Raw genomic sequence first — 45,971 nt, 5'->3', positions numbered from 1 at the left:
CGACCTTCCCGCAACCAAACTGCACCACCCCCCACCCGGATGGACCAGCGGCGGCGGCCTCTCAATCCTCAGAACTGTCTGTTTTACACCAACTTATAAAAATGACCTCCGTCGAAGCCACTACCTGAAAAATTTATTTTTGGTACAGAAACGGTCCAGTTTTGGTCCAGTTTTTATACCTGCCACACCCATCACCCTCATCCGTAAAGCTGGGTAATTCCGAGCATCGGCCCGCCACCAAACTTTTTGGCAGAGCTTGCTTTGAAAATATGGATATTCGCGCTATTGTACGCGCTGTGAAGCAAAAAATTGACAATACAAGATTGTATCAGGCGGTGGACCTCGCATTGAGTGGGAAATGGGAAGAAGCCCACCGAATCGTGCAGGGCATGAACGGCACCCATGCCTGTTGGATCCATGCCGTGCTGCATAAAATTGACGGGGACCTCTGGAATTCAAAGTACTGGTATCGTCACGCCGCCCGGCCCTTCACGGAGAAAGAGCCCAAGGCTGAATTGCAGGAAATCAGGGATTCGGTCCCGCAATAGCCAGCCTCATTTCCGCATTCGACGTTTTAGGTTTCCTATGCTTCATTAGTACCATGCAGTTTTCAGGTAAAAAATTGGGTGTCCTGATCTCCTGTGCTCCGCAGGCCGCCAATTTCCGCCACGGCATCCGCGCGGCAGGCGCTGCCTTGGGCAAGGGGGTGGACGTCTATGTCTATTGCATTGATGAGGCGGTGTCCGGATTGGCCGATCAGGAACTTCAAACGCTGAAGGCCAAGGGGCTTAAACTTTATGCCTGCGCGTATGGCGCACATCGCCACCACGTTCCCCTGAGCGACCTCGCCGCCTTTGCCGGCTTGACGGTGGTGAGTGACATTATGGCGAGCACCGACCGCTTTGTGAGTTTCAATTGAAGACCGCCATGAAACCCACCGCATTATTCATCGTGACCAGCGACCCCCGGCTCAGCCATCGCCCGGCAGAAGCCATCCGCATCGCCGCCGGGGTCGGCACCTGGAAAAAAGTCGGTATCACCCTGTACTTGCGGGAAGCCGCCGTGCTGGCGCTCAGCGAGTATGCCGATGGCCTGGTGGACGAGGATAACTTCATCCGCTACCTGCCCATCCTCAAGGATTTTGGGCCGGTTTACGTGCAACGCGGGGAGGCGCTCTTGGAGGAACTTGGCGCCGCCACCCTGCCCTACGAGGAAATTGACGATGCGCAACTGGCCACCCTGGCGGCGCAACATACCGATGTGCTACGCTTCTGAACTATGCGCACCCTGTTACACCTTATTACCCAGCCGGAGGACGTCCTGGCCCGCGAAACCAGTGCCCGCCAACAACTGCTGCCAGACACACGGGTGGACGTGGTGGATTTGACCCAGCCCAACCCGGATTACGACGCGCTGGTGGATAAAATCTTCGCCGCCGATTCGGTGCAAGTCTGGTAAAACGCGCCGCCACGCACGGCCAGGTCCCGACTTCATCATCCTGCCGACAATACCGGCGCAAAACCCGCCCGCCGTCAGCACTTCCATCTGTCAGGGCTGCATCAAGCTCGGTTCGGTTCAAGCTCGAAGCGGCGGTTCGGGGGTTCCCATGGCCGCGGAATTACCCGCAAGAAAGTGAAGCGATTCAGCCGATTCCCTCAGCCGGATAATGAAAATCCTCTCCCCTGGGGTCGGCGGCGCGAAGCGCTTTCTCCAAGCGCTGAGCCGTTGAGCGTGAAAGCCCAACTCCGCGGCCACTTCCGTGGCCGCTTTGCCGCTGGTGAGCCAGAGCTCCACTGCGCGCTGCTTGAACGCTTTATCAAACTTCTTCCGAGGCGGCTTGGTTTCGATCACAGGCGTATTCATAGTCTTATTGTTCTTCATTGTCTTTCTTTACCTGTGTCCGCCAATTCGGCGCAGCCTCACCACGGTTGCGAATACGTCTCGCAACCTTCCAACCTTACTTCTTCTCGCCCATGGCCCAGAGGATGCCATTAAGGATATGCTTTTTCAGGATGGGATCGGAGTAATGCTCTTTTTTATGACCCAGGGCGGTGTAGAACTCGCGGCCACCGTCAAAGTTATGATACCAAGCCAGCGGCAGGGCGTCGCCAAAGCGGTCACCGGGATAGGTGGCTTTTTGCGGGTCCACCAGCTTCGCCGGATCGGTCACCAAGAGCACCTTGTTGTCTGGATTCAGATTGTCTGAGTAATAGCACTCGTCCTCCCATTCAAAGGTGGCGGGCAATTCTTTGGTCGCCGGGTGATTGGCGTCTTTTACGCGCACGGTGAACTTCTGCAGTTTGGGATGGCGCAGAAACTTGCCGCCCAGCACGGACCAATAATACGGCCATTTCCGCTCGGACCCGGAGGCGGAGTGAATGCCGACGAACCCGCCGCCCGCCTGGATGTAGCGCTTGAAGGCGTCCCGCTGCTCGTCATTCTCAAAAGCCTCGTTGTTACTGTTGGCGAACACCAGCGCCTGGTACTGCTTCAACGTGGCATCCGTGAACAGCTTGGGATCCTCGGAGACGTCCACCGCGAACCCGTTTTCCTGTCCCATCTTCTGGATGGCGGCGGCACACGTCGCAATGTTGTCATGGACAAAGCCTTTGCCGGTGGAAACGAAATTCCGGGTATAGACCAGGATTTTCTTTTCCGCAGCTTGAGTCCACAGGCTGCTAGTGAGCACCACCAGCAAAGCCATAACATACGCGTTTCGTAGTTTCATAATGTGATAAACTTAAGTCCAATTTTTTCCAAAGTCACTGATTTTTTCCATCCGGCCCGGCAGCACCAAAGCAATAGATGCCGCCGTCATCGGAGCCGATGATCAGATGGCCTTCCACCACTGCGGCCGAGCTATCAATGGCGCGCCCGATTTCGTACGACCATAATTCCTTGCCGGTATCCAACGCCAACAGGTACAGCCGCCCATCGTCCGAGCCCACTGCCACCTTGTCGCCGCAAATCACCGGTGAACTGTCCACCTTTCCGCGCGCGGCAAAGGTCCATTTTACTTTGCCGGTGACCGGGTCAGCGCAATACACCTTCTTGTCCCGCCCGCCGAATACCACGCGATCCTCCGTCACCGCCGCCGAGGCAAAGAAGCCGAAGGAGGGATTTTTCTGCGCCCACAGGGTCGCGCCTTTCTGCACATCCACGCAGAGGAATTCGGCCTCCGCCAAGCCGAAATATACCCGGCTGCCGCTGACGGCCACCGACCCGGGAATATAAGTGCCGATATTCACGTCTTTTACCTGTTTGCCGGTGGCGGCCTCCACCACGTGCAGGACGCCATCGCATCCGCCGAAGAAGGTCTGCCCGTTGGCCACGGCGGCGGCCCCGTTAATGTAGTTGCCGGTTTCAAACACCCAGTTGCTTTTGCCGGTGGCGGCGTCCACCGCGTAGAGCCGGAAATCATGGCTACCCACCAGAATCCGCGTCGCGTTCCCGGAACGTGCATAGTTGGGGCCGCCCACAATTTTCTCCCCGGTGCCGAAGGTCCACTTGAGTTTGCCGGAGACCGCGTCCACGGCATACAAAATTCCCTCCATGCAACCAAAGTACACGGTGCCATCAAGGTAGAGCGGCGGACACTCCACAGCATTGGTCGCCTTGAATTTCCACAGCGTCTTGCCCGAGGCCAACTCCAGGGCCAGCACGGAACCATCACCCGCGCCAATATAAACACGCCCATTCACAATGGCGGCGGAAGATTTGACTGCACCTTCGGTTTTCACCGTCCATTTCAACGCCAGGTTGGCGGGGAGTCGGGCAGGGGTCACGCCAGTCAACGCGGGATTGCCGCGAAACATGGGCCAGGCATCCGGCGTCTGTGCCAGTAACCGGCCGGTGATTAGCAGCCCCAGGACCATCGTCATGCTTAACCTTCGCATAATTGTATAGATTGGACGTAAAAACTCGTTTGGCAATCAATCGAAACCATCAGGTGTATGGACATCGTACCCAGCGGCTGGATTCCACTTGGAGCAGTTCCGGCGGGGTGCGGGAACACTCCGGTTTGGCCAGCGGGCAGCGTGGATGAAAGCGGCAACCCACGGGCATCTGATCCAGCGCGGGCACGGAACCGGGAATGGCGGTCAGCCGCGCGACTTCACCGCCCAGCCGTGGCACGGAATTCAGCAGGGCGCGGGTGTAGGGATGCCGGGGATGTTTGAGCAACGCGCGGGCGGGCGCGGTTTCCACCACTTGTCCGGCGTACATGACGATGACGCGATCGGCCAGATCACTGACAATTCCCAGATTGTGCGTGATGAGCAGAATGCTCATGCCCAGGCGACGCTTGAGATCGAGCAGCAGTTCCAGCACCTGCGCCTGGATCGTCACATCCAGCGCCGTGGTCGGTTCATCCGCGATGACCAGCTTGGGGCGGGAGGCCAGCGCCATGGCAATCATGACGCGCTGCTGCATGCCGCCGGACATCTGGTGCGGATAATCCTTAAGTCGTGATTCCGGCGCGGGAATGCCCACCAATTTGAGCAGCCGGATGACTTCGCCATCGTTGGCCGCCTCAGGACAATGCAGTTTGAGCGATTCCTTGATCTGGTTGCCGACCCGGAAAACCGGGTTTAGCGAAGCGCCAGGTTCCTGGAAGATGTAACTGACCATGCCGCCGCGAATTTTGCGTAATTCGCGTGCCGGCAGGTGAAGGACATCGCGGCCATTGAGGCGAATTTCCCCGGCAACGTAGCGCGCGGGTGGGCAGGGAACCAGCCGCGCGATGGAGAGAGCGGTGAGGCTTTTGCCGCAGCCGCTCTCGCCCACCAGACAAATGGACTCACCGGCTTCGAGGCTCAGCGAAACGCCATCCACCGCGCGCAGGGGATGCTCTGGCGTGCCGAACTCCAGGGTGAGATTGGTGATTTCGAGAAACGACATGGGTTAGCGAATCACTGGCTGGTGCCATGAAGCACGACTATTTCTTTGGTTTTGGCGCGTTCTTCGGGTCCAGATTTTGGGTCAGCATTTCGGCGGACACCAGCGAGTCCACACCGCCGGCTGGCACCTCAACCTTGGTTACCCACAACAGCGCGTTCAACACCACCTTGCGGAAATTCGGTTCGCCCCAGTTCTTGTGATAATGGCCGCCGGTGAAGCCGAATCCGCGTGACCCGCCGGGATTCTCGACCACCCACATCATGATTTCATCTCGCCCCTTGTTTTGCTGAATGTGCGTATAGGGCCCCTTGGGATAGACATACGAGCCATCGCGCACCTGATCGGAGGGCTTGGCCACCAGGATCGGCGTGATGCCGGACATGTCGTCGCGGAACCGGATGTTAAAATACCACTCATCGCGAATCTTGAACGGCATGACCCCGTTGGCGGCGGGATGCTTGGGGAACGTGGTATAATCCGGCTCCCACATGGGATTGCAACTGTACTGGTGCTCATAGTGGCCGCCCACCCATTCCTTGAACTCGGTGCCAGCCTTATCCGCCGGCACTTCGCAGGTGTAATGCATGAACCCGATGCCCACCCCCTGTTTGACGAGGTTGCTGATGACTGCCTTGTGATCGTCCTTGAGCACGGGATGCCCGCCGCCGCCATCGGCGTAAATGACCACCGCAGTAGCGTCCGAGAGGGCGGCGGCATCCTGCGGCCAGCCGTTGGAATAGGTGACCGTGACCAGTCCCGGCGCGTTGGCCAGGCACTTTTGCAGCAGCAGGCTGCCGGCGCGGAATTCATGCTCGCCCGGCCCGTGACTGGGGCGGCCGGCAATCACAACCAGTTTCTTATCAGCCGCAGTGGCAGACACGGCCAGCAGCGCCGCGCCCAACAGGATTTGGTGGATGAGGTTTCGCATGGTTACAATGAATTGCTGTTCTGGAGTAGTCCTTTAATTATCTCAACGGGAGGCGCTCAGCGCGCCGCGTCCGGTTTCAGTTCCTTGAGTTTCAGGTTGCGGAATTCGATGCGGTATCCCTCGCCTTCGAGTCCAAGGCGGCCCTGGGGGGCATTGCAATCCGGGAACTGGCATGTCACCGCCCCGTTCACCCACAGGGTGAGGGTCTTGCCGCGCGCCGTCACCTCGAACGTGTTCCATTCGCCGGCCGGTTTCACGCGCATGTCCTTGACCTCCTTCTTGAGGTTAAACGATTTCTTCTTGCCCTCTTCCGCCGGGGTTTGGCCAAACAGGTATCCATCCTTCGCATCCCCGAACTGGGCCTGGTGCCAGATCGCGCCATCCTTGGAATTGCGCACATACGCGCCGCTGTTATAACCGGTTTTGCCCTCGATCTTGGTGTAGCAGAATTCAAAGTGGAAAATAATGTCGCCCAGTTCCTTGTCGAGCAGCAGCATGTCATGCCCGCCATCGCCGTCGCAAACCAATACCTTGCGCGCGGTGTCCACATGCCATTGATCACGGCCCAGCTTGCCGGTGGGCGGAACGGACACGCGGTACCAGCCTTGGAGATCGGGGGCAGGTAGAATATCCACCCAGCCCTTGGGATCGGCCTCCAGCGCGCTCGGGGTGACGGGCGCGTCAGCGGCGTTGAGGTGAGCGGCGATGCCGCAAAGCGCGAGCCCAGCCAGCATTGGCAGGGTACGACCAAACAAACCGGATAGATTTTGCATGGCGGAAATTAACCAGAAAGCAGGCCGGGATGCAAGCGTTGCTCCGCACGAGAAAAAACCAGAGAGTATCCAAACATGGCAAAAATGAGCCCAAGAAATTAGCAGCTTGAAGTCAGGAGTTGGAATGGCTGGAATCTGAGTAGCCTGGCTATGGCATTTCCCTAAATATCGTAGCCGCTCGACGTCAGTCGGCGCTGATATTCTGCCCGCAAATATCGTGAGCAGCTTTGGCTTTCAGAGCTGCGTCATTATTTAAACTGCTCTAAAGACAAAAACGAACCATCCTATGAATGACACCTAAACCGACCGGCTGCTAGTCTTCAACGATGACGCGGAAACCCACGTCGTGAACCGGTTGGTACGTCTCATATGGCAGGCGTATCGCTGAACCCGCTTCCCGCGGACGACTGTTCCAGGAACCGCCGCGTGCAACCTTGCGCTCGGTCAGGTTTTCATCATTGCGGCCGTCCTCGTCAACGTAAGGGTACGGATAATAGCTGGAGCGGGTCCACTCGCTGACATTGCCCACCATGTCCTTCAGCCCCCACGGGTTGGGCGGGTACTGGCCAACGAAATCCACCACGAACCACTTGTCTTCAAAGCGTTCTTCATGTAGCGGAAAATTCTTTTCCTGCGGATATGGACTGCGCTTCTGGACATCCTGCGTAGTGCAGCCGACCATCTGCCAACGCACGCTTCGGTCAGCGAGATTGGCCCACTTGCTGAAATCATCCTCCAAGCCGCCAAAGAAAAATCTGCTGGAGGAACCTGCCCGGGCCGCCCATTCCCACTGGGCCTCGGTGGGTAACCGTACTTTTAAACCCGCCCGCTTGCTCAGCCAATCGCAAAACTCCATGGCGCGTTTCCATGTGATGCGTGCCACCGGCTGGTTGTCATGATTCGCGATGTAGCCTGGAGTATTATGGTCTTTACCGTGCGCATCAATATAACGGGTGTCATGCGCGGGATCGAACTCATGATACTCAGCGTTGGAAACTTCGCATTCCGCCATCCAGAAAGGCTTGGCGATCTTGATCACTGCGCGTGGACGTTCATCCGTCGCGCCATCCAGGCTGCCCATCACGAACGAACCGGCGGAAATCTGGACAAATTCCATTTTGCGTCCGCCTGAAAGTTCCACGGTTTTACGAAAAGCCTTTGAAATCGTTGCCGCCGGCCCGGTGCGCATCGGAAACCCAGGCGCAGTAAGGTTATCGGTGGCAGGGATGGTGTCATCCGCAGGGTTGATGAACGCCGGTGTCGGGTGCGTCTTGGACTCGGCAACCAGCCGCTCATATTCGTCTTCCGGGCAGTCGGTCGTGTTGGCGTAAAGCTTTGCCATCTGCATCCGCCGCTCCTTCTGATTTTGCCCCTTGTAATCATTTGGGCTCCACTTGCCTTTGAAAGTTACATTGAGATCAATCCACGCAAACAGCCTTTCCCATGCCTCTTGGTCGAGCTTCACGCCATGGTGCCCTTTCTTCAACATCTGGATCAGTGGACTGGTGGAAGCGTGGTATTCCATCGGATAAAACATCATGTTGTCACTCTCCGGACCGGGTCGGCGCACATAGGGATGGAGCGTTTCGTGGGCCTCCTGAGCGTTGCTCATGCTCAAGCGAGTTTCCTTGCCGGGAACGCCGCCCTGGTCACTTTTCCGAACCGGGGCATTCTTGCCGGTGTGACAACCAACACAGTATTTCTGGACAACCGGATAAACTTCCAGCGGGAACGAGAAGGGCCTGACCTGCCCGTACCAAGGCTGTAACGTTTTGGGCGGTTTGCGGTCGGCCAGGACCCGACCGGCCGGGATCGAGTTGCGGTTATCCTCATGACAACCGACACAGGAAACGCGTTCGCCCGGCATACCCACCAGCCAGGAACGCATGAGCTGCAACGCGGCCCCATCTTCGTCAAGCGGTTGAAGCGACACTGGCGTGTTGGCTGGAATTTCGAAACAGGCCGACCCGTCCGCCTCAACCGGCACCGTGCCGAGAATACGCTTGATATCCCAGCCCGACTCCAAGCCAAGGAACTGGTCTCCGCCGGTACCCAGATAGTTGAAATGGTAGGCAAATACACGTAGCGATTTCACTTTGCCACGTGGAATGTTCTTCAGCCCTGGGCCAGCATAAATGTCCGCGATGTGAACGGATGCATTCGTTTCGGTTAAACGTATGCGGTCTGGGATGACCGGCGGACGCGTGCGTGGCTCGAACAGCATGGGTTCGAAGAATGCGGCATCCTCCGCTTCCGCCAGCAGCGTCATGTTATCAAACAGATCAACCAGGTAGAGCCCCCATAGCGAATCGCGTGTCTTTTTGGCGCTAACCAGAAAATAGGTGCCATCCAGCGGCCAAGGATGAATGAAATACGGTTTCCGTCGCTCCCATTGATTGCCGGTTTGGGTATCGCACACATCCCCTTCAACGGGTTCGCCTCGGCCAGGGATTTCCGCAACGCACCCCGTCTCCTCCTTGGGCAGGATGACGGAAATCCTCAGTAAGGTGCCTTCTTTCCCCCAGATCTTGTCTTGGGGTTTAACCTTGAACGGATAACGCCGCGACCAGGAGGTATCAAACAGGATCAGCCTTCCGGTTTCCGGGACATCGTGATGTCCACCGACAATCCCAATGATCCGATTCGGATCGTTCGGTATCGTCCGTGCTTGGAGCAAGGTCGTAGGGTAATAAGACCCGCTGCCATAAACAGACTATTGAGCAGTGCCGTCCGGATTCATGGTCATGAGTCGGCGCCCGAAATAGTGCGAGAGATCTGAATACTCCCAGCGCGTATAAAGAATGCGGCCATCGCCGGTGATCGAGGGTGTATAATCACTGTCCTGTTCGTAGGTCAGCCGGCGGATACTGCCGGACGTCGAATCCATCAGATAAAGCAGGGCCATGGGCGTACTGCCACCCTCGCAAGGCAAGCCCTGATACGATGCCGTTGAAAGCATGATGACGCGGCCATCGGGAAGATATTTGGCATTAAACCATTCAACATCGCGATAGGCGGACGGCGAAACCTGCTTTAAGTGTTTACCGTCGGCACCGATTTCATAAACCGCCCATTGCCGGTTAGTGTCAAGGCTGGAGAACATCAGCCGGCTGCCGGTGAAATCAAGATCAACATCCCGGACAATCACATCCTGGTCCGGCTTGTATAAAGTTGTGAGTTTCGGTTCACCTCTGATCTCGCTCAACACCGTAATTTCGTCCTGCCAGCCTTTCCTTGCAATCGTCACATGGCAACGGCTGTTAAGTGAGATGAAGCCCAGTTTCTGCGTGGTCCCTTCACTGCCGCGAACATCCTGCCGTGCCCCGCTGGAGATATTGCGTCTAACAAACAGTATTTTCTCCCCGTCCAGCAGTGGATTGGCCAGCAGCGCCGCCCGCACTCCGGCCAGCAGTTTGGCGGCCTTTTCAACCTCCTCAACTTTACCTGCGCCAAGCGATTTAATCAGCGCTTCCCGGTTCCGGGCAAACGCATCCGCAGCCGAACGATGTTTCGACACGTCGTAGCGACCGGAAAACCTTTTCCCCATATCTTCGACCGCCAGCGTTACCGCCTCAGCATTGATTGCCTCACACTGCTTCTTCAGGTTTTTGCAGGTATCAGTTACCGCACCCCTCGCCGCCGAAAGCGCAAGGCTAAAACTCAAGCAAACATGCAAATAAACTAAAAGGGAATGGCTTTTTACAGCCCCATGAAGGGCTGCGGTTAAGCAGCTTCGCTCTTGATTGCCGTTCATTCAGAGAACGCTAATTGCTGTGCAGTATCCCGTCAAGGACCCTTAAATCCCGATTGGCAAAATCAGGCAAGCATCAATGCTTCGGTGGCGCGGCACAGTTCATCATGCAGGGATTGCGCCGACTGTGCCTCCGGCGTCACTTTGCCGAAAAGATTCTCCGCCACTTGGGATGGCACAGGCTTGACTCCCTCCGGGCCTTGGGGCAGCCTGCAAAGCATGAACGCGAGCGAAAATCAGGAAGCTGCCCCAAAAGCAATGCTCCTTAACCGTAGCGCGGCAAGTCCGGCGATAGGAGTTCTGTGTGGCTCAAAAAAGCAATTCCCCATCAGTATCTGCCTCGCTCGTACCACCGTGCTGTTGGCATTTCTGACCTGGACCTTGATGTCGCCGTTGGTTGCAGCGGAAACCGATTCACTGCTGGCAGCCAAGTCCACTCCGGCCACTTTGATCTCGGTGCTGGATCGGTTCACTGGAGCGGATGTGCCTGCGATCGGTCCCGGCGAGAGCGAAGTGCCGCCACCTTACTGGACCATCGGCCCCGTCCCGGCCGATCTGCCTGGGAAGGGACTGGCCCAGCACCCGATGCTGTATATTGGCGAGCGTTGTAACAAGATGTTCCTCGTTAACGGCGGGAAGGTCGTCTGGACCTATTCCACCGGCAAAGGCGGAGAGTTTGACGATGCCTGGCTGCTCAGCAATGGCAACATCCTCTTCTCGCGCATGGGTTACGCCGAGGAAATCACGCCACAAAAGAAAGTTGTCTGGCATCGCGCAGCGCCCAAGAACAGTGAGATACACTCGGTCCAGCCAATTGGACTCGACAAGGTTCTGATCTTGCAAAACGGCCTACCGCCCAGACTAATGATCGTGAACAAACAAACCGGGACTGCCGAAGTGGATCACGAACTGACACCGCCCAGGCCGAACCCTGGTCTCCCGCCAAACCCAAAGGTCGCGCTGGACAGCCACGGCCAGTTTCGCCGGGGCAGGATCACCGCTGGTGGAACCTACCTCATTTCCTGGATGAGCTTGGGCAAAGTGATCGAGTACGACCAAGACTTCAAAGAGATCTGGTCCTGCAACGCTTCCCGCCCGTGGGCGGCCGTCCGCCTGCGAAATGGGAATACGCTGATCACGGATGAGAAGGAGCAACTCACACGTGAGGTCAATCCCAAAGGGGAAACGGTCTGGGAGTTCAAGCTCCCCGAGCTTCCGCCAGGGACTCCAATGATCGGCTCGCAGTCTTGCGTTCGACTTGCCAACGGTAATACCGTGATTTGTTCCGTGGGCGGCAGCCGAAGCGGTGGAGGCGCCGGAAAGGCCTGCCAGATCATTGAAGTCACCCCGGATAAGAAAGTCGTCTGGGCTCTGTGTGATTGGAAAACTCTGGGGCCATGCACCGCAGTCCAGTTGCTGGATGAACCGGGCGTCCCCGAGAATCCGGGCGAACTGGGGCGCTAATCATGGTCAGTTTGCGTTGTGTCCTCTTCTCCAGTAACTGATAGATTGCTTTTTCCAGCCAAAGTAGCTGATTGCGCAGCCACCCGTGCAGGCGGGGATTAACGCTTTTTGAGGTGCCCAAGTGCAAGCGGTTCGCCATGGCTTTGATGGTCCACGTTGTCTCCCGCCGCAACCGCGCCGCCAAGGTGTGCTCCCAGGTCCCAGCGGCGCTTCGCTGCTTGCCATGGCACAGGAGGACCAGAAGATACCGGTCCGCGAATCATGCCAGTTGACGCGAATGGGGGGACCATATTGACCGGATTGACCAGTTTGACCGGGTTTGTTTGGGCCGAAGGCGGAATTGTGATAAAATTGTGATGAAAACATTTTTTTATCACAATTCTTTGACCGTCGACTTTTGCAGAAAAATAAACCGGCATAAAAATGGGAGGCTGAACATGACAAGACAATAGGCGCTTGGAGCAAGGAGATAGAATGGCCAAAACGGGCGCCTGGGGATCGCCGATGGCTGGCTGCGAACTGTATCTATTGATAGCATTCATGGGATCAGAATAACATGAGTTCCGGGAAAGTGGTTCCCTCCGGGAGGGAAAACATTCGAGTAACCAGTAATCAGTCATCAAGTCACGGATAGGACGCATGGGAGCAATGGGGGATTTCAAATCTCAGATTTCATATTTCATAGCCAACAATCGTTGATCGCCAATAGCCGGGAAGGCTGGAACTGCGAAGGGGGAAGCTCAGCGGCATTGGACTGACGTCCGGCGGCTACGCCTATTTTGAAAATGCCATAGACGAATTCTCCTCCGGGAGGGAACCAGGTTCGCGAAACTCATGTTATGCTGATCCCATGAATGACATAAGCAAAAGCAAGTCCGAAGACCGAAGATCGTCCGCGAATGAACGCGAATTCGGATTTCTTCCAGCTTTAACCTCCTGACTCCTTGATTTTATGCCGATCCGCTCCACCATTCGCCGCCACGTCCGCCGCATCGTCCGCGTCCTCCACCGGACCGCTGCCAGCACCGCGCAATCCAGCATCACCAAACTGGTCACCCTCCGTGATCGCGCCGAATCCGCCCTCAACCTCCTGCGTGCGAAACCGCTGCCCGAGGACTTTAACACCTTGTTCCTCGACCACCTGAAACTCCGCCTCTTGGAGTTCATCCTCCAACCTTCCCCCTCACCCGCCATGCTCCTCAAATACTTCGAGCTGTGGGCCAAGTACCTGGCCAAAACTTCGGGCTCAGATGCCAAACCACCCTTGCCGCTACACCGCGGCGAAGCCGGTATCCGCCCTGAAACCTTCGCCTACATCGAAAAAGAACTCAAACTCATGTGATCCGACGCTTCATTTCCCCTCGACTTGCAGCGTGACCGGGCCGAGCAGGCCGGAGGTTGGTGTGCCACGATAGCGCGTCGGGATCGTGGTGTAATGATTCGCAAGGGTGTTATGCACCAGGACCTCAATCCGGTTTTCGCCGGGTTTGGCCACTTTGCTCAGATCGAATTGCCAGGGTGGAGAAATGCGTATGCCAGCCGGTTGCCCGTTGACCCGGACTTCGGCGGTGGCCGCCACCGCGCCGAGATCGAGGGTCACCCGCTTGGCCGACGGGAGCGTGACGGTTTTGCGGTACCACGCCCCGCCGGAGTAACTCAGCAAACCATCTACCTTTGACCAATCGCCGGGCACAATCCGGCCCGCGCCGCATTCCAGCTTGATGGGCTCCGGCAATGCCGCACCGCCATAACAACCGCGTTCCGGTTCAATGCGCAGGAGCACGGGCACGGACTCCGCAGACGGTTCGGGCACGTTGAATTGGTTACCGGTATGGGCGAGTTCCTTGCCGTTGGCCCAGGCCTTGACTTTTCCCCGCGCCGTAATGGTCAGGGCACGCAATCCCGGAGGCGAGGTAAAGCGATACCAGCCAACCGGGCTCTTGGTTTCGAGTTGTGAATCAAACGGCAGCAACGCCGAATTGTTCCACCAACTCATGGCCAGCGGACTGAGCTTGAATTTGGGTTGTCCGCTGGTTTCCGCCGCCACGGCTCCAGCCACTTTGGGCGGGCCTTGCGGGTGCTTGTACCAGAGGCTCTGGGTAAAGGCGGCGACTTCCTCCGCCGCCACCGACTGACCGGTTTCGGTTTTGGCGCAGCGCCAACTGCCATCGGTGCCGATACGGGTTGCGCCGGCAATCAACTCGGTAATCAACCCGGCATCGGCGCCATCATTATGGGCGCGGACCACGATTTCATTGCGGCCAGCCCGCAGCACCTTGGCAACCTCGTATTCCTGCACCTGTTCCCAACGGTTACCGGAGCCTATGGTTGTACCATTGATGGCGATGCTGTAGCCATTGTCGCAGGTGATGCGCAGCCGAGCCGTGGCGGGCACGGTATCCAGATCGAATGATTTGCGAAACCAACGGTCAGCGGTGATTTTTTCGTTCGGATACCAAATCCATTTTGCCGCAGATGAAAAGGCATCGGTCTCATTGACTGGTGCGGCAGGCCCCGCCGCCGTGGAGGCCACAAAGAAGGTGCGCCCGGGTTTGTCATAGCGCAGCAGCAGCGGGTTGGTGCCCGCTTTTAGCGGGAGCGTGGTACCGGTGACCAGTGACCCATTGAGCCACACCTTGGCTGGTTTCAGATCACCTGTGAGGGCGTGCGCAGTCATATCGCGCGGAGCAACGATGGTCGTCCACAAATAATAACTGCCACCGTTCCCCTCTTTTTCATAGCTGGTGCTGGTGGAGCTGAATTTGGCTTTGCCGAGCGCAATGAATTCGTCATGCACATCGGCTTTCAGCCCATGGTAACCCTGGTGGCCGGGGTCGCCCTCAATGCCCCAGCGCCAGGAGAATTCGTATGGCTTCCAGCGCCCATCCGGCTTGAGGCCGGCTTCCTCTGCAACCGGACCAACCGGGCCAAGCTTAAAAAATTGGGGACCAAACGCACAGGTCACTTTGCGCCATGGACCATTGGTGTTGTCGCCCTCGGTATATTCCATCTGCCGCGCCTCGGCGCCAATCAGCGTCGGCGTGGGTGGCCAATGATAATCGCCGAAACGGTTATCGAGCGTGGGCTGCAATTCGAATTCCCATTCGCCGCTAATTTCAACCGATGTCAGTGCTGGGGCGGGTTCCGCTTGGTTGATCACCGCGCTGCCCGGGCTGAAGACAATCAGTTGAATTTCCTTTTCCGTCAGCGGCAGGGCCAGTTCCGTGATACCGTTTGCCTGGGAGCGGACGGTAAGCGGACGCGTCGTGCCGGTCCACGGATCCCATAGCTCCACTTTGCCGGTCGCGCGGAATTTGCACACGGTTCCCTGAGGCTGGTTATACACGGCATAAAGATCGCGCGGGCCGAGCTTGCGGTGCATGAGATAACCGCTTTCCTTGCCATGAGCAGCCAGGGTACCCGTCGTTTCAAAATCACGCTCCGTCATGCGCGCCGACACGTCATCCACCGTTCCGTTGGGAAATAGTTCCTTTACCATCGCAGCCACTTCGGGATCATCCCGCCCGATGCGTTCGCTGGCTTCAGGCAGGGCACCCACCGCCAGCACGACACCGCCAGCCCGGTGAAATTCAAGGGCCTTCTGCAAGGTGGAATGGCGCACCGCTTTCATCGCGGGCAACACGAGCACGCGGTAAATTTCCCCGGAGACATGGAGTTCCTTGCCGACCACTTTGGCGCGGGCGAGCGATTCGAAGTCCATAAAGTCGAAATCAATGCCCTTGCCATATATTTGCGTGGCGGTGTCAAACGCCGTCTTGACAGCTTCCGCACCGCCCATCCCGGCCTCCATCGGCGCCACCGGATAGAGGATGGCCACGTCGCAGCGGTGATGGCCCTCGCTGAGCAGGTAGCTGAGGCGTTGCACGCAATCCATGAAACCGCGCGTCTGCTTCCAATACGGCATGTGATATCCGTTGCACGGCGGCGCCCATTCCCACCAACCGCCATGGGTGGAGTAATATAGACCGTGATAGGACAGCAGGTTGTGCCCCATCACAAAATCGGCAAACGTGGCATCCACCACGCCCGAGGAGGTCGTGCCCCAACCGCTGCCGTAGTACCCTTCGAGCCAGACGCGCGGACGCAGGTAAAGATGCGCAATCGAACTGGCGACCTTGGCCTTGATCAGGTTTTTGCCCAGCCCTGGTTGATCGCAGCCCGGACCCTGGTTCCAGCGTTGGGTGCGAAAGTAGTCACCGAACTCGACAACGTTGCGGCCGCGACCGCCGTGATCGCACCCCATCGTCATGCCGCGCTGCTGATGCCAGTTAAACACCGGCTTGAAGAATCCTTCTTCCGTCAACGCGACCTGCACATCGCTGTAATCCAGCCGCACTTTGGGAGTGCGCGGCCCGACATCCCGGAACAGGGCCGGTAATTCCGGCACGATGTCGTAACCTTTGCGCCGCTTAAACTCTTCGGCAAATCGCGCGTCCCACAGGTACCCGTGCAAACCGAAACCCAATTCGTCTGAGAAGAAAAAGTTTAATCCTTTGCCGCCCTCACCGGGAAAATGATCCTCCCACCGGCCAAAGAACTTTTTGACATACTCCGCTCCCGATAGCGGATTCATGGGGTCGAGCGATATGGGCACCCGCTCGGCACAAACCGAGATACGCTGAAGTTTGCCATCGGCGCCCGGAAAGTTGGTGGTAAACAGCGCATCCTCGGGCGCGTTTCCTGTAACCAGCCGTAACTGCGACCCGGCAACATCCGGATGTTCGCGCAGGATTTCATCCACGCACCAGCCCTGGCCGAAGCCAAGCGTGTAATCGCTCAGACTCACGGCGATGCCGCGTTTTTTGGCTTCCTGCATGAACCAGCCGGCCAGTTTCCACCACTCCGCCGAGAACAACGCAGGTTCGCTAGGAATGGTCAGTCCGTAGCTGCGTCCGCCGCGATCGGTATGCGCGTAGTTGATCTGCAAGCCACAGATGCCCATGTCTGAGAGCTGCTCCAGTTCCCAGGTCAGCCGTTCCTTCGTCAAGGGGTCACCCAGCCACCAGTAAAATGGCACCACGCCAAATCCGGGCGGGGTTTTTTGGAAACTGGGCAGCGCATCCAGATTGGGAGCTCGGCTCACCTGTCCCACCGCCCATGGCGGGGCGGGCTGAACATTTGCTGGATCGCTGGCGGCTAAAGTTGCCTGGTCGATCAGGAGGGGTGTTGGTGTGGCAGCGGGCAGAACTGAGGCCAGCATGAACAACGCGGTCACACCTGAGAGTGTTAATGTCATTTTCATGAGTTACTTAATTTATTTTCAAATGTTTTGGTACTTTTCCCGGTTGCGACACATGGGCATTAAAAACGGTCAATCCACTTTCCCCAGGCAGGACCGGTCCACCTTGGCCGGTTGCGCCCCGGCCATATCCATGCGCGGGCGTTCCTCGATTTGTTTTTGAATCGCTTCAAAAGTGCGCAGGATGGCCAGATAATCCGGATCATCGGTATTCTGGAATACCGGGCGGCCGCACCGTTCGCTGCCGCCCGCATCGCGGGCCAGCGGGGCCGTGAGGAAATTATTTCGTTGCGGCTGCACGATGCGCACCCAGACCTGGCGCGGGATTTTTCCCTCGGCATGGCAGGAGACACAACGGCGCTTGGCAACCTCCGCCAGCGTCTTGTCGAGATCCGTCGGATAGAGTTGGCGGCAGCCTTTCTTTTCCGGATAAGCCGTCTCCGAAGTTCCATAGTAGGGGACATTCAAATCAATCCAAGCAAAGATGCGCCGCTGCTCGGCAGCCGTCAATTCGATGCGCGGCTGGCCGTTGGTGTCGCGGTGTCCACTCAGAATTACGTCCGTGAGTTTGCTGGCATGGGAACCCCAGAATTTGGGTTGAATCTGAAGAATGTTCGCCTCCATGCCATTATAGGTGGGAATCCAGTTTACATACGGGTTGTCATATTCCCCTTCGGAAATTTTTTTCCGCCCGCGCGCCAGGTATTCATACGAAACGCTGAAAAAGTCGGTTTTATCGCCGCAAAGATCCACCTTCCCGGCAGGGGTGGACCCGCTGTGGCATAGGGTGCAGTTACGATCAAGCACGGGTTGGACCACGGTGGAATAGTCAAAGCCGATCCCGGCGCCCCAGTCCGGCGGACGCAGCGTATCCGGTTTTCGGGGGATGACCGGCGGATGTTGCGCGGCAAGCGTTTGCTGGCGAGGTTCGTGGCACCCCATGCAACCCTGGGTTTCACCGGGCATCAAATGGGTGAAGGTACGCATGCGTTGCACGGCGCGTCCCTGGGCGTCCAAAGCGAGAAAATAGATGGGGACTCCGGCAGGCACCTGGAAACAGGCCGAACCATCCGGGGCAACTGGGGCATAACCCCAGACTTTTTTCCCGGCATAGGTGGCACCGCAGGAAATGACGGGGAATTGAAAACCAAAGGCGCGATTCGCCACCTCAGTGCGCACCGCCTTGCGCATTTCTTCCACCACGCAGATCTCCTTCACTTCACCGCGCTGCACGAAGGGTTCCAGGCCGCGATAGACATCCTGCAACACCACGGTGGCCCAAGGCCCCGCATTGGTATCGGTTTGGGCATCCAACACGGGCGGACGCCGGTACGAGCGGATTGGCCGGGCACCATAATAGCCCAGTCCATCTTTGGGTGATAATAGCGTGGCGGTTTGGGTGCCCTCATAATCACGCACCAACAGCATGCCGCGTTTGGAAACCAGGTAATATTGACCATCAAGCGGGAAGGGGCTTTCGTACGGGCCACGGATATTATTACCACTGCCCTGATCCACCCGGCCAATCTTGACTTCCGGGGTGAGATTGCGGATGGCGGCCTGCGTGTTGTTCCCAAGCTTAGGGTTGATCATGCCGATCGCGCCACGGCAGGGGCCATTGTGGCTGGTCAGCACACACAGCACCTCGCCCGACCGCCCGGGAATCGAGCGTGCCTCCATGAACGTGGCAGGACTCAAGACTCGGTTGCCATAATAACCGGCCAGACCGGTTCCATCCGGTCGAATCGTCCACAGGCTCTGGATGGGGATGGCCGGTTTGTCCACGTATTCCCACCGGGAATAAATCAGCCGGCCATCCTCCATGACACTCGGGGTAAAGTCGTTCACAATGTTGGCAGACAGTTGCTGCACGCGGGAACCGTCCCGTTCCATGCGGTGCAACACCCCCACCGGGGAAATCCAACAGTAGGCAAACCGCGAGGTGCGGGTCGAAAGAAACGCAATGCCACCATCGGGCAGCCAGCAGGCGTTGTAATTATGATGCGGACCATCCGTCAGTTGGCGGCATTTGGAGCCATCGACATTCATGCGGAAGATGTGGTACCCCTCGCTTTTCTTTTGCCGCCAGCTAAACACAACTTCACGGCCATCAGGCGAAAGGTCACAATCCAGGATTTGACCTTCCGATGAATCCACGAGCCGCTTCCATATCTTGCCGGCTTTGACGGATTTCGCATCGAAGGCATAGACCCACAATCCGCCGCCTGGCTGGAACCCCTCCACATGATACGTATAGACATGAGTGGGATTGAGTTCATGCCGTTGGATGACCAATAATTTTTGGAATCCCAGGCCACCACTCAAAAATTTATCTTTTAATTCAGGCGAATCCACCAGGACCGACTCCGGTGTTTCCGGCTGGCTTTCCGCATCCAGTTTCACGAATTTTGGCAGCACCCCTTCCGGCACCACTTGGGCAAATATTTGAATCTCCGACGCCCCGGGATTCAGGCCGCCATGCCAGTTGCGAAATGTCAGCGTCAGTTTGCGGACCTGTGCCGGTGTGGCCAGGCGAATGTGCTGAGGGCCATGACCCATCTGGAACTGCCCTTGAACTGCTGGTTGCGCCTGGTCGTCGAGGGATAATTGATAGTCTTTCCAACACTCGGACGCCATCCAGGCGGTGCGGCCATAATAGACCACCTCGGCCACCTGGACGGGGTTGGTCCAGGTAAACGTCAGGGTCGCACCGTTTCTGGCAGCGGCTCCGGGCACACACCAGGCCTGATCCACATCTGCCTTGGAACCGGGCAAGGGAATGCGGCCATCGGCAACAAACTTTGCCTGGTAATGTGCGCTGTATTCAGCCGAGGCGGTGATGAGCGCTTGGGGTGCCAGATTCTCGGGGAGTGCCTGAGCTTGGGCCAGCAACGGCAAGGCAGAAAACAGAACCAGCAGCTCCTTGAAGCCGAATCGCCTCACGCTCGGAGCGCGACTGGGTAAGCGATTTGGTTTTGATCTCATATACCGTTTACATGGTGCTGCTAATTGCCCCTACACGCTATGGATCATTTGGGTTCGATGGCCACGGCCTTGCCGAACCCGGCGGATTTTCCGGGCTCCGTTTCGATCAGGACACTCAATGTTCGGTTGCCTTTGCCTGTGGGCAGGGGCAACGTTAATGAGCCGGCTGAAAACTTGTCCTTTTTGCCCAGTAACTTTCCATCCAGCCACACTTCGGCCTTGCCGGTGATACTTTTAAACGCAATTTTCCCGCCGACCTCATTGACGGCGTGAGACAGTTCAAATTGGGTGCGATACACGACGTAGTTGCCGCCCGCCAGACTCTGCAGCTTGCCGGCCTCAACCGGAGCCCAGCTATTCATATCGTTGTCAGCGAGCCGCTGGTTCGGATCAGGCGGCGTGGCGCTGGCAGGCGAGAGCCGCCAATTCTGGAGTTCGAACGCGGTTTGTGCAATGCCAACCGCCGGCCGCGCGGGAACGGATTCCACCTTGATCCCAACCTCAGCGGATTTCAGGCCGGATGACTTCGCCACCAAGGTCAGCGTACCGGAACCGCCGGGTTGCGATTGCATAATGACCTGCGCCAGCCCGTTGAACAAACTGCGGCGATTGCCTTTCTCCGCTTCATGCGAGTTTGGATCGCCGTTGCCCAAGCCGATGATCGCGCCCGGACCAGACAATTCGAACTCCACCATCAGGTTCGCCGTCGGCACCAACCGCCCTTGCGCGTCCACCGCCTGCACGGTCACCGGCTGGGCGTCCCATCCATCCCCGGCAAGGCTCGATCGATCAGGCAATAGTTGAAGCGCCACCGGTTCACCAGTGGTCTCCACCACGCAGCGTGATACTTCCTTGCCGTCTTTTTTGCCGATAGCCTCCAGACGACCCGGCGCATAGGGGACTTCCCACGTCACAAAATCATATTTATCCACCGCTTTTTCTCCCAGTGCCTGACCATTGAGCGAGAGTGCCACGGTTTGCGCGTTGGCGATGGCCATCACTTTGACTGGCTTGCCTTCCTGCCCGGGCCAATTCCAATGCGGAACGATTTGAAGCACCGGCTTACTTTCAAGCCAATGCGCCTGGTGCATGTAAAACGCAGCCTTCGGAAAACCGCACAAATCCAGGCACCCGAACACCGACGACGCACTCGGCCATTGGTTTGGCGTGGGTTCGCCATGGTAATCAAAACCAGTCCAGATAAACCCGCCCGCGACAAACGGCCGCTCGCCAATGGCCTTCCACGCGGCGCGGTGCGTCGCGCCCCACGGCGCGCGCTGGTCGTCATACGAGCCCATGATATTGCGTTGTTTATCCGTGTTATATTCGCCTCGGGTCATGAAGGCCGAGGTATCCTCGGAACTCGTCATGGGCAGGGTTTTGTTGGCCTCGTGGAACCGGTCGTACGTCTCCGCGCTGTAATTAAATCCCACCACATCCACCGCATGTGCCACGTTCAACCGGGTAAATTGCCCGCCATTCATCGCTGCGGTCACCGGGCGCGAGGTGTCAAGGCGCTTAACCGCCGCGCTCATGCGGCGCACCATTTCATAGCCGCTTTCCGTACCCTGCATCGGTTCCTCATTGAACACCGACCAGAGAATAATGCTGGGATGATTTCGATCCCGGCGCACCATCCATTCGAGCTGGCGCAAATATTCCGGCGTGGAATTGAAGTTCCGGTTCTCGTCCATGACCAGCAGGCCAAGCTGATCGCACAAATCCAGAAACTCCACCGAGGGCGGATTGTGCGAGCAACGATAGGCATTCACGCCCATCTCCTTGAGTTTGCGCAGCCGGAATTCCCAGAGCGAATCCGGGATGGCAACGCCCACTCCAGCGTGGTCCTGGTGGTTACAAACCCCTTTGAGCTTCACGGGTTGGTCATTGAGGAAAAATCCCTTGTCCGCGTCAAACCGGATGGTGCGGAAACCACAGCGCGTGGTTACGGTATCGCCGGATTTGCCGTCCTGCTTCACCACGGTACGCAGGGAATAAAGCACCGGTTTTTCCACGGACCAGAGGCGGGGCGCGGCGAGCTTGATGGGGAGTTTGGCAACCGTGTCTTCAAAGGGCGCAACGTTGACACGCGCGACCGCCTGGGCAACCTGTGTTCCATCGGGGTCCATCAGTGTGGCCTCGACTTCTGCCGCTACGGATGCACGGGCGGAACTGTTCAACGTGGCCTCCACCGGCACCAGCCAGGTGCCATCGGCCTGTTTGACAGGATTGGCAAACACGCCGTCGGTGGCAATGTGAACGGGATCGCGTTTCGCGATCCACGTGTGCCGGTAGATGCCACCGCCCTCGTACCACCAGCCTTCCATCACATTGGCATCCACCCGCACCGCGACGGAATTCACCGCATCGCCATACTTCGCAAACGGCGTGATGTCTATGGCGAACGACGTGTAGCCACACCAGTTGCGGTGCGCGAGAATGCCGTTGACCCACACTGTACAATGCGTCGCCACGCCGTCAAATTGCAGCTCGATGTGTCGGCCATGGTCGCTAGCGGGAAGTTTGAAATGCCGACGGTACCAGGCGATGCCGCGCGGGCGATAGCCTTGCGACACATTTTCTTTCGGATCAAACGGCCCTTCCACGACCCAATCGTGCGGCAGATTGACCGAACGCCATTTGGAGTCATCGAACTCCGGGGCCGCCGCGCCCCACGCCTTGCCGGCCTTGGCATTGTTATACGTCGCATCGTGCCCCTGGATCACCGGAAACGGGATGTCCCCCAAATTGAACCGCCAGCCGGGATCCAGCGACAGCCGTTCCTGCGTCTGAACCTCCGCCGTTTGCGCCCGAACCGCCAACAACAACAACGTCAGGCACAGCGCCAGGCCAAGTTTGTTTTTCATAATCATGCTGGGAAAATTTACCAGCATGACAACCGGCGATCAATCCCGGATTCACGGGTAAACACTGCATCGGGGTGCAGCCTATATCGTGTGGTACAAACCGTACTGGCGCGATCAAATCGCTGGGAGCGGGTGCCTGCTCTACCGTGGGGGAGAAGGATGGGATGAGGGGGTTTATGCGGTGGGGGACGAAACTACCGGTGCTTCCCCTTCCATATAATCCCTAATGATTCAATGTGCTTGCTGCCGCCCACTTCAAATACCATCCCGAACGGCGTTGCTGTTCGCAAGCAGGAATGATAGCCTGCCCGCTACTATGGCTCTAATCAAATGTCCAGAATGCGGTGGCCAGGTTTCCACCGAGGCGACTGCCTGTCCGGCGTGTGGCTACCCGGTCGGCGCAAAACAGGCCGCGCCCGCCAACAACCTCCTGCTGGAGATTCGTCCGTCTTGGTGGGGGTACATCTGGTATCTCCTCTTCGCGTGGCTGCTGATTCCGCTGCTCATCGCGTGGTTGAAGCGGAAATCAATCGTGCTGCGTGTGTATGAGGACCGCGTTGCCATCGAGCGCGGCCTCGTCACGAAGTGTTACCGTGAGTTTTTCATTCACGACCTTCGCTCCATTGATGTGGACCAAGGTCTTTGGGGACGCATGGTCGGCATTGGTAACCTTACCATCTCCACTGCCGCCACCGTCGAGGCCGCCGAAACCTTGTGCGGGCTGCCCGATCCGAAAGCCATCCGTGATCTGCTCATCGCTCGACGCCAAGGTGCGTGAATCCCTTCGCCCTGATTCAGCATTTTTAAATTAACCCGTGATAAAACGCACCGCATGATCCGTAGCGCGCCCGGTACTCGCTGGGTGGAACTCCGAGCTTTTCCCGGCACATCACGCTGTGATAACCGTGTCGTTATTCAATCCATTGTCCATCCTTTACATATTTGCCGAAAAACCCAAGTTCTCACAGAAAATCTTTTTGGCCAATCCCGTGAAGCCGCCGCAACTCATGGGCAGGATGCCCAAGCCACTGCGACCGACGCCAGCCAGCCCGCCGGCACGCCGCAATACATGGCACCCGAGCAAAAGGGCCGCCACCGCACCGATCATCGCGCCGACATCTATTCGCTGGGCGTGGTCCTTTACGAACTCCTCACTGGCGAACTGCCCGGGAGACCGCTCGAAGCGCCGTCGAAAAGGGTCGTCATTGATGTGCGGCTGGATGAAATCGTCCTGCGCGCGCTAGAGAACAAACCCGAACTGCGCTACCAGACCTCCGGAGAGATGCGGACGCAGGTCGAGACGATTGCGAGCACGCCGCCGCCAGTTGGTGTCCCGGCTGCCGCCAGTGCGGAGCAGAATCCGCCTAAAGGCGGGACACCAACCTCCACGCGCCCAGCGGAGCCACCGGGCACTTGGCAGTATTTGAGGCTCCGCTTCTGGCCGCCGATGGTCGGTCGTCGCGAGGGACGGCGAGTCATCAACTGGCCCGCCGTAGCCATGCGCGGAATCCGTGGACTGCTGCTTCTAATTCCGACTGCCGCCATTTTCATTCTTGGCGGAATCAAGTCGCACGAAAGCGGGTGGATTGCATGGTTTGGTGTTGCGTGGTTGGTTTTTGGGTTGCTCTTTCTCTCCGCAGTGCTTGCCGTTCGCGTGTTGCGAGGATTCTCGCGCCCATTAAACGAATTGCCGGAGCTGGAGAATCCGGTGAACAAAGGCACCGCACCTGTGGCGAGCCAGACATGGCAAGCCCCGACGATGGGTTGGGGCCACTTTATTGGCTACTTGCAGGGCATCACTTTCACGTCTCCTCTGGCATACAAGCTGGCCAACCTCTCCGCGCTTGGATTTCTTTGCTTCCTCGGCTTCATGCCGCTGCCGGGATGGAAAGGTTGTTTTGGTTTCTCCGGGATCTTTGGTCTGATCGGCCTGTCAACGCTCATCGAGATGGTTGCCCGATCGAAGGCCCAGCGGTCAGGAAGCAACAACCAGCAACCACCGAGTGCATTAAACCTTGGTCGCTGGCATCCGCCCTTGCCGCGCATTTCGCTCGAACCGGTGTGCGACGCGGTGGTGGTTGATTGTCGCATTTCTCATCTCCTTCTTTCCGGCCGGCCTCGCGGACGCGATCACTCGCGCATAAGGAAGGCGATGAGATGCAAACATTCTCCAGCTCCAGTGTCATAATTGGTAACCTTTCCTCTCCCACACGTCAGGTACCCGTGATATGATATGCCCGGGTTCCGATGAACACTGACACAACACCACTGACGCCGTCGTCTCCAGCTCGGCCGGAGGCCGCCGGCGAGATTTTTCGCACCACGCGGTGGACACAGGTCAGCCGGGCGAAGGCCGACTCGCCCGAAGGTCACCGCGCGTTGGCGGAATTGTGCGCGGCCTACTACGACCCCGTGGCCGCCTTTCTCCGCTGCGAATTGCGCGACGTGGATGCCGCGCGCGACCTGACCCATGATTTTTTCGCCTCCATGCTGGCGGGCAGAACCATCGCCCATGCTGGGCAGGAGCACGGCCGGTTTCGTTCTTATCTGCTGGGGGCGGTAAAACACTTTCTGGCGCATCACCGCGAGGCGATGCGCCGACTCAAACGCGGTGGCGGCGTGGAAAAGGTTTCCCTACATGATACCGATACCGGTGAAGCCAGGGCGATACCGGATACCGGTACGCTGTCACCCGATGCGGCCTTCGACCGGCAGTGGGCGCTCACTGTGTTGGCGCGCACACTGGAGGCGCTCCGGCGCGAATGTGGCGCTGAAGGGCGCGCGGATTTTTTTGAGCAAATCAAACCGTGGCTCACCGGCGAGGCGGCACACGGCGACCAGACCGTGTTGGCCGCGCGTTGCGGCATGAACGCGAACGCGCTGAAAGTCGCGGTCCATCGGTTGAAACGGCGCTTCCGCCAGTTGCTGAAGGCGGAAGTTGCTGGTACGCTTGCTGATCCCGGCCTGGTCGAGGCCGAGATGCGCGCCTTGTTCGCCGCCTTGGGGAATTAATGGAAAAATCCTGGTAACCAAACCACCCTAGCGCGTCAAGACACCGGTATGAACGAGTCAACAAAGTCATTAAACTCCTGCCCCAAGTGTGGCGTGGCCCTGCCGGCCGCCATGACCGATGGTTTGTGCCCCCGTTGTCTGATGGCGGAGGCGATGGTGCCGACCCAGACGAACTCCGATTCCTCTTCGCCACAACAGACGCTCGCGCTGACCGAACTCGCCCCGCACTTCCCCCAGCTTGATATTCTCGAATGCCTGGGGCGCGGCGGCATGGGGGTAGTCTATAAGGCGCGGCAGAAAAGTCTCAACCGTCTCGTTGCGCTCAAGCTCCTCGCCCCTGAGCGTGTGGGCGACCCCCAGTTCGCCGAACGGTTCACCCGAGAAGCCCAGGCGCTCGCCGCGCTGAATCACCCCAACATTGTCACCATCTACGATTTCGGCCAGGCCGGCGGGTTCTACTACCTGCTCATGGAGTTCGTGGACGGCGTCAACCTGCGGCAGGCGATGAAGGCGGGCCGGTTCACGCCGGAGCAGGCCCTAGCTATCGTGCCACCCGTCTGCGAGGCGCTCCAATACGCCCACGAGCACGGCATCGTTCACCGCGACATCAAGCCGGAGAACCTGCTGCTGGACAAGACCGGTCGCGTGATGATTGCCGACTTCGGCGTCGCCAAGATGCTGAACGCGGAAAGCCCGGATGCCAGCTTCGTGGACAGCCAACCCGCCGGCACGCCACAATACATGGCGCCCGAGCAAAAGGACCGTCACCGCACCGATCATCGCGCCGACATCTATTCGCTGGGCGTGGTGCTCTACGAACTGCTCACCGGTGAACTGCCCGGCAAACCGCTCGAAGCGCCGTCGAAAAGGGTCGTCATTGATGTGCGGCTGGATGAAATCGTCCTGCGCGCGCTTGAGAGCAAACCCGAACTGCGCTACCAGACCGCTGGCGAGATGCGAACGCAGGTTGAGACGATTGTGAGCACGCCGGCCGGAGTGAAGACAGAAGACAGCAGTCAGAAGTCAGTAATCAAATCGCTGCATGTGCGGTTGCGCAACATGGTCGTCGGCCGGCGCGGCGGCAAGGCGGTCATCAACTGGTCCGGTGTCGCGCGCGTGTTTCTGCTCGTCTTTGCCATCATTGTTACTGGAGGCGCGCTGCTCTGCCGGATGATTGGCGCTCCGATGGACATGCGAGCCTTGGTCATGGGCGCGATGTATGCGCTCATGACCACCGGTATTATTTTGATTGGGGCGCGGAGAACACCGTTGGACCGGCTGGTGGACTTGGATGCGCCGCAAGTTCCAATCATTGGAAAAGACGGTGGCGCAAGTTTCCAATCATTGGAAAAAGGCAAAAAACCGGGCGAACCTGGCGAAAGATCCGGAAATAATGGGCGCGGGCTGGCCGGTGTCAGACATGTGGCGGGTGGGATCATTCTGCTACTCGCCGTCGCCTGGACATTACTCTCGCACGACATTGCAGCGATTCTCTTTGCAGCGCCCCTGAGCGAGAACCTGTTTCGCCCGGACAAGGTGGTGGCCCTGGCGATCAGCCTAGGACTCTTCAGCATCGGCGGCGCCGTAATGTGCCTGAGAAAGGGCCGTGTCGCTCGGGTGGTTCTAGCCACGTTCGTTCTCTGGCTGCTCCTGGTCCTTGCCGTTCTATGGTCGGGCTACATGGCGGCAGCGCGGGCTGGCCGACAAATGGCCGAAACAACGCACAGTTGGCTTCCGCACGCGACCCATGCCATCACCGACGGCAGCGCGACATCGTTCGGTCCAGCCAGCGAACGAGAACTAGGCCCGCGCGACGCCGACGAGCATGGGCTTGTCTTCTTCAGTGTCGAACGGCAGGTGCCGTTGAAGCCGCCGTTTCCGGTGACGCCACACGGCTGCGCCTGGATTGCCAAGGAAGACGGCGTGCCCACGGGAACGGAGCACAGCCACGTTGAGATCACCGACCGGCTCAGGCAGTGGGTGGCCGAAAACCAGGTGGATTTCGTGTTCCGGTTTCAGACGAACGGCATCTGGTGTTTCAACTCGCTCGGGAACAGGACCCGGAGCATCCGGGATTTCTCCCAGCCCGAGCAGTTCGGCACGATCACGCCGGCGGAGGCCGCCGCGTCGCTGGACGCGCCGATGGAGAAGGACGGACGCTACGTGACCAGCGTGGGCTGCGCATTTGGATATGACCAACCGTACCGCAACATGCTCGCCTTCCGCACACGCAAGGGCGCGCTGAGCATCCTGCAATGGTCGGGCATTGGCGTCCCGCCGCAGACACTGAAGATTCGCTACAAACTGACCGGTCAGATTACAGCGACCACTCCGAACATGCCGGAACGCGAGTTGGTGAAGCGCGCGCTGGCAACGATTCAGGATTTCGCGGACGGCAATACTGCCGACGTGATGGCGCGGTTAGCGCCGTCGTTGCGCAATCGCTGGCCCGAAGAGCAGGTGCGGCAATGGTGGCAGTCCCTGACGGACGGGCAGAACAACTTCGTACGTGTTGACGGGACGCCGTTAGCCGAGCCGGGGCTCGGAAACACGCGGTGCGTCACTGTGCCGTGCGAGTTTGCGCACATCCGTTGTGGCATCCGCATTTCGTTTCTCCCTGACGGCGAGATCGAAGGCATCAAGCCGTTGCCGCAAGGCACCGACGAGAACGCCAACCCGTCACCAGCAGTGCCAAGCGCAAGTCAATCCGATCCGCGCCAGTTTTCGGCCGTGATGAGCTTCATCAACTTCACAGGCTCCGGCCCGAACGATGGGCTGGTTGGTGACGCCGGACCGACTGGCAAAGTTACGTGCGGTCATCCTGGCGCTGTCTCCGATGTGAGTTGGTCGTGGCTGCGAACGACCGAGCAAGGCGATGTTTATCGCTTTACCCGGATTTACCCACATGACACGCCAACGGCCAAGACGGTCGTCAAAGAAATCACCTATACCGGCAGCCCGCTGGTCGTGTGGGAGGATGCGGTGCATCGCATCGGACTGCGTCCAAGTCCACGGCTGCAATTCCGGCTGGTTGCCGACGCCAAAGAAAGCGCGGACGCAATCTTCAGCCGCGATGGTAAAGAGCAATTCCGACTGCGCCATGACGTGCTGCTCGACGAATCCGCCGTCGCCAGTGCCGCCGTGACCAACACCGCCCAAGGCCCGGTTATTGAGGTGAAGTTCACCACCGACGGTGGAAAACGGTTTGCCGACATCACCGGCGCGAGCATCAACAGACGGCTCGCCATCGTTTTCGACGGCAAGGTGCTCTCCGCGGCGACGATTCGCGACACCATTACCGGTGGTCGCGCCCAAATCACTGGCAACTTCACCTCCGCCGAGGCCGGGGCGATTGCGCAGGCATTGAATGCCAACGGGAAGTCGCCTGAAAGTGGCCAGCCGTAACGTCCTCACAGGAGAAACGAAATGAAAACAAAACATCTCTTAACATCTATCCTGAGCGCGCTGACTATCACCAGCCTGCTTAGCATGGCCGCCAACGAGCCGGAACAGACGAAGCTCCCGTCGGTTGCGGTCCAGAACATTGTTCCCTTGAAGTTGGGAACATCAATCCCGCTATCCGTGCAGTCAGATGGCGTAACGTGGAGAGGCCACACATTTCACTTGGTGAGTCTTGGCTCGACCGAGTTTGATCTGGACACGAACGACTGCCTCAAGGCCGAAATCAAAGCCGGAGTCGCCTGTTTCGACGATGTTGACTACGACATCAGTTGCGCCGTCTTCGACGCGGCGGGACAATTGCTGGGGACGGCACGCACGCAGTGCAAAGTGCAGCGGGTTTGGCTCGGAAATTTACTGGTCCGCGCAGAAACCATCACGTTGGATTTCGGGACATCCTTGGACTACAAGCGCGCGGTCGGCTTCGCCATCGGCATCAGCAACCGGAAAGTATTGACCCCAGACCAGTGGCCCAAACCCGCATCACCGGGTGGTAGCACTCCCGCAGGGCAAGCAAAATGAGGTTCACCAATCAATACGTATCGGCGTTGTTTGCTACGCTGCTGTTTGTTGCCGGCTGCGGGAAGATTTCCCAGCAGTTCTCGCCGGAAAACAATGTCTCTGTTGATAACGACCGTCGCGTGAAAATCGGCATGACCCGCGAACAAGTCGTCGCCAAACTCGACGCAGCGAGCAGGACCAATTGGTTCGACAGCGGCGAGCCATATTTTGGGACTCATTTTGCAGATGAAGATAGGCTGCCCAAAGGCGTGAAGATCGAAATCTGGAACTATCCCGACAAACACGGCACGCGCGAAATCTGGTTTCTGAAAAACTCGAACACTGTTTGGCATACCTCATTTTGCGGCAAGAACGTCCGCTTCTAAGAATTTCCATGCCCGCGCCGCATCCACAACCGTTGCCGCGCACGTCGCTCGAACCGGTGTGCGACGCTTTGGCGGCGGTCATCCGGCAGCGGCGCGAGCGGGCGGGGCTGTCGCTGAACCAACTCGCGGAGCGGACGCGGCTTTCGCGGCAGATGTTGAGCTTCGTGGAATCGGGGCAGCGGATTCCAACGATTGATACGGCGGCGCGGATCAGCCGGGCGTTGGACATGCGGCTGAGCCGGTTGGTGTTGGAGGCCGAGTGCCGGGCGCAACTATAGTTGCATGGCGCGCGGGCGCGGAACTTGGTGTACTGCCCGCCGACATGCAAACACGCTCCGCCAGCACGGAAAACCTGCGGTGTCTTTCTTCGGCCAGCCTTGGGGCCGCGGAAACGGCCTTTTCCCGTGATGCGGCAACCTGCCCCGCCCGCGAGCAACGTCGCTCTGCTGGCGAGCAGACTTTGTCGGTGGCGGACCAAAGTCTTTCCGTGGCGGACAGAACTCTCGGCGTTACGGAAACGAGTCTTTCCACGGCGGAGAGAAGTCTGTCCATGATGGACAAAACTCTCTGGATGACGGGGAGAAGCCTGTCCGCGCCGGAGAGAACTCTTTCCACTACGGACAAAAGTCTCGGCGCGACGGAGAGAACTCTCGGCGTTACAAACAAAAGTCTTTGCGTCGCGGACAAGACTCTCTCCACGACGGATAAAAGCCTTTCCGTAACGGACAGAACTGTTTCCGTGACGGACAAAAGTCTGTCCGAACCGGAAAGAGTCGCCTGCCGAACGCAGAAGGTCTTGTTTTTGAGTCAGTTAGGCCGGTTTGACGCGATTTCCACTCCTTCCCACGCTTCAACGTTAAAGTCAAAAGTTAACCAAATACTATGGCACCTACCCCCATTACCTGGAACGGCCATTACCCGGATGGCAGGCCGTTTTGCTGGAATGACCCGGCCCTCGTGTGGGACGGGAACGTGCCCGAAACCCAAAGGAAACCCAAAATGCCTCATCTACGTGTAATGCTGGGCTTCACCAACGCGCCGGACCAGAGCCTGACGGAATTGGCCGAGCGCGTCAAAGCCCAGTTCTATGGGAACGCGGCGTTCCCCAACCCGCCGGTGACCCTGGTGGACTTCACAGCGGCTTTGACCGCTTTCATCAACGCCCTGGCCGCGCAGGCCGTCGGCGGCAAAGAGGCCACCGCCGATAAAAACAACAAACGCGACGACCTGGTGGCCTTGTTGCGCAAAAACGCTGGACACGTGCAAGAACATCACAACGACGACCTGGCCACCCTGCTCAGCAGCGGCTTTGAAGCGGTGAGCGGACACCATCCCTCGACGCCCCTATCCAAACCCACCCAAGTGCGCGTGGACAACGGCGGCACCGGCCAACTGATCGTGAAGATCAAAGCCATCGCCAACGCCAAATGCTACGAGGTGCGTTATGCCGTGGTCGGCACGGGTGGCACCTTGGGGCCGTGGCAACCCGCCGGCATGTTCACCAACTCGCGCGCCATGATCGTCAGCCAACTGACCCCCGGCGGCACGTACAGCCTGCAAGTGCGCGCCGTGGGCGGCTCGACCGGCTACAGCGATTGGAGCGACCCGGTGAGCCACATGTGCCTGTAGGGAGCATCGCTGCCGCGCATCCGGCAGTTGGGTTCAAACCCTTCCTGCTTGCGGAATGGCACCCGGCAAACGCGCCGCAGCGTGCCGGCGACCTTCCCCATTTCCAACTGCCCCTGGACACCGCCGATACACGCGACCGGGTGGCGGAGAGGTTACGCCATTCGCGGCACTAAACCGCTCACTGGCGCGGCAAGGGCCAGGCTTCGAGCTGGCCGCTGCGGGTGCCAGGCCCGCCACTGATTCAACGGAACACAAAGCATCGCTCAATTTCCTGTAACAACCCGCGTCCATTCGCTAATATCCCATTGATGTCTGCAAGCGACGCCATTCCGGGCGAGGTTCGCCCGGCCCCGGTTTTTGTGACCACCCACTGGTCGGTCGTGCTGGCGGCGTCCCACAACGACACCACCCGCTCCCGCGCCGCCTTGGAGCACCTCTGCCGCCTGTATTGGTATCCGATTTACCACTTCGTCCGCCGCCAGGGGCATTCCACGCACGATGCCCAGGACTTCACCCAGGAGTTCTTCGCCCGCCTCCTGGAAAAGAACTGGATTGCCGATGCCGATCAATCACTGGGCCGCTTCCGCTCTTTCATGCTATTGATGCTCAAACGCGTTCTCGTTGCGGAATGGCGCAAGGCAAACGCGCAGAAGCGGGTCGGCAACCGGCCGCACTTCCAACTGCCGCTGGACACCGCCGAAACCCGCTACACGCATGAGCCAGCCGACACTCATTCCCCCGACCAGGCCTTTGAAAAACAATGGGCTTTGACCCTGCTGGATACCGTGCTTCGCGAGTTGGCTGCCGAGTACGAACAGGAAGGCAACGGCCAGCTATTTGAGGCCCTTAAGCCGGCCCTGACCGGCAGCCGCGAAAGCCAGCCCTACGCCGCCCTGGCCGCCACCCTGGGCATGTCCGAAGGAGCCATCCGAGTCGCCGTGCACCGATTGCGCGAGCGCTACCGGAAGCGCCTCAAGGCGGAAGTTGCCCAGACCGTCGCCTCGCCAGCCGACGTGGATAGCGAGCTGCGCCACCTGTTCCGCGTCCTCTCCCGCCCATGATGAAAATATTTTCCATAAACCGCGTAACATTTGTCCGCCGTTGGCTAAGGTACGGGTGAAAACAGTAATATGGACACCCAACCTAAATGTTCAACGTGCGGCAAAGCGCTTCCGGCCAACGCGCCGGGCGGGTTGTGCCCCGAATGCCTCATCAAAGTCGGCCTCGGATCAAACGCGGATATTGGGCCGGACACGGAAATCGGCGCTGCCCGGCCCGCATTCGTGCCGCCTTCCGTTGAGACCCTCGCGCCCCGCTTTCCGCAACTCGAAGTTCTCGAACTCATCGGCAAGGGCGGCATGGGGGCCGTCTATAAAGCCCGGCAAAAGAAGCTCAATCGCATTGTCGCGCTCAAAATTCTTCCCCTCGGCGTTGCCGATGATGCTTCATTTGCGGAACGCTTCGCCCGCGAAGCCCAGGCCCTGGCGCAACTCAACCACCCCGGTATTGTCACCCTCTACGAATTTGGCGAGACCAATGGTCAGTTCTATTTCCTGATGGAATTCGTGGACGGTGTAAACCTTCGCCAATTGATGCAAACGGGCCGGGTTTCCGCCCGCGAAGCCCTGGCCATTGTGCCACAGATTTGCGATGCCCTCCAATTTGCCCACGACCAGGGCATCGTCCATCGAGACATCAAGCCCGAGAACATCCTCATTGACCGTCGGGGCCGGGTAAAGGTCGCGGATTTTGGCCTGGCAAAGTTGATCGGCCAAAAAGATGCTGACGAGCCGACGGCCGACGCTGCTTCAATCCGCAATCCGCAATCTGCAATCAGCAATGCGGTCATGGGCACACCCCAGTATATGTCCCCTGAGCAGATCGCTGCTCCAGGGGAAGTGGATCATCGCGCGGATATTTACGCGCTGGGCGTGGTGTTCTACCAGATGCTCACGGGCGAACTGCCGGGCAGACCGCTCGAAGCGCCGTCGCACAAAGTGCAGATAGACGTGCGCCTCGATGCCGTCGTGTTGCGCGCGTTGGAGCAACAACCGGGACTGCGTTACCAGCATGTCAGCGACGTGAAGACGATGGTGGAGACGATTGCCTCAACGCTGCCGCTGGCAAGTTCTCCCGAAACCCCGGCCACGACGGGCGGCGCGCCCGTCCGAGAGCAATCGGACCTGATATCGAAGTTGCTGCTTTTTTCGCCAATAGTCGGCGTCCGCAACGGGCGACGTGTCATTCATTGGGCCGGTGCGGCCTCGAACGGAATCCTGTTCATGGGAGTGATGGCGGTGTTTTTCGGCGGGGCGGCTTTCTCGGGGGAGCACATCTCCGGCTGGGTGGTATGGATTAATGTATTTGTCCTCGGAATGCTGGTCACGAGCATTGTCCGCGATTGTAGAAGGCCGATTGAACAGCTCCCGTCTCTCGACGACAAGGAAGCCGGGAAAACCCCACCTGCCGGACCAAGAGCCAGCCCGGCGCAACCGTCGCGCTTCTCGCGCACCGCCATCGTAGGGGCGGTATGGGCGGCGTTTCCTTGTCTGTTTGTCACCCAAATGCTCATGGCGAAATTCGTTTCACTCGCTTCGCTGACAGCTTCGCCGGTCTGGTGGACGATGCATTTATTGCAGCAGGATTTGTTGGGATTATCAGGCTTTCTGGGCACGACGATTCTCGGGTGGATCGCCGTCGCACAAATCCGCCGATCGGCAGGACAGCTTTACGGGCTGGGGCTGGCCGTTTTCGACGGACTGCTGTTCCCGCTGCTGGCGCTGGATGCGGTCCTGTTGTGGCTCTGGACCATCGTTATCAAGATGCTGATGGGGTCGTCGCTCGACATGAGTCGTTATCTGGAAATCTATCAGCCCGACATCGCCCCGGCTCTCGTCCGCGAATGGGCAACCGTGGCGACCGTAGTCACGGCGCTGGTCGTGGACTACCTCATCATCCGCTGGGCTTGGCGCGCGGCGAACAAGCCGGTCGGCAGCGCTCCGTCCGCAGCGCCGGAGGTTTCTCCACCCGCAGTCGTGCCGAATACACCGCTGGCGACCGCTGCTTGCTGCACTGCGTGGGGGAGCGGAATCTTTGCGGCCGCAACATGGCTCATGCTGCCGCATCCGCCTGTGTGGTTGGTCTGGTCCATCCTCGTCACAGCCCTTGCGGCGGTGGGGATGGCCATCCCGGTGCGCCAGTCGCCATGCGGAAAGTGGGCGCTATGGTTCGGGGCTATTCAAACTGCCGTCTGGTTGACCATTGCCACGCTCGCGCCATGGCAGCACTACCTCCCGGATGCGGCCGAGGAGAAAGGCGAGGTTCGCTATCGGGTGTTCGAGGCAGAGGCCAGCTCGGTGGACACGCTGGTACCGGAGACAACGCGCAAGCCTGGTCAAATGATGGACCGCGAACTGGAGATTCCGAACCGGCCTGCGCAGATCGGCTCGCCGGTGAACATGGTTTCGCAGACGACCGAGATTGACGGGGAGGTGCTCGGCAAACTGCTGCTGGACTGCTCCAAACCACCGTGGTTGCTGGTGGATAACCGTTACGGGTTTTATCCATGGCCGGGCATGGCTGTTTCGTGGAGCTACAGCCGCCTGGGCGAGTTCTTCGGCACCGGTGGTGGGAGTGGAATTCTTGGGGTTCAAAGACGCAACGGAGTGCTCCAATTGCGAACCGAATCTCACCCCACCCACTCCCTCAACTGCGCGTATCAAAATGCGTTGATCGTCTGGGAGGGCAATGCGCCGCAACCGGGTCGGGCGCGAACGTTCTTCCTGCCGTTCTCCCGCAAGGATGGCTCCGCGAAGTTTCTCGTCATCGCGTTTGAAGTCAGCAACGGCGAACCTGCCAAACGAAGCATACAACCCAATGGCAGTCATATCAGCCACAACGATCAGACGGTGCTGCTGCACGACGACAGCGTGGACGTTCACTATGCGATATTCTACCAGGGGAATCATCTCAACTCCGGTGGCGGTTTGGATTCCAGCACCACCAATCCACGGGCGTGGAAAGAGGATCACAACATCCAATTGGAGAACGGTCGCACCTTTGGCTATCAGCGCGATTCGGTGATGCAGGATTATCTGCACATCAACGGCAAACAATACGATCTGCGCGAGGGCCGCGTCTTCGTGATTCGCGATGACGGCTCGGTCGAAAGGCTTGCGCTGTTTCCGCCACTCGCCATCGCTCGCGAGCCGGAAGCCCTGGCCAAATTCATCGCCGCACCGAGCGCAAAAGCCGATGCCAAGCTATCCTTCGGCCCGGTGGTGGAGCGCGTCGTGCCGTTCAGTGCGCCGTGCCTTGGACATGCGTTTCAATTTCGCAGCGGGAGGCTTTTCGTTGACGGGCACGGGCCGGGCACAACGAAAGAACAGGCAGCCGAAGATCAGAAGATCATTGATGCGGCGGGTGGCGCAGATGCGAAGGCGTTCGGACTCGCAGATGGGTTGCAATTTGCCGGCGAAGGCTGCCTCTTCCTGCAGACCGATCCATCGAAATGGCTGGAATCAACCGAAACAGGCGTCGTTGACAACTTGAAGGACACGACCTGGATTGTCGGCATCCTGCAGCCGACTCGAAAAGATTTGCCGCTGACCGCCTACTTCAAAACCGCACGCGGCGAGATCGGCATCCTGCAACTGCTCGATATCGTCGAAAGTGAACTCGGCTTCCACACCGATGGACAGAAAGGTTACGGTGTGAAACTGCGCTACAAGCTGGTGAACACTCCGGAAAAAAAGCCATAGCCGAAAAGGTTCTAAGGAAAAGTCCGGTGGGGTGTCATAAAAGTATGGCTTGCTTCGCTCCCCTTGCCAGCATGGCGGGGGCATCGAGCACCGATTAACGTCTAATAGGATATGGTGAAGAAATTTGTACAGCGGATGATTTCCATGACGCTGGTTGTCGGTGTGTGTGTCATGGCAACCGTGAATGCCTTTGGCTTGGGAGCCGATTACCCCGCCGGCCAGCGGGTTTATGGCTCCGACGCCTGGCCCAAAGGCATGGACAGACTGGTCAATGCCACCAACCGTGTGCATGGCTTCTTCGTCAACGCCGAGGATGTCTTTTTCTTTGCCGGCACCGCCACGAACCTGTCCGCTTTTTTGCTGGAATACTCGCAGCTTCAAGGTGTGGAAAAACATTGCCTGATTCTCCATCCGGGACGAGGAGAGGCGAAATCCCCGTGGGACAAAACCGGCCAGCCGTGCGATTGGAAGTTGGATGGTTGCCCCAAAAGCTGGCGTACGTTGGGTACGCTATCAGGCACCAATTCCGTGGAGCAGATGCAGAAGGCCGCCAGCGATCCCGGTTACCTTTTGGAGGTGCACCTGTGGACCGATAGCCGCATCGAACTGGACCAAGTCGCCATCCCGAAAAATATCACCGTCGAGAAGGAAGTGCTGACAAATGCGGCACCCCCTGAGCCCAGCTACGAAACGGCGGAACAAATCAAATCCATGCCGCCATGCAAAGCCAGGCTTATACAGGACGCCACCTGCGTTTTCCTCTTCGAAACCGATTACGGGAGGAAATTCTGGATCGGCAGCCCAGGCAACACCGATGAACTTCTGCAGTTTCTCCGGAGCCTGAAGGCAGGGCCGTACTACAAGTTTCCCGATGTTTTCCTCGAATTCAAACCGGTAAAGGAAAAGGAAGCACAGTGAGGTGAGGTTGCATGTGCTTCAGTTCGGCTTCCCATTTTGCCGAACTTTTCCGGCGTAACTCGGTATTCAGAGTTCGGCTTAAGTCTGACCCCGAATTTAAGGCGGATTACAGCGCCTTGAGGTAAATGTTTTTCCAGTGCGTCATTTTGCCCGGGCCCCAGCGCCAGGGCGGACCATCGTGAATTTCCAGTCCAATAACGTTGTTCAAACAATTGTGTTCTGGTGATTCGCATGGTGAGAGGGTGATGCAATCTAACGGCGTGTCAAGCCGCCTTCAAACCGTATTTGCGACTTGCTCCCTGCCAACATTATCGTTATTAATAGGCTCGTGATTATTGCCCATAACACTGGTGGCCCTGGCAACCCGGTTGCCAGCCTGCCTGTTTTCAGGCCATTGCCCAGTACCAGCCAGCAGCCGACCCCATGAAACCAACTCCTTCACAAACGGCCGCCGCAGTTGAGCCGGACGGCGTGTCGCGACGCACGGTGTTGAAACTGGCAGCGGTGGGCACCCTCGGGGCCGCCGTTGGCGTCGGTGGCTCTGCCGGCATCACCCATTTCATCCGCACGGCCCCGGCCCCTTACCGATTTTTTTCCGAAGCCGAGGCCAAGTTGTTGATCGCGATCTGCGAACAGATCATCCCGCGCGATGACACGCCCGGCGCGACGGACGCGGGGGTGATTTACTATATTGACCGCCAGATTTCCGGGGTGCTCGCCCGGCACCAGCAGAGCTACCGTCTGGGGCTGGAAGCCTTTCGCCAGACCTGTCTGCAAGTGTATAAAACCCCCTTTGAACAACTCCCCTTTGCGCAACAGACGGACGCCTTGCGGCTACTTGAGACGGGCAAGGCGCCGAAGGAACTCTGGGGAGATCGTTCGCCATCGGCGTTCTTCGGTCTGGTCCTCGACCATACCCGGCAGGGCTTCTATGGCAGCCCCCGGCATGGTGGCAACCGTGATTATGCCAGTTACCGCATGCTCGGCCTGGCGTATCCCAACCTCATCGGCCAGAACCGTTACACTCCTGGCCGCCCGTCGTAAATCTTTACTTACCTGCACCTATGGCTCTTCCAAAAGTTAATGCAGTCATTGTTGGCGCCGGCGCTGGCGGTGGAATTGTGGCCAAGGAATTGGCCCAGGCGGGTCTCCGTGTCGTCCTCCTGGAGCGCGGTGAGTGGCCGCGCTACGACGAGCATAATGACGATGAACTGAATTCCCAGCGCACCCCGGCCCTCGGCAACCCGTTTGGCCCTGATGATCTCCGGCACCGGCGGGTGGTCGTCAATTCCAACGGCAGCACGCGGGTGGTTCTCCCCAGCGAAGGCGGTTACTGCAACAACGCCGGCTGCGTTGGCGGCGGCACGGTGAGTTACGGCGCCATGGCTTGGCGGTTCATGCCGCAGGATTTCCGCATGCGTTCCACGTATGGCGAGGTAAAGGATTCCACCCTGGCCGATTGGCCGATCAGCTATGATGAGTTGGAACCCTTCTACGAAAAGGCCGAGTATGAGATCGGCGTGTCCGGTGATTACAGCACCAATCCATTCTGCGGCCCGCGCAAGAAACCGTTCCCCATGCCGGCCTTCCCTTATAATAAACAAGGGCTGATGGTCGTGGACGCGGCCAAGCGCCTGGGCTTTCATCCCTTTCCCATTCCCATGCTGCGCAATTCCGTGCCGTACAATGGCCGGCCAGCGTGTATTCACATGCGTTCCTGCGTCGGGTTTGCCTGCCCCATCAATGCCAAGGCCGGTTCGCAGAACACCGTTCTGCCCGTCGCCCTGGCGACTGGAAACTGCGAGGTGCGCACCGGTTGTGTGGCGGCGGAAATTATCGTGGATGAACGCGGGCGCGCGCAGGGGGTTCGCTACTTCGACGCCAACAACCACGGCCAGGAACAACCTGCCGATCTGGTCGTCGTCTCGGCCTCGGCCACCGAAACCGCCCGCCTGCTGCTGAATTCCAAGTCCAAGCTCTTTCCCAACGGGGCTGGCAACAACAACGACTGGGTGGGGCGCAACCTTCAAGGCCACGGCTACGTTGGTGCCTGCGGGCTCATGGAGCAGGAAGTTTACGAGGAGGCCGGACCCGGCGCCACGGTGGCCTTCAGCGATTTTAACCATGGGAATGCCGGGCTCGTCGGTGGCGGGATGGTGGCGAACGAATTCATTCCGCTTCCCTACCTGTTTTGCAATGTCCGGCCACCCGGCGAACCGCGCTGGGGCAAGGCGCACAAAGATTTTCAGCGCCAACAGTACAAGCACCTGTTGCGTCTGCACGGACCGATCCAGGAAATTCCCAACTTTTCGGCGCGCGTCAGCGTGGATCCGACGGTGAAGGACGCATGGGGTATTCCTGTCTGCCGCCTCTCGGGCACCCGGCATCCCTACGACCTTGAACTGGGGGACTTTCTGTCCAAGAAAGCCGAGCTGGTGGTCAAGGAGTTGGGGGCCAAGCGCATTTGGCGGAATACGCTCGGTGGCCTATCGCTCAGCGGTGGCCAGCATCAGGCTGGCACTTGCCGCATGGGGGACGATCCCAAGACGTCCGTCACCAACCGGTTCGGCCAGGTCCACCAGATTGACAACCTGTTTGTCGCCGACGGCAGCCTGAACGTCACCAATGGTGGCTTCAATCCCGTCCTGACTATCATGGCCCTGGCTTATTGGGTCTCCAACCACATTAAAACCGGCTGGAAAGGGAGCAAATTCAAATGAGCTTTTTACGTCGTCCAAAACTGTTCTGGGCGCTCACGGGCTACGTGGGTGTATTTTTGCTGACCAGCGCCATCGGGAGCATGAGCTATTTTCATTTCGGAAACCCGGAGCGCACCTGCGCCTCCTGTCACGAAATGGGGGACATGCATTCCGCCTGGGCAAAATCCTTCCATCGCAGCTTTCATTGTCGCGATTGTCATGGCGGTTCACTGACGCTCGACACCCACGCGCTGCGGTCGCATGTGAACCGGGTGGTGCAACACTTCTCGCGAACCCCCACCAAGGCGATCGGGCTCAAGGAACGGGATGTGCTGGCGGTGAACACGGCCTGCCAGGAATGCCACCCGGAATCGTTCGCCGATTGGCAGCGCAGCCGCCATTCCGCCACGTACGCGCGCATCTTTCTTGACCCCAAGCACAACCGGACGGAATTGCTCTCCCCCGATTGCCTCCGCTGCCATGGGATGTTTTTCGATGGTCACATCGAAGACCTCGTGACGCCGATTTCGACCACTGGCCCTTGGGCCTTTAAAGATCCGGCCAAGGCTGCCCAGCCGACCATTCCCTGCCTGGCCTGCCATCAGGTTCACAAGTCGTCCGATGGTTTCAAGTCCCCGCAGCTCTACGTGCGGCGCGAGCATACCCATTTTTCCTCCAGTCTTCTGCCGGTGACGCCCATCGTGCAGGGTGAGCGCGTGGTGAAACTCTCGACGGACTCGCGCCAGAGGCTTTGCACACAATGTCACGCGCCCAATGCGTTTCGCCAGCTCGGCACCGGGGATGACCGCACTCCCGCCGGGGTGCATGAGGGGTTGAGCTGCCGCGACTGCCATTCCTCGCATTCCCAATCCGCCAAAGCGTCGTGCGCCAACTGTCATCCTGCCAACTCCCATTGTGGCCTGAACGTGGAGAAGATGGACACCTCTTTCCTTTCCATCCAAAGCAAACACAACATTCACGTTGTGGCGTGTGGCGATTGCCACAATGGGCAGCGTCCCGCGAAACGGAAGTAGGGGAATTCGGGGAAGTCTCACCCCAGCCGCGTCTTCAAGAGCCGGTCAACCGCCGCCGCCGCCTGCGTCGCTGGCTGATGGATGACCTGATCAAACACCGCCTCATCAATCGCGGATTCCCTGGCCAGATTGTTCAGGATTCGATAACTCGGACAATCCTGCGCCATTTGCGTGATGGGCAGCACCACGCCGCTCGTGCCAATCACCAGCAGTACATCCTCCCTGCGCAACGAATCCAGCGCCCGCCATAAAACCGCGTAGTTCGGAGCTTGCTCGCCAAAAAAGACAATGTCCGGCCGTACGCCTCTGACCGAGGGGCACAGCACGCAACACGCGCCGCTTTTCCAAGGCACATACCCGATATCCCAGCAGTGCCCGCAATCCACGCAGCACATGCGGGTGAGAAAACCATGCAGGTGAACCACCTCGCGACACCCCGCCCGCTCCAGCAGATCATCCACGTTTTGCGTGAGCAGGATGGTGTCGTACCGGCTTTGCCACCGGGCAATCATGCGGTGTGCGTCATTGGGATTGACGGTCCCGAGCTGCGCCCGTCGCGCATTATAGAATTGATGGACGAGTTCAAAGTTCGCCCGCCAGGTGGCGCCGTTGCAGACATCTTCAATGCGATGTTTCTCCCATAGCCCGTCGCTGTCGCGAAACGTGCTGATCCCGCTCTCCGCGCTTAACCCGGCTCCTGATATGATGAGCAGCTTGGCCATGCGCGAATTAAAACCAACCCGACGAAAAACGCCAGCTTCTTATGGTCTTTTCCGGTTTTGACTCCTGCGAGAAAATCGGGTATCATTTGACTAATGATCATTCCACAATTCTGGGCCGAAGGACGCGCACAGCACCGCACGCGCGGTCGGCAGGTGACCATCCGGCGCTTTGGCTGGTCGGAAGTGAGCGAGGCAGAAGCCCAAGCCAATGCCGACCTGCGGGCACAAGAAGCGCTGGAGCGGGTGCTCAAGGGGGATAAGCTTTTGCGGCGCGAACCCAAGGTTCCGTACAATGGCGCCGAAGGTGTGCCGATTCGCGAGGAAATTGTCTCCCACCACGGCGAAACCATTGTGACCCGGAACGCCTACGGGGCAAGATGCCTGAACACTCCCAATGTGCTATTCGCCGATATTGACCTAGCTATGGATTCGCCGCTTTGGATCAAGTTTCTCCCCATCCTGATAAGTCTGGCCTTGCTGGTCATCGCGCTGTGGCAGCATCCGGCATGGCGAGCTCTGTGGGCAGTTGTAGTCAGTCTGTGCATCGGTTGGTTTGTCGGTCGGCTGGTGGCGGCCGGAATCCATCGTCTGTGGGTGGGCGGGCGGGATGGAATGGAGAAACTGGCCCGGAAAAAAATGGATGCCTTCATTGCGCAGAATCCCGATTGGCATTTGCGGCTGTACCGAACCCCGGCAGGTTTCCGGGTCCTGGTCATGCACCGCACGTTTGAACCGGGAGAGGCAGCCGTCGCGGAATTCTTTGCCGCCCTGGGTACGGACCCGGTGTACGTCCGCATGTGTTTGAACCAACAATGCTTTCGCGCGCGCGTCAGTCCGAAGCCATGGCGGGCGGGAATTACGGGGCACATCCGGCCACAGTCCGGCGCCTGGCCGGTGGCTCCGGAAACTCTGCCGGCACGGAATGAATGGATCCAAAAGTATGAGGCGGCGGCGCAACATTATGCCGCCTGCAATTTCATCGGGACACTGGGTAGCCACAAAGTGGACCCGGCCGCACAGGCCGTGCAATCCCTGCATGATGAACTGTGCCGCGCCACCGAAGCATTGATGCTTGCCTGATTTTGCCAGTCGGTCATAACTGGTACACTGATAGATTTGCTTTTGAACCAAACAAACCGCCTATCTTCGGACTGGCCGCGATGCGGTTAAACGAGCCGTTCGACCTTTCCCGCCACCCACACAGGACCACAGGGTTGAGCGCCGACCGCCTGAACGGCCTACTCTTTTCGCAGGAGATCGGATTCCAGTTCCCTGAGCCAGCCGTCGAAGACCGCGCCATAGATCTGGCGCGCGGACTCGATGGATTGGTCGCACAGCAATTGCCGAAGCTTGTCGTCGCCGCCTTGTTGGCGCAACCGCTCGATCACCGCGCCAGCCACCGGGTAAGTCACTATATCATCCACGGCGCGCATCTGGGCCCAGAGCGCCACCAGCGACAGGGTTTCGACCTTGGCCTCGCGCAGAGCTGCGCGGGCGGTCTGCTCGCGGTTGCGTCCGGTCTGGTCAAAATACACCGCCACGCCCTCATTGATCAGAGCGGTGACTTTAACCGGCTTGAGCGCCTGCCGGCTGATGATGTGGGTCATCTCGTGGCCGGTCGTCTGCCGCCAATGGGAATGGACGATGCCCATCTCCGGGCGCGCAAAGCCCAGGGTGCCCAACCCGGCGGTCTCGGCCTCCCCACTGGTCCCCCAGACGAAGAAATCAATTTTCTTGGGCAGCTTGGCCTCGAAAAAGCGGTTGATGGCCTCAAACGCCGCCTCGTGCCGTTCCGCAAAATTGGTCTGTCCAGCAGGTGGCGTAGCCGATGAAAAATGAAACTGGAAATGGGCGGTCTCTTGGGCCGTCCAATTGGAGTACACGCCGGAAAACCCGAACAGCATCTGGCCGTGCTGGGCAAAACTGATGACGTTGCGCGTAGCCTTAAAGGCCAGCGAGTCCTCCAGCGCCTTGCGGGATTTTTCGGCATCGCCCAAACCAAAATGCGCGTAGCCAGCGTAGCCCAGCGCCCAGGCCGATTGCCAACTACGGTTGGTATCCAACTGCACTACCTTCTCCAAATGCGACAGGGCGACGGCAAATTGCTCGCTATCCACCAGCGCGCGACCGGTCACCTGACGCAATTCCATGTCCTCCGGCTTGTCCTTGAGGGCGGCCAGCCCAAGCTCCGCTGCGCGGGCGGCCTCGCCCCGGCGGTAAACCTTCCAGATTTCCTCCGAAGTGGCCGCCGACAGGCCCCACGCCAGGGCAAAAAAAGGTAAAAGCCATGCACGCGATTTCACGCGGCGAACTCTCGCCCCTCCGGAAATATTTTTCAAGCCGCAAAGCCACCCGAACGAAGGCATCTCGAACCGGCTCTCATTTCCGCAGTAAAAAACTATCAGAAAAGGAAAAGGAGGCAGCACCCGCTTGCACGGATGGCTGCGCAATCAGCCATTGGCGCCAACTCAAAAGGTTGCTGAGTTGCGATGGTCTGACACCGAATTTGAATTGGGCAAAACGGATTTGAGCCCGGGCGATTAAAGTTACAACTTTGTAACTGGACGCAAATAGTCAAAACAGTCATGCTGCGAAGGTATGCGGGGCATGATTGAAGAAAGCATCTGTGCGTTGTGAGAGTGTGTGTACATATTTTCGTTGTGCTGCTGGCGGCACTCTCGGTGAGTGCTCAGGTAGCGTCGGGCACCAATGCCCATTTCATCTGCTTCTTGTCACAGGTATCCAATAATGTTTCATCGTTTGCAGGGGGAGGCGCGTTTGAAATTCAAAGTAATCAAATGCATTTTGAAATTGATCTCGCCACGGCTTTTGCGCGTTTCTCCGGAGCGGCCTTGTTCACTGACTCCCGGCAGATTATTGTACCGCTTGAAGACGGCCAGCCCACCAACGTCCCGGCGGGCGATGGCTCGTATGCGGCCCTGCACTATAGCGGCAGGTTCCAGTTGAACGAGACGACGCTCCGGGAGGTGCAGGCGGGCTGGGGATATTTTGTCTTATTCGAGAACGGCTGGCGAGAGGAAGACCGTTGGGAAATTCCACCGACGGTCGGTGGTCTCTTGCAGGCGGTCCCCGGTTCGGGGGCCATGAATTGGCCCGCGGACTGGCCCAGAAACCCGCGCTCGACTACGGCCTGGTACGTCGAACGCCTGGTTCCGTTCCCTGGGTCTTCCGAGTATTGCAATACAGTCGATCTCAATGGCGATGGGCTGCCGGACTTAAAGTTGGATGGGCAATCCGTCTGTTTCTATTCGATCCCCGGCTTTACAGTTGAAAACTATTGGCTCACCTGCCTGTCCAGCAACCAATTGCTGCTGGCCGGGGACCGCTGCGCCGTTCTTCCCATGGGTCAAAGTATCGGAGTGATGACGCCCACCAACCTGACGTGGAGCAGTTCAGCTTTTGCTGGACTCACCAGATGCAGTTTCGATAGTTGCTACACTCCGTTCGACGGCGATATGGGGCGGCTGGGTGATGGTTACATAGGCGTCAAAATACCGCTGGCTGATGGCGACCATTTTGGATGGATTCATGTGTTCCTGTCACCGAAACATTTCGGCCCGGTGGTGGGTGCGTGGGCGTTCGAGCCGGAGCCGGGCACGCCAATTTTGACTGGGGCGCGGCCATACCCGGTCGCGGTCCGCTCTCAAGGGGTTCATTCCTCGGGGGCTCTACGGGCTCTATTGGCAACCGAAAACGGCCGCGCCTACCATCTTCAGTTTCGGACCAATCTGCAGCTTGGCCATTGGGAAGATTGGGAACACCCCTTCACGGCAGCGTCAACCAACTCCCAAATTGATCTCCCTTTGACGCCCGGCACGGGCTTTTATCGCGTGATCGAGGGAAACTAATATTACTATGTTAAGTTATAACAACGCTCACATCCTCAAACTTTCGACCGCAGCA

At 58.6% G+C, this 45,971-nt stretch carries 37 protein-coding genes; 22 read left to right on the top strand and 15 right to left on the bottom strand.

What is annotated here, in order from left to right; genetic code table 11:
* Positions 1-269: 269 nt before the first annotated feature.
* Genes WCO56_09380 through WCO56_09365 form a run of 4 tightly spaced genes read left to right on the top strand, consistent with a single transcriptional unit; the run spans position 270 to position 1,458 of the window.
* Entirely contained in the window at positions 270-548 is a 279-nt protein-coding gene (locus tag WCO56_09380) for a hypothetical protein (protein ID MEI7729775.1), read from the top strand.
* A 53-nt stretch (positions 549-601) separates the two neighbouring features.
* Positions 602-919, top strand: a complete 318-nt coding sequence (locus WCO56_09375) for a DsrE family protein (GenBank protein ID MEI7729774.1) — start codon at positions 602-604, stop codon at positions 917-919.
* Between the two features lie 8 nt (positions 920-927).
* The gene (locus WCO56_09370) at positions 928-1,275 is read left to right on the top strand and encodes a hypothetical protein (GenBank protein MEI7729773.1); all 348 of its coding nucleotides are present in this window, start codon (positions 928-930) and stop codon (positions 1,273-1,275) included.
* A gap of 3 nt (positions 1,276-1,278) precedes the next feature.
* Entirely contained in the window at positions 1,279-1,458 is a 180-nt protein-coding gene (locus WCO56_09365; protein ID MEI7729772.1) for a hypothetical protein, read from the top strand.
* A gap of 117 nt (positions 1,459-1,575) precedes the next feature.
* Here the strand turns inward: WCO56_09365 and WCO56_09360 are convergent, their stop codons facing one another.
* The 9 genes from WCO56_09360 to WCO56_09320 all read right to left on the bottom strand — a co-directional run bounded on the left by WCO56_09360 (position 1,576) and on the right by WCO56_09320 (position 10,572).
* Complete coding sequence (locus WCO56_09360) at positions 1,576-1,881, bottom strand: transposase (protein ID MEI7729771.1); 306 nt, start codon at positions 1,879-1,881, stop codon at positions 1,576-1,578.
* A 76-nt stretch (positions 1,882-1,957) separates the two neighbouring features.
* Complete coding sequence (locus WCO56_09355) at positions 1,958-2,728, bottom strand: ThuA domain-containing protein (protein MEI7729770.1); 771 nt, start codon at positions 2,726-2,728, stop codon at positions 1,958-1,960.
* A gap of 34 nt (positions 2,729-2,762) precedes the next feature.
* Positions 2,763-3,881 carry a PQQ-binding-like beta-propeller repeat protein gene (locus tag WCO56_09350; protein ID MEI7729769.1) on the bottom strand — a complete coding sequence of 373 codons (1,119 nt, stop codon included), beginning with the start codon at positions 3,879-3,881 and terminating at the stop codon, positions 2,763-2,765.
* Between the two features lie 64 nt (positions 3,882-3,945).
* On the bottom strand, positions 3,946-4,899 hold the full coding sequence (locus WCO56_09345; protein MEI7729768.1) for an ABC transporter ATP-binding protein: 954 nt from the start codon (positions 4,897-4,899) through the stop codon (positions 3,946-3,948).
* Between the two features lie 37 nt (positions 4,900-4,936).
* Positions 4,937-5,827 (bottom strand): ThuA domain-containing protein, encoded by an 891-nt coding sequence (locus WCO56_09340; protein ID MEI7729767.1) that lies wholly within the window; start codon positions 5,825-5,827, stop codon positions 4,937-4,939.
* 56 nt (positions 5,828-5,883) lie between these two features.
* Positions 5,884-6,600, bottom strand: coding sequence for a DUF1080 domain-containing protein (locus WCO56_09335; GenBank protein MEI7729766.1), 717 nt, complete (start codon positions 6,598-6,600; stop codon positions 5,884-5,886).
* A 313-nt stretch (positions 6,601-6,913) separates the two neighbouring features.
* On the bottom strand, positions 6,914-9,277 hold the full coding sequence (locus WCO56_09330; GenBank protein ID MEI7729765.1) for an SUMF1/EgtB/PvdO family nonheme iron enzyme: 2,364 nt from the start codon (positions 9,275-9,277) through the stop codon (positions 6,914-6,916).
* Positions 9,278-9,313: 36 nt separating this feature from the next.
* Positions 9,314-10,354 carry a hypothetical protein gene (locus WCO56_09325; protein MEI7729764.1) on the bottom strand — a complete coding sequence of 347 codons (1,041 nt, stop codon included), beginning with the start codon at positions 10,352-10,354 and terminating at the stop codon, positions 9,314-9,316.
* A 62-nt stretch (positions 10,355-10,416) separates the two neighbouring features.
* The gene (locus WCO56_09320) at positions 10,417-10,572 is read right to left on the bottom strand and encodes a hypothetical protein (GenBank protein ID MEI7729763.1); all 156 of its coding nucleotides are present in this window, start codon (positions 10,570-10,572) and stop codon (positions 10,417-10,419) included.
* Between WCO56_09320 and WCO56_09315 the strand changes: the two genes are divergently transcribed.
* Complete coding sequence (locus tag WCO56_09315; GenBank protein MEI7729762.1) at positions 10,571-11,815, top strand: hypothetical protein; 1,245 nt, start codon at positions 10,571-10,573, stop codon at positions 11,813-11,815. The two genes, WCO56_09320 and WCO56_09315, sit on opposite strands and share 2 nt — an antisense overlap.
* A gap of 98 nt (positions 11,816-11,913) precedes the next feature.
* Here WCO56_09315 and WCO56_09310 read toward each other — a convergent pair whose 3' ends face one another.
* Positions 11,914-12,357, bottom strand: a complete 444-nt coding sequence (locus WCO56_09310) for a hypothetical protein (protein MEI7729761.1) — start codon at positions 12,355-12,357, stop codon at positions 11,914-11,916.
* 410 nt (positions 12,358-12,767) lie between these two features.
* Here WCO56_09310 and WCO56_09305 point away from each other — a divergent pair, with 410 nt between their 5' ends.
* Positions 12,768-13,157: a hypothetical protein gene (locus WCO56_09305; GenBank protein MEI7729760.1), complete on the top strand. Its 390-nt coding sequence runs from the start codon at positions 12,768-12,770 to the stop codon at positions 13,155-13,157.
* 9 nt (positions 13,158-13,166) lie between these two features.
* Here WCO56_09305 and WCO56_09300 read toward each other — a convergent pair whose 3' ends face one another.
* The 3 genes from WCO56_09300 to galA form a co-directional block, all read right to left on the bottom strand.
* On the bottom strand, positions 13,167-17,078 hold the full coding sequence (locus WCO56_09300) for a glycosyl hydrolase (protein MEI7729759.1): 3,912 nt from the start codon (positions 17,076-17,078) through the stop codon (positions 13,167-13,169).
* Between the two features lie 69 nt (positions 17,079-17,147).
* Positions 17,148-20,060, bottom strand: a complete 2,913-nt coding sequence (locus tag WCO56_09295) for a discoidin domain-containing protein (protein ID MEI7729758.1) — start codon at positions 20,058-20,060, stop codon at positions 17,148-17,150.
* A 44-nt stretch (positions 20,061-20,104) separates the two neighbouring features.
* Positions 20,105-22,927 (bottom strand): beta-galactosidase GalA, encoded by a 2,823-nt coding sequence (gene galA, locus WCO56_09290; protein MEI7729757.1) that lies wholly within the window; start codon positions 22,925-22,927, stop codon positions 20,105-20,107.
* Between the two features lie 316 nt (positions 22,928-23,243).
* On the opposite strand from galA, the gene WCO56_09285 reads away from it, so the two are divergent.
* The 14 genes from WCO56_09285 to WCO56_09220 all read left to right on the top strand — a co-directional run bounded on the left by WCO56_09285 (position 23,244) and on the right by WCO56_09220 (position 41,325).
* Positions 23,244-23,705, top strand: a complete 462-nt coding sequence (locus tag WCO56_09285) for a PH domain-containing protein (protein MEI7729756.1) — start codon at positions 23,244-23,246, stop codon at positions 23,703-23,705.
* Positions 23,706-23,759: 54 nt separating this feature from the next.
* A complete protein-coding gene (locus tag WCO56_09280) occupies positions 23,760-25,115 on the top strand; it encodes a hypothetical protein (GenBank protein ID MEI7729755.1) in 1,356 nt (451 codons plus the stop codon).
* A gap of 59 nt (positions 25,116-25,174) precedes the next feature.
* Positions 25,175-25,939, top strand: a complete 765-nt coding sequence (locus WCO56_09275) for a sigma-70 family RNA polymerase sigma factor (GenBank protein MEI7729754.1) — start codon at positions 25,175-25,177, stop codon at positions 25,937-25,939.
* Between the two features lie 48 nt (positions 25,940-25,987).
* Complete coding sequence (locus WCO56_09270; protein ID MEI7729753.1) at positions 25,988-29,344, top strand: protein kinase; 3,357 nt, start codon at positions 25,988-25,990, stop codon at positions 29,342-29,344.
* 21 nt (positions 29,345-29,365) lie between these two features.
* A complete protein-coding gene (locus WCO56_09265; protein MEI7729752.1) occupies positions 29,366-29,920 on the top strand; it encodes a hypothetical protein in 555 nt (184 codons plus the stop codon).
* Positions 29,917-30,285, top strand: a complete 369-nt coding sequence (locus tag WCO56_09260; GenBank protein ID MEI7729751.1) for a hypothetical protein — start codon at positions 29,917-29,919, stop codon at positions 30,283-30,285. The genes WCO56_09265 and WCO56_09260 overlap by 4 nt, the downstream gene beginning before the upstream one ends.
* Positions 30,286-30,293: 8 nt before the next feature.
* Positions 30,294-30,563 carry a helix-turn-helix transcriptional regulator gene (locus WCO56_09255; GenBank protein ID MEI7729750.1) on the top strand — a complete coding sequence of 90 codons (270 nt, stop codon included), beginning with the start codon at positions 30,294-30,296 and terminating at the stop codon, positions 30,561-30,563.
* A 721-nt stretch (positions 30,564-31,284) separates the two neighbouring features.
* The gene (locus WCO56_09250) at positions 31,285-31,914 is read left to right on the top strand and encodes a fibronectin type III domain-containing protein (GenBank protein MEI7729749.1); all 630 of its coding nucleotides are present in this window, start codon (positions 31,285-31,287) and stop codon (positions 31,912-31,914) included.
* 308 nt (positions 31,915-32,222) lie between these two features.
* Positions 32,223-32,975, top strand: coding sequence for a sigma-70 family RNA polymerase sigma factor (locus WCO56_09245; GenBank protein ID MEI7729748.1), 753 nt, complete (start codon positions 32,223-32,225; stop codon positions 32,973-32,975).
* Between the two features lie 69 nt (positions 32,976-33,044).
* Positions 33,045-36,674 carry a serine/threonine-protein kinase gene (locus WCO56_09240; protein MEI7729747.1) on the top strand — a complete coding sequence of 1,210 codons (3,630 nt, stop codon included), beginning with the start codon at positions 33,045-33,047 and terminating at the stop codon, positions 36,672-36,674.
* A gap of 111 nt (positions 36,675-36,785) precedes the next feature.
* Complete coding sequence (locus WCO56_09235) at positions 36,786-37,592, top strand: hypothetical protein (protein ID MEI7729746.1); 807 nt, start codon at positions 36,786-36,788, stop codon at positions 37,590-37,592.
* A 423-nt stretch (positions 37,593-38,015) separates the two neighbouring features.
* Positions 38,016-38,636 carry a gluconate 2-dehydrogenase subunit 3 family protein gene (locus WCO56_09230; GenBank protein MEI7729745.1) on the top strand — a complete coding sequence of 207 codons (621 nt, stop codon included), beginning with the start codon at positions 38,016-38,018 and terminating at the stop codon, positions 38,634-38,636.
* 20 nt (positions 38,637-38,656) lie between these two features.
* Complete coding sequence (locus tag WCO56_09225) at positions 38,657-40,312, top strand: GMC family oxidoreductase (protein ID MEI7729744.1); 1,656 nt, start codon at positions 38,657-38,659, stop codon at positions 40,310-40,312.
* Positions 40,309-41,325 (top strand): multiheme c-type cytochrome, encoded by a 1,017-nt coding sequence (locus tag WCO56_09220; protein ID MEI7729743.1) that lies wholly within the window; start codon positions 40,309-40,311, stop codon positions 41,323-41,325. The genes WCO56_09225 and WCO56_09220 overlap by 4 nt, the downstream gene beginning before the upstream one ends.
* A 17-nt stretch (positions 41,326-41,342) precedes the next feature.
* Here WCO56_09220 and WCO56_09215 read toward each other — a convergent pair whose 3' ends face one another.
* Entirely contained in the window at positions 41,343-42,047 is a 705-nt protein-coding gene (locus WCO56_09215; protein MEI7729742.1) for a Sir2 family NAD-dependent protein deacetylase, read from the bottom strand.
* Between the two features lie 93 nt (positions 42,048-42,140).
* On the opposite strand from WCO56_09215, the gene WCO56_09210 reads away from it, so the two are divergent.
* A complete protein-coding gene (locus tag WCO56_09210) occupies positions 42,141-43,127 on the top strand; it encodes a hypothetical protein (protein ID MEI7729741.1) in 987 nt (328 codons plus the stop codon).
* A gap of 158 nt (positions 43,128-43,285) precedes the next feature.
* Here the strand turns inward: WCO56_09210 and WCO56_09205 are convergent, their stop codons facing one another.
* The gene (locus tag WCO56_09205; protein ID MEI7729740.1) at positions 43,286-44,350 is read right to left on the bottom strand and encodes a hypothetical protein; all 1,065 of its coding nucleotides are present in this window, start codon (positions 44,348-44,350) and stop codon (positions 43,286-43,288) included.
* 495 nt (positions 44,351-44,845) lie between these two features.
* Between WCO56_09205 and WCO56_09200 the strand changes: the two genes are divergently transcribed.
* Complete coding sequence (locus WCO56_09200; protein MEI7729739.1) at positions 44,846-45,916, top strand: hypothetical protein; 1,071 nt, start codon at positions 44,846-44,848, stop codon at positions 45,914-45,916.
* Positions 45,917-45,971: the final 55 nt, after the last annotated feature.

Source organism: Verrucomicrobiota bacterium (genome assembly GCA_037139415.1).
Lineage (GTDB): Bacteria > Verrucomicrobiota > Verrucomicrobiia > Limisphaerales > Fontisphaeraceae > JBAXGN01.
Note: the sequence above shows the minus strand (reverse complement) of the source record. Positions and strands in the feature narration are given on the sequence as shown.

Bases quoted from the DNA above. Each gene is read 5' to 3' on its own strand.
- WCO56_09380 (MEI7729775.1), top strand. From the start codon at position 270: ATGGATATTCGCGCTATTGTACGCGCTGTGAAGCAAAAAATTGACAAT.
- WCO56_09375 (MEI7729774.1), top strand. From the start codon at position 602: ATGCAGTTTTCAGGTAAAAAATTGGGTGTCCTGATCTCCTGTGCTCCG.
- WCO56_09370 (MEI7729773.1), top strand. From the start codon at position 928: ATGAAACCCACCGCATTATTCATCGTGACCAGCGACCCCCGGCTCAGC.
- WCO56_09365 (MEI7729772.1), top strand. From the start codon at position 1,279: ATGCGCACCCTGTTACACCTTATTACCCAGCCGGAGGACGTCCTGGCC.
- WCO56_09360 (MEI7729771.1), bottom strand. From the start codon at position 1,881: ATGAAGAACAATAAGACTATGAATACGCCTGTGATCGAAACCAAGCCG.
- WCO56_09355 (MEI7729770.1), bottom strand. From the start codon at position 2,728: ATGAAACTACGAAACGCGTATGTTATGGCTTTGCTGGTGGTGCTCACT.
- WCO56_09350 (MEI7729769.1), bottom strand. From the start codon at position 3,881: ATGACGATGGTCCTGGGGCTGCTAATCACCGGCCGGTTACTGGCACAG.
- WCO56_09345 (MEI7729768.1), bottom strand. From the start codon at position 4,899: ATGTCGTTTCTCGAAATCACCAATCTCACCCTGGAGTTCGGCACGCCA.
- WCO56_09340 (MEI7729767.1), bottom strand. From the start codon at position 5,827: ATGCGAAACCTCATCCACCAAATCCTGTTGGGCGCGGCGCTGCTGGCC.
- WCO56_09335 (MEI7729766.1), bottom strand. From the start codon at position 6,600: ATGCAAAATCTATCCGGTTTGTTTGGTCGTACCCTGCCAATGCTGGCT.
- WCO56_09325 (MEI7729764.1), bottom strand. From the start codon at position 10,354: ATGAACGGCAATCAAGAGCGAAGCTGCTTAACCGCAGCCCTTCATGGG.
- WCO56_09315 (MEI7729762.1), top strand. From the start codon at position 10,571: ATGAACGCGAGCGAAAATCAGGAAGCTGCCCCAAAAGCAATGCTCCTT.
- WCO56_09320 (MEI7729763.1), bottom strand. From the start codon at position 10,572: ATGCTTTGCAGGCTGCCCCAAGGCCCGGAGGGAGTCAAGCCTGTGCCA.
- WCO56_09310 (MEI7729761.1), bottom strand. From the start codon at position 12,357: ATGAATGCTATCAATAGATACAGTTCGCAGCCAGCCATCGGCGATCCC.
- WCO56_09305 (MEI7729760.1), top strand. From the start codon at position 12,768: ATGCCGATCCGCTCCACCATTCGCCGCCACGTCCGCCGCATCGTCCGC.
- WCO56_09300 (MEI7729759.1), bottom strand. From the start codon at position 17,078: ATGAAAATGACATTAACACTCTCAGGTGTGACCGCGTTGTTCATGCTG.
- WCO56_09295 (MEI7729758.1), bottom strand. From the start codon at position 20,060: ATGAGATCAAAACCAAATCGCTTACCCAGTCGCGCTCCGAGCGTGAGG.
- galA (MEI7729757.1), bottom strand. From the start codon at position 22,927: ATGAAAAACAAACTTGGCCTGGCGCTGTGCCTGACGTTGTTGTTGTTG.
- WCO56_09285 (MEI7729756.1), top strand. From the start codon at position 23,244: ATGGCTCTAATCAAATGTCCAGAATGCGGTGGCCAGGTTTCCACCGAG.
- WCO56_09280 (MEI7729755.1), top strand. From the start codon at position 23,760: ATGATCCGTAGCGCGCCCGGTACTCGCTGGGTGGAACTCCGAGCTTTT.
- WCO56_09275 (MEI7729754.1), top strand. From the start codon at position 25,175: ATGAACACTGACACAACACCACTGACGCCGTCGTCTCCAGCTCGGCCG.
- WCO56_09270 (MEI7729753.1), top strand. From the start codon at position 25,988: ATGAACGAGTCAACAAAGTCATTAAACTCCTGCCCCAAGTGTGGCGTG.
- WCO56_09265 (MEI7729752.1), top strand. From the start codon at position 29,366: ATGAAAACAAAACATCTCTTAACATCTATCCTGAGCGCGCTGACTATC.
- WCO56_09260 (MEI7729751.1), top strand. From the start codon at position 29,917: ATGAGGTTCACCAATCAATACGTATCGGCGTTGTTTGCTACGCTGCTG.
- WCO56_09255 (MEI7729750.1), top strand. From the start codon at position 30,294: ATGCCCGCGCCGCATCCACAACCGTTGCCGCGCACGTCGCTCGAACCG.
- WCO56_09250 (MEI7729749.1), top strand. From the start codon at position 31,285: ATGCCTCATCTACGTGTAATGCTGGGCTTCACCAACGCGCCGGACCAG.
- WCO56_09245 (MEI7729748.1), top strand. From the start codon at position 32,223: ATGTCTGCAAGCGACGCCATTCCGGGCGAGGTTCGCCCGGCCCCGGTT.
- WCO56_09240 (MEI7729747.1), top strand. From the start codon at position 33,045: ATGGACACCCAACCTAAATGTTCAACGTGCGGCAAAGCGCTTCCGGCC.
- WCO56_09235 (MEI7729746.1), top strand. From the start codon at position 36,786: ATGGTGAAGAAATTTGTACAGCGGATGATTTCCATGACGCTGGTTGTC.
- WCO56_09230 (MEI7729745.1), top strand. From the start codon at position 38,016: ATGAAACCAACTCCTTCACAAACGGCCGCCGCAGTTGAGCCGGACGGC.
- WCO56_09225 (MEI7729744.1), top strand. From the start codon at position 38,657: ATGGCTCTTCCAAAAGTTAATGCAGTCATTGTTGGCGCCGGCGCTGGC.
- WCO56_09220 (MEI7729743.1), top strand. From the start codon at position 40,309: ATGAGCTTTTTACGTCGTCCAAAACTGTTCTGGGCGCTCACGGGCTAC.
- WCO56_09215 (MEI7729742.1), bottom strand. From the start codon at position 42,047: ATGGCCAAGCTGCTCATCATATCAGGAGCCGGGTTAAGCGCGGAGAGC.
- WCO56_09210 (MEI7729741.1), top strand. From the start codon at position 42,141: ATGATCATTCCACAATTCTGGGCCGAAGGACGCGCACAGCACCGCACG.
- WCO56_09200 (MEI7729739.1), top strand. From the start codon at position 44,846: ATGCATTTTGAAATTGATCTCGCCACGGCTTTTGCGCGTTTCTCCGGA.